Raw genomic sequence first — 57,671 nt, forward strand, 5'->3', positions numbered from 1 at the left:
GTGTTTTGAGGTTCAAAATCTTCATTGTCTTAATTCCATTAAGTAAAAAATCGTCGGTAGTGTAAATGAAGCGTAAGTGTCCCGCTTAGCATTTCTCGTTCTCTAAAAAACCTTAACCTGAAAAATCGAAGCGATCGCACAATTTATCTGCAAAATATGAAATAAAAATGACTAAAGAAACAACTTCCGGTCTGCAAGGCACGTCCTGCAAGGCTTTTCAGAGCATTCCGGACAACTGAGTCATTGAAATGACTTAAAAAACGGCAAAACCAGAGAGGAAATTTTTCTAATGCCAAACTACGCTTATAAATAGATGAAAGACTTAGCCTGAACAGTCGCCCGTCCCACCGATTTATGACAGTTTTCAAATCATCGCCACTGTCAGCGTCAAAGGGGTTCTGCAAGTTGGCATAAGGGTTGCTGTATTCAGGTGGGAGATCTTTCTTCCGGGGGCTTAGCTCTCATTAACCTGTGCTATACCCAAGTCTTTGAGGTTGCGCTAACGCTTCAAAACGAAAGGTAAAATAACGAAGGACGGGCATCGTATGAACATATTTGACCATTATCGCCAGCGCTATGAGGCTGCCAAGGACGAAGAGTTCACACTGCAGGAATTTCTTACCATTGCACGGCAAGATCGCAGTGCTTATGTCAATGCGGCGGAACGTCTGTTGATGGCAATCGGTGAACCAGTGATGGTAGATACCGCGCTTGAACCACGCCTGTCGCGTTTATTCTCGAACCGTGTTGTTGCACGCTACCCTGCATTTGAAGAATTTTACGGCATGGAAGAGGCCATCGAGCAGATCGTCTCCTATCTGAAACACGCCGCGCAAGGTCTGGAAGAAAAGAAACAAATCCTCTATTTACTGGGCCCGGTGGGTGGCGGTAAATCGTCACTGGCCGAACGGCTGAAATCCCTGATGCAACGTGTACCGATTTATGTGCTGAGCGCCAACGGCGAACGCAGCCCGGTAAACGATCATCCGCTGTGCCTGTTTAATCCGCAGGAAGATGCGCATATTCTCGAAAAAGAATACAACATTCCTCCGCGCTATCTGGGCACCATCATGTCGCCGTGGGCGGCAAAACGTCTGCACGAATTTGGCGGTGACATCACGAAATTCAGAGTCGTGAAAGTCTGGCCGTCGATTCTCGAACAAATTGCTATAGCCAAAACTGAGCCTGGCGATGAAAACAACCAAGACATCTCCGCGCTGGTCGGGAAAGTGGATATCCGTAAACTGGAGAACCACGCGCAGAACGATCCGGACGCTTACGGTTATTCCGGCGCACTTTGCCGTGCAAACCAGGGTGTGATGGAGTTCGTCGAGATGTTTAAGGCACCGATTAAAGTGCTGCACCCGCTGCTGACCGCCACACAGGAAGGTAACTATAACGGGACTGAGGGGATCTCTGCCCTGCCGTTCAACGGCATTATTCTGGCGCACTCCAACGAATCTGAGTGGGTGACGTTCCGCAACAACAAGAATAATGAAGCGTTCCTTGACCGTGTGTACATCGTCAAAGTGCCTTATTGCCTGCGCGTTTCCGAAGAGATGAAAATCTACGACAAACTGCTCAGCAACAGTGAACTGGCGCATGCTCCTTGCGCGCCGGGTACGTTAGAAACGCTGGCACGCTTCTCCATTCTTTCGCGTTTGAAAACGCCGGAGAACTCCAGCAGCTATTCCAAAATGCGCGTCTATGACGGCGAAAGCCTGAAAGACACCGACCCGAAAGCCAAGTCTTATCAGGAATACCGCGATTATGCGGGCGTAGACGAAGGGATGAACGGGCTGTCGACGCGTTTTGCGTTTAAAATTCTGTCCCGCGTATTCAACTTTGATCATGTGGAAGTCGCCGCTAACCCGGTCCATCTGTTCTATGTTCTGGAACAGCAAATCGAGCGCGAGCAATTCCCGCAGGACATCGCTGAAAAATATCTGGAACACCTGAAAGGCTATCTGATCCCGAAATATGCTGAATTCATCGGTAAAGAGATCCAGACCGCTTATCTGGAATCCTATTCAGAGTACGGACAAAACATTTTCGACCGTTATGTCACCTACGCTGACTTCTGGATCCAGGATCAGGAATACCGTGACCCGGATACCGGCCAGCTGTTTGACCGTGAATCCCTGAACGCAGAGCTGGAGAAAATTGAAAAACCAGCCGGGATCAGTAATCCAAAAGATTTCCGTAACGAAATTGTCAACTTCGTGCTGCGTGCCCGCGCCAATAACAGCGGCCGCAATCCAAACTGGACCAGTTACGAAAAACTGCGCACGGTGATTGAGAAAAAAATGTTCTCAAATACCGAGGAATTACTGCCAGTTATCTCGTTTAACGCCAAGACGTCGACCGATGAACAGAAGAAGCATGATGATTTTGTCGACAGAATGATGGAGAAAGGATATACACGCAAACAGGTTCGCCTGCTGTGTGAATGGTATCTGCGCGTAAGAAAATCCTCGTAACAGGGGATCGTTGGCAACGTCGTTTGGGGGAAATATGACGTATTTTATTGACCGCCGGCTGAATGGCAAAAACAAGAGTGCGGTGAACCGCCAGCGCTTCTTGCGTCGCTATAAGTCGCAAATCAAACAGTCGATTGCCGAGGCCATCAACAAGCGTTCGGTCACCGACGTGGACAGCGGGGAGTCGGTTTCGATCCCCAATGCAGATATCAACGAACCCATGTTCCATCAGGGCCGCGGTGGCTTACGCCACCGTGTTCACCCCGGCAATGACCACTTTGTGCAGAATGACCGTATCGAACGACCGCAAGGGGGCGGTGGCGGCGGCAGTGGTCAGGGCGAAGCCAGTCAGGACGGTGAAGGCGAAGACGAGTTTTCTTTCCAGATCTCCAAAGACGAATATCTCGATCTGCTGTTTGAAGATTTGGCGCTTCCTAACCTGAGAAAAAATCAGCATAAGCAGCTGACTGAATTCAAAACCCACCGCTCCGGTTATACGTCTAACGGTGTACCGGCGAATATCAGTGTGGTGCGCTCTTTGCAAAACTCCCTGGCTCGCCGCACGGCGATGACCGCGGGTAAAAAACGGGAGCTGCGTGAGCTGGAATCGACGCTGACCGAGGTCGAACACAGTGAACCGGCACAATTACTGGAAGAAGAACGGCTGCGTAAGGAAATCGCCGAGTTGCGGGCGAAAATCGCCAAAACGCCGTTCATCGACACCTTTGATTTACGTTATCGCAACTACGAGCGTCGCCCTGAGCCTTCCAGCCAGGCCGTGATGTTCTGTCTGATGGATGTCTCCGGTTCTATGGATCAGGCAACCAAAGACATGGCCAAACGTTTCTATATTCTGCTCTATCTGTTCCTGAGCCGGACGTATAAAAACGTCGACGTGGTCTATATCCGTCACCATACACAAGCCAAAGAAGTCGATGAACAGGAGTTCTTCTACTCGCAGGAAACCGGCGGGACCATCGTTTCAAGCGCACTGAAACTGATGGATGAAGTCATTCAGGAACGCTACGACCCAGCGCAGTGGAATATTTATGCCGCGCAGGCCTCTGATGGCGACAACTGGGCTGATGATTCCCCTCTGTGCCACCAGCTTCTGGCACAGAAGATCCTGCCGATGGTGCGCTATTACAGCTATATCGAAATCACCCGCCGTGCCCACCAGACGCTGTGGCGTGAATATGAAGTGCTGCAGGAGAGATTTGATAATTTCGCCATGCAGCATATCCGTGAACAGGAAGATATTTATCCGGTCTTCCGGGAACTCTTCCACAAACAAACTGAGAACAGTTGATGTTCGACGTTAATTAAAAAGCCGGCAAAATCCTCGCCGGCTTTTTTGTGGAATCATCCTCACAATAACCTGCTACGTATAAGGTTATTCGCCCACGATCACAGATTACGTTCCCGCCAGCCGTCACACTATCTTCCATAAATTTAAGACCCCAATCACCTGTGATGCTGACTTCTTTTACTTTTTTAACAAAGGGTTGAGGAATACATTATGGAAAAAATTCGTATTGAAGATGAACCTGTAGAGATCGGGTTTGAAGACGGGCTTTATGTTTCGTATTCAGAGGGTTATCACGAGGGAAAGATAGAGCATATCGACCGCGATGCGTTTATCGCTTTATTGGCAAAAGAATTTAAAACTACCGCAGCAAGGATTGAGACTCAGGTGAGTCATTATATTTAAGGTTAATTTGCAGATACAAAATAAGGCCCGGTCATTATTTTATGGATTGGGCCTGGTATATAAATTGCGTACATCCTTGTATCGCTGCATTTTTGAAACACATCCTGAAGCAACCCCTTCCGGCGCTTATCTCCGGCACTCACCCGAAAGCGGTGTTAGCTCTACGAGGGGCGATACAGAGACTACCAGCTAGGATTATTCCGATCAACAGTGATAATGGTTATCATTTGAGTTTTTTTTGCTTTCTGCTACTTTTTGTACTCACCGGCCGCCAATCGGGGCATAAAAAAAAGCCAGAGGATCTCTCCCCTGGCTTTTTCGACAATTTCGCGAATGAAATTACATGCCGTAAACCAGATTCACAGAAGTGACGGTGTCGGTTTTATCCGGCGCACTGGCTGGTGGTTTGGTGTTGTAAGTTACGTCATACGCAACTTTTAGCGAGAAGTGGCTATTGATAGCTACAGTCAGCGCAGTTTCTGAGTTCAGTGTGGTTTCATCGTTGGCTAATACGGAGAAGCCCTGCGTGAAACGTGCGGTATCGCTGATCTGATAACCGTAAGTCCCTGAACCGTATGCCAGAGCACGGGTCTGGTGGCCGCCCTGCTCGAATTCATCGTGACGAACACCAGGACCGGCTTCCAGATTCAGCGTATGAACCGGACCGCTCCAGATCTGACGACCGTAACCGATGGTTGCGACATCGCGCGCGCGATAGCCGTTATAACGGTCGCTCAGCCAGCTCGCCTGACCAAAGACGTAGTTCGCGTTATCCAGATTATAACGGGTACGACCGCCCGCCTGATACTTCTCGGATGAACGGACACCGGAAGAAGAGGTATTACGCGCAGAACCCCACAGGCTGTAAGCCGTGTTGGTATCAAACCAGGTCATGGTGGTATCAGCATTCAGCGTGGAGTTGCTGGTGTTACCGGTTTGTGCACTGTAACCCGCCTGCACATTGCCTACGAAGGGCTTCTTCGCCTGAGCAGGATCATCGAGCGCAGTGAAAATGGTAGTGTCTGCAAGGCTTGAAATACTGAACAGCGCTGCACCGCAAATTACGGCACAAGCTGGTAAACGACGTACAACCCGAAAAAACATTTTGTTTCCCCAATAAGACTTAAGGCAAATAACGAGAGTAGACCACACGATTTATGCCATTAATTAGGATCCGTTAATCAAGCCTGACAACTCCGTTTCGATGGCACATACATACAAATATTTTTACCGCAACAAATATAACGCACTCAGCACGGGATATCTTAATAAAGCGGCTTTTTTAGATAGTTCCGAATGACATATATTTCCGGCAATAGAAACATACAAAATCATTACGTTCTCTTTCATTGATTTTTATTTCAATGCAGTTCTGTAATCATTCCTGGTGCGCCAAACTGACTTCTTGCCCTGCCGCTCTCGTCAGAGAGCTTGCGAGCTGGCGACGTACAGATTTCCGCCGAACTCGTCGCTGAATCTTGTCCTTTTGAGCGATGCGGGGTAGTTTTATCCTGATAACATCTTATTTTTTGCCTCGGGTTCCTCGAAGGCAGCCTTCAGGAGGAGTGGTCATGGCTTTACAAAAAGAGATTATTCAGGCATTGCACGTTAAACCGCATATCGATGCCGCACAGGAAATCCGCGTCAGCGTCGATTTTCTCAAAAGTTATCTGCTGGCCCATCCGTTCATCAGGACACTGGTTCTGGGGATCAGCGGCGGGCAAGATTCTACTCTCACCGGCAAACTTTGCCAAACAGCAATTAGCGAATTACGCGCAGAAACGAAAGAAGATGATTACCAGTTCATCGCCGTGCGTTTGCCGTACGGCGTGCAGGCTGACGAGTCCGATTGTCAGGACGCCATCACTTTTATTCAGCCCGATCAGGTTCTGACTGTAAATATTAAAAATGCGGTGCTGGCAAGCGAAGCGACATTGCGTGAAATTGGCATTGAGCTGAGCGATTTTATTAAAGGTAATGAAAAAGCGCGTGAGCGAATGAAAGCCCAGTACAGCATTGCCGGAATGAAAAAAGGGGTTGTCGTCGGGACGGATCACGCAGCCGAAGCCGTTACCGGTTTCTTCACCAAATATGGCGACGGCGGCACGGATATCAACCCGATTTTCCGCCTGAACAAACGTCAGGGTAAAGCGCTGCTCAAAACGCTGGGCTGCCCGGAACATCTGTATACCAAAGCGCCGACGGCAGATTTGGAAGAAAACCGCCCTTCTCTGCCGGATGAAGTCGCGCTGGGCGTGACCTACGAGCTGATCGACGATTATCTTGAAGGCAAAAAAGTGGATGACAGCGTCGCGGCGATTATCGAAGGCTGGTACCTGCGCACCGAACATAAACGTCAGCCGCCGGTCACGGTGTTCGATGATTTCTGGAAGAAAAAATAATTTCTGACGGCAATCTCTGTAACGGGCACGTATTGCGTGTCCGTTTTTTCTACCGGCTTCTCCCTTTCGCCTTTGAAATCACAAGTTCCTTTCCATTCATTAACGAAATCATTACCCTTAGTCCCCTTCCGGACTGACTGACAGTGATGTTTCCAATGCAAAAATTCCTTTTTCTGCTGCTGAGCCTGGTGTTGCTCGGCCCTCTGGGTATCGATCTGTACCTGCCCGCCATCCCGGCGATTGCCCTTGGCTTGCAAAGCACCGAAGCGGTAATTCAGTCTTCGATTTCGCTATTCATTTTGGTGATGGGATTAGGGCAACTGGTCGCCGGTCCGCTGGTAGATAAATTTGGACGCCGCCCGATCGCGATTATCGGCATTGTCGTCTATCTGGCGGGCGCAATTATCGCGGCAATGTCGGTTGCGCCGTGGATGTTCCTGTTATCCCGTGTGGTTCAGGGGTTGGCCGTGTGCTGTACGTCGGTGGTGATTTTCAGCGGTGTGCGTGACCGCATGAGCGGCAACGACGCCGCCCGTGCCTACGGTTTCCTCAACGGGACGCTCAATATTATCCCTGCGCTTGCACCGCTCATTGGCGGCCTGATTGCGCAGTATTATGGCTGGCGGGCACCGTTTTGGGCGCTGGCGGGTTACACCGTGGCGGTCATGCTGCTGGTCATTTTCAAACTGCCGGAAACCCGCCCGGCGGACACCCAAACCAACTCCGGGCTGCCGTTTCGCCAGTACGCGCGGATTCTGTCGGATCCCCGTTTCGTCACTTTCGCCGCGGTTAACGCAGGGGCGATGGGCATGGCGCTGACCTATGTCTCGCTGGCGCCGACCGTGCTGATGAACGTGGCAGGCCTCACACCGTTAGAATTTTCCATTGTGTTCGGCGCAAACGGCTTCTGGATTATGGCGGTGAGCTTTATTGCCAACCGTATTATCCGCAAAGTGGGACGGCCGGTGTGCCTGAAAGCCGGCGGTATCCTGATGTTTGCTGGTTGTCTGGGGCTGATTGCCGGGATCACGCTGGTGCCACCGGCAGAACAAACCGCGACCTGGCTGTATATGCTGCCGGTTGCCAGCGCCTGCGCGGGTTTAGCGTTCCTGATGGGGCCCGCCACCAGCTATGCGCTGGAGCCGTTCTCAAGTGAAGCCGGTGTGGCGTCTGCGCTGGTCGGTTCGGTGCAGATGGCCGGTGGTGCGCTGCTGGGCTTTATTGCGATGGCGTTGCCGTTACAACCTAAGCTGAGCCTTGCGCTGGTGATGCTGGCGGGAGGATGTCTGGCGATGCTGGCGCGTCGTGCCAGTAAGAAATCGACGGGTCAGCTGACCCGTCTGGAAAGCTAAAAACCTTATCCGACGGTTATAACCGGTACGCGTGGCGCGAGCGCGCTCAGCAGTTCGTAGCCCAGCGTACCGGCAGCCGTCGCCACATCATCCACCGGCAGATTACTGCCCCACAGTTCAACCGGCGCACCGATTTGTGCCTGCGGACACGGCGTTAAATCCACCGCCAGCATATCCATCGAAACTGTTCCTACCGTTTTTGTTCTTACGCCATCCACCCAGACCGGTGTGCCGGAAGGCGCATGCCGCGGATAGCCATCAGCATAACCGCAGGCCACCACGCCCACACGCTGCGGTTGTCCGGCACGATAACGCCCGCCATACCCGACGCGGTCACCGGCATGAACTGCCTGCACGGCGATCAGTTCACTTTTCAGCGTCATCACCGGTTGCAGCCCGGTTTGGGCGATGTCCTGCCACTGCCCGCTCGGCGACGCGCCGTACAAAATAATCCCCGGACGGATCCAGTCATAATGCGTCGACGGATGCCAGAGCGTCGCCGCCGAATTGGCAAGACAACGCGGCCCGGAAATATTTTGCCCGGCCAGATTTACGGCCACCATCTGCGCACCCACGCCTTCGACGCTGTCCGCCGTGGCGAAGTGACTCATCAGCGTGATTTCCCCGACCTGCTTGAGTTCACGCAGCTGATGCCAGACATCGCTGACGCGCGCCGGTGCAAATCCCAGACGGTTCATACCGCTGTTCACTTTCAGATAAACCTTCACCGGCTGGCTGAGGTTTGACTGCGCCAATGCCTGAATTTGCCAGTCGCTGTGTACTGACGTCGTCAGGCGATAGTGATCTATCGTGATTAAATCCGCGGGAGAAAAGAAACCCTCCAGCAGCAGGATCGGCCCCTGCCAGCCAGATTCACGCAGTAATATCGCTTCGTTGAAATCGAGTAATGCGAAACCCTCCGTAGCTGACAGGCTTTTCCAGATACGGGAAATCCCGTGGCCGTATCCGTTGGCTTTCACCACCGACCAGACTTTGCTGTTAGGAGCAAAGCCGCGGATAACATTGAGATTTTGGGATAACGCAGACAGAGATAAAGTGGCTGAAATCGGGCGAGGCATACCAGCTCCGGCAAAGTGCAAAGTAACGCCCGCACGGCGTCAGTCACCGTGCGGGGGGAGAAAAACCGGTTTAAGACACCGGATGCATTTTATGCGGGCCAGCCGGACGGGCGATAAAACCAGGGCTGTAACGCTCAACCGATAAATCATCAGAAGGAATTGCCGGTGTCACGCCGGACATAAGGTCCGATAACAGCTGACCGGAACCGCAGGCCATTGTCCAGCCGAGCGTGCCGTGGCCGGTATTCAGATACAGATTTTTAATGCGCGTACGGCCCACAATCGGCGTGCCGTCAGGCGTCATCGGCCGCAAGCCTGTCCAGAAAGTCGCCGCCTCCACGTTGCCGCCGTTCGGATAGAGATCTTTAACCACCATTTCCAGCGTTTCGCGACGCGCCTGCGCCAGCTTCAGGTTAAAACCAACAATTTCCGCCATCCCGCCGACACGGATGCGATTATCAAAACGCGTAATCGCAATTTTATAAGTCTCATCCAGCACGGTAGAAACCGGTGCAGAGGACGGGTCAGTGATCGGAATTGTCAGTGAATAGCCTTTCAGCGGATACACCGGTATAGACACCAAATCCGCAAGCAGCGCGGTGGAATAAGAACCGAATGCCACCACATAAGCCTCCGCTTTCACCAGTTCGTCGCCACACTGCACACCGGTAATCTCGCCGTTTTCAACAAGCAGCTTATCGACCGTCCGGTTGAATTCGAATTTTACGCCGGCCTGGCGCGCCATATTTGCCAGCGTACGGGTGAACAGCTGACAGTCGCCGGTTTCATCATTAGGTAAACGCAGACCGCCGGTCAGCTTGTGCGCGACCTGCGCCAGAGCCGGTTCTGCCGTCGCCAGCTGGCTGGATTCCAGCAACTGATACGGAACACCAGCGTCTTCAAGCACTGCGATATCTTTCGCCGCGCTCTCAAACTGTTGCGCCGTACGGAACAGCTGCAACGTGCCGCCCTGACGGCCTTCGTACTGAATACCCGTTTCTTCGCGCAACGCCTTCATGCAATCGCGGCTGTATTCTGCCAGACGGACCATGCGGCTTTTGTTGGTCTGATAGTGGTTCATGTCGCAGTTACGCAGCATTTGCCACATCCATTTCAGCTGGAACGGGGTTCCGTCCAGACGAATTGCCAGCGGCGCATGCTTCTGGAACATCCATTTGATTGCTTTAACAGGAACCCCCGGAGCCGCCCACGGTGCAGCATAGCCCGGTGAGATCTGCCCCGCATTCCCCGCACTGGTTTCTTCCGCAGGCCCGGACTGACGATCGATAACCGTCACATCATGTCCCGCTTTAGCCAGATACCATGCACTGGCGACACCGACCACACCACTGCCTAAAATCACCACACGCATATCGACTCCACTCCACAACAAAACAAAGCATAATATTCTGATGACAGGAAATTAACCTGACTGCGAAAAATCGCCAACACAGGCGTTCATAACCGTGAGTTGTTTCACATTTATTTATCGTTCATGGCGGGATTTTTTTCAACAGCTGCAAATAAATAACGATATCTTGCAACATTCCGGCTTTGCAGAGAGAAAGTTATGGTTTTTTGATAGCAATGACTGCATTGATGTCATCAGCCGCCTCCACTTTCGCGCCGGGTTTGGCCGTGGTCTTTTATTCTTGTATACAAGCAATATTTCAGCACAATTCACTAATATAAAGGCGGTGTGTGACATTACCTGATATTCCGTACATGATACGGGCTTAATGCTTGCAGGGAGTTTATAAAGCGAGTTTTTCACGCACGGTCTGGGTGGGAGAATTTTTTCCCATCATCGGAAAACATGAAGGCCACTTTTAACAGTGGCCTTTGGCTGTGCAGGACAACATCAGGAGAGATATTTTCAGGCTGTTGTGGCTTCGAGTCTCATCAGTGAAACGGGTTTAAACAGGCCTTTTTGCCCTACCAGTTCCACACAATTTTCCCGGCGAAGTTCTTCCGGAGAACCGTTTTGCACACGAAACGCGGCAATTTTACCCGTTACGCCTGTTTCAGCATCCATGACGCGGGTGCCCTGGCCGATCCGGTTTCTATATCTGTCATAAGTAAACGTATTTACCATTTTTTGACCTCCTCAGCATCAGTAACAAACAATAGCGGATAAATGCTACCCCTCTGAAAACCGGGTTTCAATATCTTAACCCTGCTAAGTATCAGGTTTATTCTGGCAAAACTGTCCGCCTGCATTGCCAGCTCAAAATGTGAGCAATATCGCAATCGTTCAATTAGTGACCTACACTTCGAAAGTTTCATAAACTGTACCGTTCATTTCAGCGATAAGGAGTCACCAGTGAATAACTCAAATTTTCTGAAACTCAAAGATGGCACTCAACTCTTTTACAAAGACTGGGGTAGCGGCCAGCCAGTGGTTTTCAGCCATGGCTGGCCGTTGTCCGGCGATGCATTTGAAGATCAGATGCTGTTTCTGGCGGATAAAGGCTTCCGTGTGATTGCGCATGATCGCCGCGGACACGGGCGTTCCTCGCAACCGTGGGACGGGCACAATATGGATCAGTACGGCGATGACCTGGCCGAACTCACTGGCCATTTAGATTTGAAAGACGCTGTGCATATCGGGCATTCGACCGGCGGTGGCGAAGTAGCGCGTTATATTGGCCGTCACGGTACGGCGCGCGTTGCCAAAGCCGTGCTGATTGGTGCGGTGCCGCCGATTATGGTCAAAACGGATTTCAACCCGGCCGGTCTGCCGCTTTCTGTATTCGACGGGATCCGTGATGGTGTTCAAAAAGACCGTTCGCAGTTTTTCCTGGATTTGCCAGATGCCTTTTTCGGCTTTAACCGCGCAGGAACGAAAGTTTCAGAAGGTTTGCGTCAGAGTTTCTGGCGTCAGGGCATGCAGGCGTCAATCAAAGCACTTTATGATTGCGTGAAAGCTTTTTCTGAAACCGACCAGCGTGAAGACCTGAAAAAAATGACTATCCCGACGCTGGTCATCTACGGTGACGATGACCAGATTGTGCCCCCGGCCTCTTCCAGCGAAGCCGCGCTCAAGCTTCTTCCACACGGAAAAGGCAAAGTCTATCCGGGCGCATCCCACGGTTTATGCAGCACACATAAAGATCAGATTAATGAAGATTTATTAGAGTTTATCCGCAGTTAATAGCGGGTTTACCCCGTCCTCACCTGTCTGAAACTGACCCAAAGCCCGGTTCTTTGCGGCTTTGGGTCTCCATCGCGCACCGATTGACAGCCTCTTTCCATCAGGATATAGATTTGATGAGGAATGGATTCATGGTGTTTATCCTGCAGCACACTCAGATTGAGCTACGATTATCAAAGGACGTGCGAAGTCTTAAGAAAAGGTTGTGAATCAAACACTCTGTAGCGTCCATAACTGAATGAGGGTGCGGCTTATGACGACAGTGACCCAAAAGAAAAAAACTGAGGACAAACGTCTTAGCGATGGACCGGACTGGACGTTTGAGTTATTACAAACCTATCTCGAAGAAATTGACCGTGTCGCCAAGTCATACCGGCTGGAGACGTATCCACATCAAATCGAGATCATCACTTCTGAACAAATGATGGATGCTTATTCCAGCATCGGCATGCCTATCAATTACACACACTGGTCGTTCGGTAAGAAATTCATTGAAACCGAGCAACTGTATAAACACGGACAACAGGGGCTGGCGTACGAAATCGTCATCAACTCCAACCCGTGTATCGCCTATCTGATGGAAGAAAACACCATCACGATGCAGGCGCTGGTTATGGCGCACGCCTGTTACGGCCACAACTCTTTCTTCAAAAATAACTACCTGTTTAAAAGCTGGACCGACGCCAGTTCGATTGTCGATTACCTGCTGTTTGCCAAACGCTATATCAGCGAATGTGAAGAGCGCTACGGCGTCGATGAAGTCGAACGGTTGCTCGACTCCTGCCATGCGCTGATGAATTATGGCGTGGACCGCTATAAACGCCCGCAGAAGATTTCTTTGCAGGAAGAACTGGCGCGGCAGAAAAGTCGTGAAGAATATCTGCAAAGTCAGGTGAATTCGCTGTGGAAAACGCTGCCGCGCAAAGACAGCGTGGATGCCCCTGAACAGGCGCGCCGCTTCCCTTCTGAGCCACAGGAAAACCTGCTGTATTTCATGGAGAAAAACGCGCCACTGCTTGAATCCTGGCAACGGGAAATCTTGCGCATTGTGCGTAAAATCAGCCAGTATTTCTATCCGCAAAAACAGACTCAGGTGATGAACGAAGGCTGGGCGACGTTCTGGCACTACACCATTTTGAATCATCTGTATGACGAAGGAAAAGTCTCGGATCGTTTCATTCTGGAGTTCCTGCACAGCCACACCAATGTAGTGTATCAGCCGCCGTATAACAGCCCGTATTACAGCGGGATCAATCCGTATGCGCTCGGCTTCGCGATGTTCCAGGATATCAAACGTATCTGTCAGGAACCGACCGAAGAAGATCGTTACTGGTTCCCGGATATTGCCGGTTCAGACTGGCTGACGACGCTGCATTTCGCGATGCGGGACTTCAAAGATGAAAGCTTTATCAGCCAGTTTCTGTCGCCGAAAGTGATGCGTGATTTCCGGTTATTTACCGTGCTGGATGACGACCATAATAACTATCTGGAAATCGCAGCGATCCATAATGAGGAGGGTTATCGCGCCATCCGTCAGGAACTGTCGGCGCAGTACAACCTGAGTAACCACGAACCAAACATTCAGGTCTGGAATGTCGATCTGCGCGGTGACCGTTCGCTGACGCTGCGCTATATCCCGCAAGACCGCGCGCCGCTGGACAAGAGCCGTCGTGAAGTGATGAAACACGTTCACCGGCTGTGGGGCTTCGATGTGTTTATCGAGCAACTCAACGAAGACGGCAGCGTGGAACTGCTGGAACGTTGCCCGCCGCGGCCAACGCCGCTCTGACCGGCGTACCGTTCAGAGCAGGCAAGTTCAGGCATTAAAAAAGGGCGCTAAGCGCCCTTTCTCATTTCAGCAGAACCCGTAAAAATCAGCGTTTCTGTTCAGTCAGATCACCCGGCATTGTACCCTGCATGCTATGCCAGATCTCACCACTCTGACGGCCATAATTACGCACGCAATCCACAATCTGCTCGTAGCTTTTTTCGTGGCAGATGTCAGACAGCTTTTTATAGAAAGTGATCGCCAGTTTACGTGCTTCAGGATTGGAGAAGTAATAGCGTCCGACGCGGGTATACAATCCGCGTAACCCGTTAATGATCAGACCGTAAATCGGATTGCCGGACGCAAAGGCCAGACCGCGGAAAATACCGTAATCCAGCGCGGTAAAAGCTTCGGCCTGATCTTCCACTTCGGCCGCTTTCGCCAGCACCTGTTGTGTTTCTTCGGGATTCGTTCGCATCGCTTTGCGGATGAAAATGGTCGCGATATTGGTACGCACGGACAGAAGATTGTCGATGAGCTGCGGAACGCTGTCGTGATCAAGACGCGCCAGCGTTTCCAGAATATTCAGCCCCGAAGTTTCCCAGAAGTTGTTCACTTTCGTCGGTTTACCGTGCTGAATGGTCAGCCAACCATCACGGGCAAGACGTTGTAAAACCTCACGTAATGTGGTTCGGGTTACGCCAATGAGTTCTGAAAGTTCCCGCTCCGCAGGCAAGATTGAACCCGGCGGAAACCGGCTGTTCCAGATACTTTCGATGATGTACTCTTCGGCAAAACCGGCAGGACTTTGTGCCTTAATAACCATGTGTTTGTCGTTCCGTGTGAGGCATTTATCAGGGATATAGTTGAGCTCATCATACCAGATGAAAATCAGCGGTTATAGCGCCCGGACGGAACTAATGTTGAAACTGTGCAGGGGTTGGCAGAATTTCCCTTTTTTTAAGGACTTAATATTACCCCGCTGCAGGAGAAAATTTTTCACCGGAGTATTACACTGTTCTATCTTTCTGATACCGCAGCAAAATAACCCTAAAGGACCGCTGGGAATTATGGATACAACCTTCCGCCACGCATTTATTAAAAACTTTCTCGGGCAATCCCCTGGCTGGTACAAAATAGCCATTCTGGCCTTTCTGATTATTAACCCGCTGGTGTTCTTTCTCGTCAGTCCTTTCTTAGCGGGCTGGTTACTGATGATCGAATTCATCTTCACGCTCGGCATGGCGCTCAAATGCTATCCGCTGCAACCGGGCGGCTTGCTGGCCATTGAAGCCGTGATGATAGGTATGACAAGTGCTGAAAGAGTTCGCGAAGAAGTGGCGGGCAATCTGGAAGTGATTTTGCTGCTGATTTTCATGGTCGCCGGTATCTACTTTATGAAGCAGCTGCTTCTGACAGTTTTCACCAAACTCCTGCTGAATCTGCGCAATAAAATCGCCCTCTCGCTTGCGTTTTGTTTCGCCGCCGCTTTCCTTTCTGCCTTCCTGGATGCGCTGACAGTCATTGCCGTGGTCATCAGCGTTTCCGTAGGTTTCTATTCGATTTATCACAACGTCGCGTCCGCTCAGGGCGGAAATGCCGAAACCAGCGGCGTTCTGGAACAGTTCCGCGCCTTTTTACGCAGCCTGATGATGCATGCCGGCGTCGGCACCGCGCTGGGCGGCGTCATGACGATGGTCGGCGAGCCACAGAACCTGATCATCGCGAAAGCCGCCGGATGGCAGTTCACTGATTTTCTGATCCGCATGTCACCGGTCAGCGTGCCGGTGTTCATTTGCGGTTTTATCGTCTGCGCGCTGGTCGAACGTTTCCGCCTGTTTGGTTATGGCGCACGGTTGCCACAACCGGTCTTCGAGGTTCTCAAAAAGTACGATCAGAAAAACACCGAAAACAGCACACGTCAGGAACGTATCAAACTGGCCGTGCAGGCGCTGATTGGCGTCTGGCTGATTATCGCGCTCGCCTTTCATCTGGCCGAAGTCGGGCTGATCGGGCTGTCCGTAATTATCTTCGCAACGGCATTTTGCGGCGTGACGGACGAACATGCGATCGGCAAAGCATTTCAGGATTCCCTGCCGTTTACCGCGCTACTGGTGGTATTTTTTGCGGTTGTCGCAGTGATTGTCGATCAGCACTTATTCAGCCCGATTGTGAATTTCGTTCTGCAATCTGCGCCAGCCAATCAGCTTTCGCTGTTCTATCTGTTCAACGGGTTGCTTTCTTCTGTTTCCGATAATGTCTTTGTCGGCACGGTCTATATCAATGAAGCGAAATCCGCGCTGGAAAACGGTGCCATTAATCTGCAACAGTTTGAGATGCTGGCGGTCGCCATTAATACCGGTACAAACCTGCCTTCCGTCGCGACACCAAATGGTCAGGCGGCATTTCTGTTCCTGCTGACGTCCGCCCTTGCGCCGCTGATCCGCCTTTCGTATGGCCGGATGGTATGGATGGCACTGCCTTACACAATAGTGATGACGCTCGCAGGTCTGCTTTGTGTGCAATTCCTTCTGCCGGAAATGACGCAGTGGTACACCGACATGGGATGGCTGACATTTTCCCCATTACATTGATCAGCACGAGGATCACGTCGGTAATTCTGTGACTAAGCTCTGACTCAGAAAATAGCCGAATTTAAAGTCGAATTGTCCGATTTATATTAATTATTTATCGAATATTGATGGAGACAGGCTGGCAGCGGGGTCCAATTGGTTTACACTGCGTGTCAGTAGCTAACTGCAGGGAAAAAATTTCTATGTTGCAATATCTTAACCGTTGCTCGCAAGGCCGCGGTGCATGGCTTCTGATGGCTCTGACCGCTCTGGCGCTTGAGCTGGTTGCGTTGTATTTCCAACACGTGATGTTACTTAAACCGTGCGTCATGTGTATCTACGAACGTTGTGCGCTGATGGGCATACTGGCTGCGGGTCTGGTGGGCGCAATAGCCCCGGCGACCTGGTTGCGTTACGCCGGTATCCTTATCTGGCTTTACAGCGCGTATGAAGGGGTCCGCCTGTCATGGGAACATACCATGATTCAGTTGCACCCATCTCCGTTCGCCACCTGCGATTTCGCAGCCCGCTTCCCGACCTGGTTGCCACTGGACAAATGGTTCCCTTGGATGTTCATAGCCAGCGGTGATTGTGCTGAAAAACAGTGGGAATTTCTGTCTCTGGGTATGCCTCAGTGGCTGGTTGTTATCTTCAGCGTCTTTATGATCATCGGGATCCTGGTGTTACTGGCCCAGTTCGTAAAACCAAAACGTCGTGATTTGTTCGGTCGTTAATTCCAGACATGTCGACGATAAAAGCGCCTCAGGGCGCTTTTTTTTATGGCGTTTTTCAGCGGAAATTAAAACCACTGCCGCACGAAAAAAGAGCGATAGTTGTAAAAACGTCAATGAGTTCTATGCTACGAGAGCTTATGCGCTCAACAGAGGAAGAGATATGGTGGTTAAAGGGTTTTCAAAGGGTTTCTTCATTATGATCCTTTTTATTGTGACATTGGCCTTCCTGGATGTATTAAGGCCTTATTATTCTTCCGTTCTATGGGCGATCATTCTGGCGGTAATTTTTAATCCGATGAAAAACCGGCTGAAGCAATTTATCGGTGACCGCAACGGCCTGATCTCACTGCTGACCGTGCTGATTATTTGTCTGATTGTTTTCACACCGCTGGCGATTATTACTTCTTCACTGGCCATAGAATTCAATACGGTTTACACCAAACTTCAGGGTAATGAATCGCAGCTGCCTACGCTGGTGTCTGACACCATTCACCATTTACCAAGATGGGCGCGCCATTTCCTTGCCGATCACAATTTAGACAGCACGGCTGAGATTCAGAAAAAACTTTCAGACGTCGCATTACAGGGAAGTCAGTATCTGGCAGGCAGCGTTTTCGTGATTGGTAAGAGCACGTTCGGCTTTGTTGTCGGTTTTGGCATCATGCTGTATATCCTGTTTTTCCTGATTAAAGACGGCGCGTATCTGGTTAATCTGACGCTGGAAGCCCTGCCGCTTTCCCGCCATGTGAAACATCATCTGTTCATGAAGTTTGCCGCCGTTTCACGCGCAACGGTGAAAGGCACGGTGGTAGTTGCGATCGTTCAGGGTGCGCTCGGCGGGCTGGCATTCTACATTGCAGGTATCGATGGCAGCCTGCTGTGGGGCGCGCTGATGGCGTTTCTGTCGATTATTCCTGCTGTCGGTTCAGCGATTATTTGGGTACCGGCGACGATCTACTTCTTCGCCTCCGGAATGTTGTGGCAGGCGATTTTCCTCATCGTCTTCTTCGTGGTGGTTATCGGCCTGGTCGATAATATTCTGCGTCCGCTGCTGGTCGGCAAAGACACCAAAATGCCGGATTATCTCATTCTGATCACCACGCTGGGCGGGATGGAAGTTTATGGTATCAACGGCTTTGTTATCGGTCCGCTGATTGCTGCCCTGTTCATCGCCTGCTGGAATATTCTTTCCGGGCGTGAGCATCAGAATAATACCGATATGATTGACGAAGACTTTATAGAAGAAGGGAAAAACCATCCGGACGCGGATAAAACCGCATCGTAAACGACTACCGGTTTACCCCTATCAGTGAGCGGCCTGTGTGGTCGCTCATTTTTTTCAAATTTCATTATGAAGATTTTCGAACCTGGCGTAGAAATGTGGAGGCGATTCAACATTTGTCTCTGAAGGGGTAGCAATGAAAAATATTATCTTAAGCATGGTCGCAAAGATTTCCCGGATGGAGGTAGATGCAAAGCAGCTGACCGCACAGGTTGAGGCTCAGTCGCTTTTGCTGAGTGCTGTTTTCCTTACCGTGGGCAAAAATGGCGGTCCGCAGGAAGCCATCGAAAGCGTGAACAAAGCGATCAATTCCGTGCTGGATTCCGCAGATGATGTGCTTAAATCGGATGCCACACTTTTGTTTGAACAATTCCAGGCGCTGATTGAAATTACGCGACTGATCGATAAAGCCGATCCGGAACTGGATGCGGAAGCGCTGAATGCATTAAATGGCGTCAGACCCGATTCAGAAATATAAAAATGAATGTATGATAGGAATTACGCCCTGGCGGTCGCCGGGGCTTTTTTATGTCTAAAATCAGAGGTGATAGCAAATATGGGGTTAGAACGTTTAAACAAACTCCCCGTTTGGGCCATTTGGGTAATCTGCGTGACAGCCTGTGTCGCATTCTGGGTTATTGCAGGAATGGTAGTCTACGGAATTTTCAAGTAAATCATTGCATCCCGGTTACGCGGGAGAGGCAGGGAATCAGAAGGATTTTGAACTCCACGTAGCGGGCCATACCCCGTCTCTGCCCCACACTCTCATGCCTGAAATCCTTTCTTATTTCCTATCAGCGGGTTATCTCGCCCAGCTTGGCTTATTCATAATGTGATCCTGCCAGTCTTCCACATCGTCTTCGCGAACCGCGATATAACGAACGGAGATTTGTGCGGTGTGCATCGCTGATTTAGAGGCTTTATTCAGCAGCGGATGCCACGGCAGCAGCGGGCGCCCTTCGCCAATCAGACGATAAGCACACGTCGGCGGCAGCCAGTCAAAGGTGGTCAGATTTTCGCGGGTCAGCTTGATGCAGTCTTCTTCAAGCGTAAAACGACGCTCGTAGTTACGGCACTGACAGGATTTGATATTGAGCTGGTTACAGGCAACGTTGGTGAAGTAAATTTCTTCGGTATCTTCATCAATCAGCTTATGTAAGCAGCATTGTCCGCAGCCGTCGCACAATGCTTCCCATTCTTCGTCAGTCATTTCAGACAGCGTTTTTTGCTGCCAAAAAGCGGGTTCAGTCATAATGTGCATCCGGTATAAATAAAATGAGGGTGCTTATATAGACGCTTTAGCCTGCAGATGCAAGTAAAGCCGCCGGAAAGCTGCTCCGGCGGAGAGAGGGTTTGTTTCAGATCATGCGGGTTGAAACAGACTTACCATTAAGTGTAGCTACAATTTCGTCACCCGCTTTCAGCGGCCCGACGCCTTGCGGCGTGCCGGTCAGAATGATATCGCCCGCGCGCAGCGTGAAATAACGGCTCATGTAAGCAATCAGCGGCAACAGCGGCGTCAGCATGTTACGGGTATTGCCTTCCTGCCGTGTTTCACCGTTAACGAACAGCTGCAAATCAGCCTGCTGCGCATCACCAAATTCACTCACCGGAATAAATCCGCTGATAGGGCAGGAACCGTCGAAGCCTTTGGCTTTTTCCCACGGCTGCCCCGCCGCTTTGAATTTCGTCTGCAAATCACGCAGCGTTAAATCCAGCGCCAGCGCATAACCGGCGATAGCATTGGCAACGCGATCTTCCGTGGCTTGTTTGAGCGGCGTGCCGATTAGCACGGCCAGCTCAACTTCGTGATGTACCGCACCCAGATCTTTCGGAATCGCGAGCGGCTGACGGATATCACACAGCGCCGTTTCCGGTTTGATAAACACCACCGGTTCGGCGGAAATCTGACTGCCCATTTCTTTGATGTGATCGGCATAGTTATTGCCCACACACACGACTTTGTTCACCGGGAAATCCAGTAACGCGCCATGCCAGTCTCTGTGTTGATACATACAGCCACTCCTTTTGGAAAAATCAGCCGCTGAACGGATTACGCGGGGCTGGCGCTAACGGTACGGAAGGCGCAGAGGTGGCCGCCGGTGCGGTTTCACCTGAAATAACCGGCGCCTGCGAACCCATAATGCCATCCGCCATCATTCCGATACTCAGTGCGAAATAGGTTGAACGGTTCCAGTGCATAATCGTACGGAAGTTATCGTAAACCAGGAATGCGCGCCCTTGCGTATCGTCTGGTGTGATAATCCATGCGCGGGTTGCCGCAGATGCCAGCGGGCTACCGTCTACCTGCGTGATGCCCATTTGCTGCCAATAGGTAGCCGGATGCATCTGGTTGTTTTTCAGGCCCGCCAGACTGCCGTCAAAGCCTGCTGGCAATTTCACTTCCTGCCCCCAGCCCTGATCGCGTTTCCAGCCTTCTTTCGACAGATAATTCGCGGTAGATGCAAAGACATCATCGGTATTTTTCCAGATGTCGATTTTGCCGTCGCCATTGCCATCCGCACCGTAATTCAGATAGGACGTCGGCATAAACTGCGACTGCCCCATTGCGCCAGCCCAGGATCCTTTCATCATATCGCTGGTGGCATGACCGGAATCGACAATTTTCAACGCAGCCATGAATTCTTTGGTGAAGAACGCTTCACGGCGGCCCTCGAAGGCCAGCGTTGCCAGCGCGGAGAAAACATCTTCCTTGCCCTGGATTTTGCCGAAGCTACTTTCCATCGCCCACAGCGCCACGATGTATTGCGGCTGAACGCCGTAACGGTCGCTGGCCTGCTGGAGCGCGGGCAAATTATTCTGATATTGGGTCTGGCCCTGTTTGATTTTCCACTCTGGCAAGACACGGGTCAGATAATCATCAAGCGTGATTTTCTTTTCCAGCTGGTTGCGATCGGAGTTAATCACGCGGTCAACAAAATGGATGTTCACGAAAGTGGCGTCGATTGTTTGCTGGCTGATGCCCTGCGCCAGAGCCTGCGCTTTCAGTTTTTCAACATAAGCGGGAAACTCTGCGGGGTCTCTTCCCTGTTCGGCCAGCGATGTTTTACCGGGCGTCGCAGCCGGCGCGGCGGCTGAAGGTTGTGTCGTTGCCGCAGTCTGCGGCGTGGTTTGTCCTGAGGTTGCCTTCTGCGCTGCACAACCGCTGAGGATAATCAGCGGTGTTAACACGGCCAGTGCCGACAATTTCATCAAATTCTTCCTTATCACATCTGCAATTGAATCATCGCTGTAAGCTTTGAGTACTCCAGCGATGATTGCAAGTCATGACGTCCGAAAGTGCGTGAAATGCCGAAACAAACGTCAGGAATACGTTATTTACTGGCGTCAGTCAGATGAATATTCAATAAACTTTCGACCGGCGGTGGAACCTGCAGATAATAACCCTGCTCTTCGAGAGCCTGACGCACTTTTGAAATATCCGCAGACGCTAATTTTTCACGTCCGGTCAGATTGAGCATCATTGAGAACTGCGGCACGCCAAAACCTTTGAGTAATTCTTCAGGTACACGAGAGAAATCGTCTTTTTTTTCGACATACAGATAAGTCTGGTCGCGTTTAGTACTTCTATAGATCACACAAAGCATTTTTTTAACTCTATTTTATTGAAACGGTGGCTTGCCTAGATATAACTGTAACTATAACATGCTTAACGTACATCGGAATATCGCCCCCCGAGTGGTATTCCGGGGATTTAGAGTTGCTGAGACTGAGTCAGGATAGATGTCACAATCGCCAATAGAACTAAAAGGCAGCAGTTTTACCTTATCGGTTGTTCATTTACATAGTTCACAACCGGAGGTTATTTATCAGGCATTACAGGAAAAAGTGGAGCAAGCTCCGGCCTTTTTAAAAAATGCCCCTGTTGTTATCAACGTTGCCTCGCTGAGCGGCGAAGCAAACTGGAAAGACATTCAACAGGCTGTCGCTTCTGCAGGTTTTCGCGTTGTGGGCATCAGTGGTTGTAAAGACGAAGGGCAGAAACGCGCACTTTCCCGCACCGGTTTGCCGTTGCTGAGTGAAGGCCGTGCACAGCGCATCGCCGCAGAACCACCGGTTCCTGTCGTGCCCGACAATGCTCCGGCGAAAACCCGCATTGTCAGTTCTCCGGTCAGATCCGGCCAACAAATTTACGCCCGTAACAGCGACCTCATCGTGACCAGTAGTGTCAGCGCAGGTGCGGAACTGATTGCCGATGGCAATATCCACATCTACGGTATGATGCGAGGAAGAGCGCTGGCTGGTGCAGCAGGTGATGCAAATTGTCAGATTTTTTGCACCCATTTAGGCGCTGAACTAGTCTCTATCGCAGGGCAATACTGGCTGAGTGATCAAATCCCGACCGATTATCTCGGTCAGGCCGCGCGCCTCAGCCTGATAAATAATGTGTTAACCATACAACCTTTAAACTAAGCCCTTTCGACAAGGAATCCATTCATGGCACGCATCATAGTTGTTACATCGGGTAAAGGGGGCGTTGGCAAGACCACTTCAAGCGCGGCCATTGCTACCGGTTTAGCTCAAAAAGGTAAAAAGACCGTTGTTATCGATTTCGATATCGGTCTGCGTAATCTCGATCTGATTATGGGCTGTGAGCGCCGCGTGGTTTATGATTTCGTCAACGTGATCCAGGGTGATGCCACGCTGAATCAGGCGCTTATCAAAGATAAACGCACTGAAAACCTGTTCATTCTTCCGGCTTCGCAAACCCGTGATAAAGATGCACTGACCCGCGAAGGCGTAGAAAAGATCCTTAACGATCTTGCCGAAATGGAATTTGACTTCGTGGTTTGCGATTCCCCTGCGGGTATTGAAACCGGCGCATTAATGGCGTTGTATTTCGCCGACGAAGCGGTCATTACGACCAACCCGGAAGTCTCTTCCGTGCGTGACTCCGACCGCATTTTGGGCATTTTGTCCTCAAAATCCCGTCGTGCGGAACAAGGCTTAGAGCCTATTAAAGAACACCTGCTTCTCACCCGTTACAACCCGGGCCGTGTCAGCCGTGGCGACATGCTGAGCATGGAAGATGTGCTGGAAATCCTGCGTATTCCTCTGATCGGCGTAATTCCTGAAGATCAGTCCGTACTGCGTGCGTCCAACCAGGGCGAACCGGTCATTCTGGATCAGGAATCTGATGCAGGGAAAGCGTACGACGATACCGTTAGCCGTCTGCTTGGTGAAGAACGTGCGTTCCGTTTTATTGAGGAAGAGAAGAAGAGTTTCCTGAAACGCCTTTTTGGGGGATAAACCATGGCATTGTTAGATTTCTTTCTGTCCCGCAAAAAATCGACAGCCAATATAGCCAAGGAACGGCTACAGATCATCGTAGCCGAACGGCGTCGAGGGGATAGTGAACCGTCGTATTTACCTGAATTAAAACGTGATATTTTGGCGGTCATCTGTAAGTACATTAAGATTGACCCCGAAATGTTGCAGGTTCAGTTCGAGCAAAAAGGTGACGATATTTCCGTACTGGAACTCAACGTCACCTTGCCAGAGTCAGAATCGGAAGACGCGCCTAAATGACAGCAGTCTGCCTGCAGGTGTTTCTTTCAGCATAGCGCCCCCTGTTTACTCAGGGGGCTACTCAATTTTTTTCCCTGATTTCCGCCCACCTGCTTATTTCCCCTGGCAACACCACTGTATGTATCCCCACTAAAGAGATTGTTCCGCGCTCTGCTCTATTTATTATCTGAAATTATGATTAAGACTCATCCCATTTAGCCTGGCGGTTAATATCCTTAATGTGATTTCATCCGCGAACATTTCCCGGGCGCTATTATTTAAATATGCGGTTAACCAAAAACAAAAAGGCGGAGAAAATCTCCGCCTTTTAATTTAAGTTTTCGTATTCAGTTATTTTGAACGCGGTAAGCTCATCAATATTGACTGAGAATTTCGTTCAGCCTTTCAGCAAGAAGTTTTCCTCTCCAGCCGCTGATTAATTCCGGCTGTGATTCCTTCTCTTTTAACTTCCAGTGACGACTTAATAACTGATTGATCTGGCGACGTGAGGCCAGTAACTCGACGCTTAACCCGCTTTCTTCACTCACGGTCTGGATCAGCGCTTTGATGTCTTTGAAGACTTTGCGATAACCCGGCTGATCAATCAGATTCGAAATGGGAGCCGGTAAATCGTCTTCCGGCAATGCCTCAGACTCTTCCACCAGCGCCAGCAACGTGCGGCCATGGTAACGGATTTCCGGGCCGCTCAGGCCAAGCGCTTCAAGCTCACCCAGCGATTTAGGCTGATAACGGGCTACCTGCCAGAGGTTTTCTTCACGCACCACAAAGTTGACGGCCAGGTCACGCTGACGTGCCTGAGTGAGCCGCCAGGCGGCCAGCAACTTCAGGCAACCCAGTTGACGCGGACGCAGCTGGAACGCATTGCCGATTTCCAGATAAGCCAGTTCAGGTTGAAGAACCTCTTTACGACGGCGGCACAACGCCAGACATTCATCCTGCGCGGCATCCATCCAGCCAGCTTCTTCAGTTTCACGCATCAGCTTGTCGGCCAGCGGCAGAAGATACCAGACATCGGCAGCAGCGTAGACACACTGTTTTTCGCTCAGAGGCCGGGCAATCCAGTCGGTGCGCGATTCGCTTTTATCCAGCTCCACGCCGGTCGTTTCTGCCACCAGACGGGCAAACCCGCAAGACAGCGGACGTCCGCTGAAGGCGGCAAGAATTTGCGTATCAATTAGCGGAGAAGGCATCACGCCAAAAGCGTTCAGGAAAACTTCCAGGTCTTCGCTGCCGGCATGGAGAAATTTCACGACATCAGGATTGACCAGCAAATCGATAAAAGGCTGCCAGGCGGTAATCGGCAACGGGTCAATCAGCGTCAGCCGTTCACCGTCGAACAGCTGGATGAGCCCGAGTTGCGGGTAATAAGTGCGGGTACGGACGAATTCGGTATCCAGCGCAATTTTGCTGTGCGCTTTGGCCTGAAGACAAACCTGCTCCAGCGCGTCATTGGTCGTGATCAACTGATAATTCAAATCTTAATTCTCTTAATATTAATGCGTTATAACGTGACAACGCCGGACAAATCCGGCGTTGAGAGTGACCATCACAGCGCAGCGGGCAAACGTTACGCCGCATCCTGCTTAGGATCGTCCTTCGGTTTTGCCTGCTCATCGCGAAGTTCGCGTCTGAGGATCTTACCGACATTTGACTTCGGTAACTCATCGCGAAATTCAACAATCTTCGGTACTTTGTAACCGGTTAATAACCGGCGGCAATGTGCCAGAAGTTCTTCGCTGGTCAGTGACGGGTCTTTCTTCACCACGCAAATTTTGACGATTTCACCTGACGACTCGTTTGGCACACCAATGGCGGCAACTTCGAGCACCTTGTCATGTTGTGAAACCACCTCTTCAATTTCGTTAGGGTAAACGTTGAAACCGGAAACCAGAATCATGTCTTTTTTGCGATCCACAATCCGCAAAAAGCCCTGCTCGTCCACTGTAACGATATCGCCCGTCGATAACCAGCCATCTTTTAGCACCTCATCGGTCGCTGAAGGCCGTTGCCAGTAACCCAGCATCACCTGCGGCCCGCGTACCCACAGCTCTCCGGGGTTACCCGGCGCAACATCCTGGCCGTTATCATCCACCAGACGCACTTCCGTAGAAGGCACCGGTAAACCGATGCTACCGCTGTAATGTTTCAGGTCGTACGGGTTACCCGCGACCAGCGGCGAACACTCCGTCAGGCCATAACCTTCCAGCAAATGCTTGCCGGTCAGTTTTTCCCATTTATCGGCAACCGATTTTTGAACTGACATTCCGCCACCAACCGATAGGCGCAGCGTCGAGAAGTCCAGCTCACGGAAATCTTCGTTATTGAGTAACGCGTTGAACAACGTATTCACCCCGCTGATAGCGGTGAACGGATATTTCGACAGCTCTTTCACCATGCCCGGCACGTCGCGCGGGTTGGTGATCAGCAGGCTTTTTCCCCCGAGATCGAGGAACAGCAGACAGTTCACTGTCAGCGCAAAGATGTGATACAGCGGCAGCGCCGTTACCACCAGTTCATGGCCAGGTTGCAGCAACGGTGCGTACGCTGCTTTTGCCTGTTCCAGATTGGCCTGCATGTTCCGGTGTGTCAGCATCGCGCCTTTCGCAACGCCGGTAGTTCCGCCGGTGTATTGCAAAAACGCCAGATCGTCATTGATGATATCGGGTTTGATATATTGCAAACGGCGCCCGTATTGCAGGGCACTGCGGAAGGAAATAGCATTCGGCAGGTGATATTTAGGCACCAGCCTTTTGACATATTTGACGACAAAATTAACCAGCGTGCCTTTTGCTGCAGAAAGCTGATCGCCCATACGGGTCAGGATCACATGCTTAACCTGTGTTTTGTAGACCACTTTTTCCAGCGTGTGGGCAAAGTTGGACACAATCACAATAGCGCTGGCACCGCTGTCATTGAGCTGATGTTCCAGCTCGCGCGGCGTATACAGTGGATTGACGTTCACCACCACCATGCCCGCACGCAATACGCCAAACAGCGCAATCGGATATTGCAGCAGATTAGGCATCATCAGGGCCACGCGGTCGCCTTTTTTTAGCCCTAACTGGTTTTGCAGATAGGCCGCAAAAGCACGACTACGTTCCTCAAGTTTACGGAACGTCATGACCTCACCCATGTTGATAAACGCCGGACTGTCTGCATAACGCAGCGTGGCATTTTCAAACATCTCGACCAGCGAGCTGTAGCGGTCAGGATCGATGTTCTCGGGAACATCTGCCGGATAACGTTTTAGCCAAACCTTTTCCAAGGTATCACTCCTGAAATCATGTACTGTTGCCATCTCAATTCGACGAGTTTTATCACGTCTTTAACAATATTTTAACTCAGCTTACCAGTTGTGTTTCAAACAATGTCGAGGTTGAGAGGCGGGTCACTTTTTCTGCGCCCTTCGTTAGCCAAACCGTCCGTGGCTTAAAAAGAAAAAGGCGGCAATTAAGCCGCCTTAACAACGATCTTGTCTGTCTTTACTTTTTCGGCGGCGGCGGTGGCACCGGATGTCCCGGTGCCGGCCTCATCGCAGCCGGAGGTGGAGCCCGGTGCGGAGGCGGCGCGCCGTGATTGTGCCGGTTATTCGGTGACGACACTCTGGACCCGTGCGGGCCCCATGTCATACCAGCCGGGCCCCCAACCGGGCCCAAACCCTCGCCCCCAACTGTCGTACGGTCCCCCGTAACCCCAGCCCCACGGCCCCATCGGCTGAGGCGGCATCACCACCTGTTGTTCGATACGCCAGCGTTTATAACTGTTTACGCTGATAGTCACGAAATCATAGGACGACTGCCCTACTGTGCCTTTTTCAACGCCGGTAATCGGACCAACCACGGTCACGAGCTGATTGCGGTAATCCACCGGATCGACGAAACCGTTGATGTAAGCCATGATGCGGCCACGCGACGCCGCGCCCAGAATAGGTCGTGCCCCGTCATCAAGCGGCATTGTAGCGATTTCGAGTCGCGTTTTATTTTGCAAATTGGTGACTGCCACTACCTTGCCACCAAAACGTGATTCCTGACCGACATACAGACTCGGCGCGCCCTGCACCGCCTGTAAATTCATTTGCGGCGTTGCCGTGGTCCCGCGGATTTCATCCGGAACGGTGACACATCCTGACAACACCAGAACGCTTAGCGCAACAGCGCTCAACGCCCATTTTTTACCTGTCTGAACCGAAAACTGCTGGACTGCTGACCACTTACGCATTGCGATGACTCCTGTGCATACTCTTTTTTTTGACCACTTTTAAGTACACAAGTTGCGGTAACTTACCGGCCCGGCAGCTTTTTCCACGTAACTTCGTTGCGCAGATAAGTGGGTTCAGCATCTTCAGGATTTACGCGAACGCCGTTTTCCCAGAGCTGGAGCGCCAGCGGCAGCATATCTTCCGCGTGCGGTAGTAACATTTTGCCATCAAATAATTCTGCAACCGGAGATTCACCCAGCAAATGTGGATAAGCTTCCCAGCCGGTGCCGACGGTCGCAAAACGGCCGGTCAGTGAGCCGGCCTGTTCGATGAGTTGTTCAGGTTTGATCACTTTCTCGGTGTTTTCACCACTCCAGTCACCCTGAGCGTTCCGGGAGAATTCGCCCCAGTACACTTCGCCCATGCGCGCATCGATGGCGGCCAGCACGTTTTCAGCGCCAGTCTGGCGGTAAGCGCCCTGCGCCATGGTCTGTAAAGTGGAAACCGGCAGCAAAGGCAATTCAGCGCCCAGCGACAATCCCTGCGCCATGCCGATACCGATACGTACGCCGGTAAAACTGCCCGGCCCGCGGCCAAAGGCCAGAGCATCGAGCTGATTCAGCGTCAGGCCCGCTTCGGCGAGGATCTGCTGCACCAGCGGCAAAATACGCTGCGTATGTTCGCGGGCGCAGAGTTCAAAATGAGCGAGCGTCTCGCCCTCATTGTATAGCGCAACCGAACAGGCTTCTGTCGCCGTATCAATTGCTAAAATTCGCGTGGACATGCCAAACCTCAGGCGGGGAAATGAATAAGTTAGGGCCTTTTTTCGGGGCGCTATCCTAACATAACGTGAAGGCTATTTCTGCTCTTCCACGTTCTGTAAAAAGCGTATCGCTTGTGTAAGATCACGTGTGCGCGGCGTCGGCGGCAAACTGTTGAGGAAAACTTCACCATACGGGCGCATTACCAGCCGGTTGTCGCAAATCACCATCACACCCCGGTCAGAAGTATCACGAATTAAACGTCCGACCCCCTGTTTCAGCGTGATGACCGCATCCGGTAATTGTACGTCATTGAACGGATCGCCGCCGCGCAGGCGACAGTCTTCAATACGGGCTTTGAGCAGCGGATCGTCGGGCGAGGTGAACGGCAGTTTATCGATGATGACGCAGGACAGCGCATCGCCGCGCACATCCACCCCTTCCCAGAAACTGCTGGTCGCGACCAGTAAGGCGTTACCGGCTTCGACAAATTGCGCTAATAGCTGGCCTTTACTGGTTTCGCCCTGCAATAAAACGGGCAGCGTCAGGCTGGCCCTGAATTCCTCGGCCAGTTCACGCATCATTTTGTGTGACGTACACAGGAAGAAACAGCGGCCTTTATTGGCTTCGATCAGCGGACGCAGCATACGCGCCAGCTGTTTCGAACTGCCGTTCACGTTCGATTCAGGCAGAAAACGGGGTACACACAATAATGCCTGTTTGGCGTAATCAAACGGGCTGGGCAGCAGCAACGTTTCGGCTTCGTCCAGTCCGAGACGTTCGGTAAAATGGTGGAGCTGATCGTTCACCGAAAGCGTTGCGGACGTAAAAATCCACGCACCCGGCTTTTCTTTCATCATTTCGCTGAATTTATCGGTGACCGACAGCGGCGTCAGTGCCAGAACAAAATGACGGGAATTACATTCGTACCAGTAGCTGTAGCCGGGAATCGAAACATCTTTCAGGCGCTTGAGACGGTTGCGGTACAGCGTGGCGCGCTCAAAGGCGGCGTCCAGCAAGGCCGAGCGTCCGAGAGACAGTTTGACCACGTCGTAGCAAAGCTCCAGCGCGTCATCGAGCAACAGCAGAGCGCGCTGGATAGCGGGCTGATTGAGCACGTCGCGCAGATTACCGCGAAAACCCGGCTCACCGAGTGCCAGACGAAAATCCATTGTGCTCTGGCTCAGGCGGTCAGCGCTTTTCTGCAATTGCACCGAATCACGCACTTCCGTGCGGTAAGCGATGGTGATGTCTTTCGCCATATCCAGCAACTGACGGCTGGTTACCTGCTGGCCAAAATACTGGCTGGCGATATCGGGGATCTGATGAGCTTCGTCGAAAATCATCACGTCGGCCTGCGGGATAAGCTCACCGAAGCCGCTCTCTTTGACCACCATATCAGCCATAAAAAGGTGATGGTTAACAACGACGACGTCCGCGTCCATCGCCTTACGGCGGGCTTTGACGACGAAACATTCTTTGTACAGCGGGCAGTCGCTGCCCAGGCAGTTATCGTTGGTGCTGGTTACCAGCGGCCAGACAAAGCTATCTTCCGGCACTACGGTACAGGTGCTGATATCGCCCTCTTCCGTGCTGCTCGACCAGTGACGCAGATGCGCAAGTTCGCTGAGTGCCTGACTGGCGAGATCGCCGCCGGAAAGTGACTGCTGCTCCAGGCGTTCCAGACACAGATAGTTAGAACGCCCTTTGAGCAACGCCAGACGGCCTTTGAAATTCAGCGCACTGGCCACTTTGGGCAAATCGCGGGAATACAGCTGATCCTGTAAGTTTTTCGAACCGGTTGAGATAATGACTTTTTTGCCGGAACGCAGTGCCGGAGCCAGATACGCATACGTTTTACCGGTACCAGTACCAGCTTCCACCACCAGGCCTTGCTTACCGCTGATGGCTTTGCTGACGGCCTGCGCCATCAGACGCTGAGGTTCACGGGGTTTAAAACTTTCAATTTTCTGCGCCAGTGCGCCGTCTGTTGCGAAATCGTCTGTCACTCTGTCTCTCTACCTGTACGGATCAGCAGTGATTATGCCAACCGAACGCCCTCACCGCCACCGCCATCTGCCAATCCAACGCAGCAAACCTTTGTGTTACCCTTACCACCATCAATAAAAAGTGACTAACAGGAGCACAAAAGTATGACTATCGAACGGATCCGACCTGAGCCGCGCATGTCTGATGTGGTCATCCACAACGACACCATTTATTACACTGCAGTGCCGGAAAATCTGGATGCCAATGCAAAAGATCAGACCGCTGAAACGCTGGCCATCATTGATGCCGTACTGACAGAAGCCGGTTCAGACAAGAGCAAAATTCTCGATGCCACGCTGTTTCTGGTTCACAAGGAAGATTTCCCGGCAATGAACGAAGCCTGGGATGCGTGGGTGTCTCCGGGTAACGCGCCGGTTCGCTGCACCGTGCAGGCAAACCTGATGAACCCGAAATACAAAATTGAGATCAAGATTATCGCTGCACGTTAATCGCTGAATTTCAGACATAAAAAAACCTCCCGCGGGAGGTTTTTGGGTTATAAGGGGAACGCTTTATCAGGCTTTTGCGCCCGCAACGGCTTCTTTTGCCAGCTCAGTGATACGCGCGTAGTCACCGCTTTCCAGCGCATCGGCTGGCACCAGCCAGGATCCACCGATACATAGCACGCTTTTCAGCGCGAGATAATCCCGGTAGTTCGCCGGTGAAATCCCACCGGTCGGGCAGAAACGCACTTGCGGGAACGGACCGGCAATCGCCTGTAACGCTTTCACGCCGCCGTTGGCTTCCGCCGGGAAGAATTTGAATTCACGCAGACCGGCATCCAGACCCATCATCAGTTCCGATACGGTGCAAATGCCCGGAATCAGCGGGATAGAACCGGCGTTGGCTGCTTTCAGCAAAGCGTCTGTCAGGCCTGGGCTAATCGCAAACTGTGCACCCGCTTCGGTGACTTCGGCCAGTTGTTCAGGATTGAGAACGGTACCCGCACCAATAATGGCGTCCGGCACTTCTTTGGCAATCGCACGGATTGCGTCCATCGCACAGGCAGTACGCAGCGTCACTTCCAGCACTCGCACACCACCGGCAACCAGCGCTTTCGCCAACGGAACGGCGTGTTCCAGTTTGTTGATAACAATCACAGGAACAACCGGCCCTGAGGTCAGAATTTGTTCCGCGCTTGTTTTCCAGTTTTTCATCTTGTTCTCCGTTCATGCCCGCAGGCATCGTTGTGATTGATGGCGCGCCCCTGCCACAGGGTCTGGCAACTTTTCAGAAAGAAAAAACGTTGCCAGAAACCGACCACACCCGATTGGACGAGATACTACTATTCCTAACTGCTAAAAGAATTGATGTGACATAAAAAAACGCTGCACAGGCAGCGTTTTTAAAGGATGACCGGTTACTCGAACTCGTTCCAGGAACGGCCGTCACGGGTAATCATGGCCACAGAAGCCACCGGTCCCCATGTACCGGACTGATACGGTTTTGGTGCTTCACTTTCCGCTGCCCACGCATTCATGATGGAGTCGACCCATTTCCAGGCTTCTTCCACTTCGTCACGACGCACGAACAGCGCCTGGATCCCACGCATAGTTTCCAGCAGCAGACGCTCGTAAGCATCAGCGATGTGTTGCTCGTTGAAGGTTTCGGTGAAGCTCAGGTCCAGTTTGGTTGTCTGCAAACGATGTTTGTGTTCCAGACCCGGAACCTTGTTCAGCACTTCGATTTCAATACCCTCGTCCGGTTGCAGACGGATGGTCAGTTTGTTCTGCGGCAACTGCTGGTAAGAATCACGGAACAGGTTCAGCGCCGGGCTCTTGAAGTACACCACAACTTCTGAACATTTGGTCGGCAGACGCTTACCGGTACGCAGGTAGAACGGCACGCCAGCCCACTGCCAGTTGTCGATATCCACACGGATAGACACAAAGGTTTCGGTGCTGCTGGTTTTTTTCGCGCCTTCTTCTTCCAGATAGCCCGGCACTTTTTTGCCTTGTACAAAACCGGCTGTGTACTGGCCACGCACTGTATTTTCGCGCACGTTTGACTGGTCGATGCGGCGCAGGGAACGCAGCACTTTGACTTTTTCATCACGAATACGGTCGGTGCTCAGATCCGCCGGTGGCGACATGGCAATCATGGTCAGAATTTGCAGCAAGTGGTTCTGGATCATGTCGCGCATCTGACCCGCGTCATCGAAATAACCCCAGCGGCCTTCGATACCCACTTCTTCCGCAACGGTGATCTGCACATGATCGATAGTGCGGTTATCCCAGTTGCTGGCGAACAGGTTATTGGCAAAACGCAGCGCCAGCAGGTTCAGTACCGTTTCTTTACCCAGGTAATGGTCGATACGGTAAACCTGAGATTCGGCGAAGTATTCCGCAACCTGATCATTGATGACCTGAGAAGACTCCAGAGAGTGACCCAGTGGTTTTTCCATCACAACGCGCGCAGGTTCTTTGTTCAGCCCGGCTTCACCCAGACCACGGCAAATCGCACCGAAGTGGCTTGGCGCAATCGCAAAGTAGTTGATGGTGGCGCGGTTTTGCTGGTCAAGCATTTTGCCCAGCACTTTGAAATGCTTCAGATCATTGACATCAAGGTTACAGAAATCAAGACGGGCACTGAGTTTATCCCACAGTTCCGGATCAATTTTTTCTTTCATGAAGGTGGTCAGTGCTTCTTTAACCACTTCGGTATAGGCCGCTTTGTCCCATTCCGCACGACCAACACCGATGATGCGGGTGTCAGGGTGAATGTGACCTGCTTTCTCTAACTGATACAGGGAAGGCAACAGCTTACGACGCGCAAGATCGCCTTTTGCACCGAAAATTACCAGATCACAAGCCTGGGCTGTCTGAGTTACCGCCATGTTCTTCTCCTCAATGCAGGAATACCTAATCTATTTCTGGTTGCCTTTGCGTGAGCTGCAACTCGAATTATCTCGGGTACATATTGTAATTTTATTTCAGCAACAATGTACTCTGATTGCCCGTAAGCCGTAAACCTTGATCTGACAGCGTGATAACTTGCTGATAAAACCCTGTTTTTATCATACGAATTCCAGACCTGCTTAAAACCGACCACATTCTGTAATTTTATGACAAAACTGAACAGAATTTACCATACTGAAAGTTAGATCTCGGTCAAACTCTGACAAAAAAAGCCGTAAATTCGCCTGACTGACGCTGCCAACGGCCTGAAGCGCGTAGTATATTTTCATCAAATCAGAACGATTTCCTCTTTTCAAAGAAATCGTTGAAACCTATGAGTGGCATGCTTATGAATACATTGGAAAAAATCCAGACCAGCCTTGACATTCTGAGCAAGTCAGAACGCAAAGTTGCAGAAGTTATCCTCGCATCGCCGCACATTGCTATTCATTCAAGTATTGCCACTCTCGCCCGTATGGCCGACGTCAGTGAACCTACTGTAAACCGTTTTTGCCGTCGTCTCGACACAAAAGGGTTTCCAGATTTTAAACTGCATCTGGCACAAAGTCTGGCAAACGGTACACCTTATGTGAACCGTAACGTGGATGAAAGCGACAGCGTCAGCGCTTACACCAGCAAAATCTTTGAATCTGCTATGGCAAGCCTCGATCAGGTGAAAAACACCCTGGACATCGCCGCCATCAACCGCGCCGTCGATTTACTCACACAGGCGAAGAAGATTTCCTTCTTTGGGCTTGGAGCTTCCGCCGCCGTCGCGCATGATGCCATGAACAAATTTTTCCGCTTCAACATTCCCGTGGTCTATTTCGACGACATCGTTATGCAACGCATGAGTTGCATGAATTCCAGCGAAGGCGACGTCGTTGTGCTGATTTCTCACACCGGGCGTACCAAAAATCTGGTGGAACTCGCGCACCTTGCCCGCGAAAACGATGCCACGGTCATTGCTATCACCTCTTTTAATACGCCGCTGGCGCACGAAGCCACGCTCGCCCTGCTGCTCGATGTGCCCGAAGACACCGACGTTTATATGCCGATGGTCTCGCGGATTGCACAACTGACGCTGATCGACGTGCTCGCCACCGGTTTTACCTTGCGCCGTGGCGCAAAATTCAGAGATAACCTGAAGCGGGTCAAAGAAGCGTTGAAAGAATCGCGCTTTGATAAGGGGATTGTCGTCCCTAACCTGTCTGAATGACATCACCCTGTGCGGCAGGCAGCAAATCATTCATTAAACATATTAATTGAGCACCAACGATTTAATAGGGAGTCTGGCGGAAAATCTACGCGCAAAGTGCGCAGGACAAATGTCAGACATGAGGTCAGCGGGTCACACAGGTGAAACCCTTTTGTATTACAATTACACCTCGACCCAATGTGGACCCGCTGTTTTTTGCACAATAATTGCTTCACCAGTTAACGGAGTAAGGCATGTCCAGAAGGCTCAGAAGAACCAAGATTGTTACCACCCTCGGTCCTGCAACTGACCGCGACAATAACCTCGAAAAAATTATTGCCGCCGGTGCAAACGTTGTACGTATGAATTTCTCCCACGGCACCCCTGAAGACCACATTCTGCGCGCCAACAAAGTGCGTGAAATCGCCGCCCGTCTTGGTCGCCATGTGGCTATTCTTGGCGATCTGCAAGGGCCAAAAATCCGCGTATCGACCTTTAAAGAAGGCAAAGTGTTCCTGAATGTCGGCGACAAATTCCTGCTCGACGCCAACATGAGCAAGGGTGAAGGCGATAAAGAGAAAGTGGGTATCGACTACAAAGGTCTGCCTGCCGACGTGGTGCCGGGCGACATTCTGCTGCTTGATGATGGCCGCGTGCAGCTGAAAGTGCTCGAAGTCCAAGGCATGAAAGTGTTCACCGAAGTTACCGTTGGCGGCCCGCTGTCCAACAACAAAGGCATCAACAAGCTGGGCGGCGGTCTTTCCGCTGAAGCCCTGACTGAAAAAGATAAAGCAGACATTATTACTGCGGCCAAAATGGACGTAGATTATCTGGCAGTTTCATTCCCACGCACGGGCGAAGATCTTAACTACGCACGCCGTCTGGCACGCGATGCCGGCTGTAATGCGCAAATCGTTTCTAAAGTTGAACGTGCTGAAGCCGTCGCGTCCGACGCGGCGATGGATGACATTATTCTCGCTTCCGATGTTGTGATGGTGGCCCGTGGCGACCTGGGCGTTGAAATCGGTGACCCGGAACTGGTGGGTATTCAGAAAAAACTGATCCGCCGTGCCCGTCAGCTTAACCGCGCTGTTATTACCGCGACGCAGATGATGGAATCGATGATCACCAATCCGATGCCAACCCGTGCGGAAGTCATGGACGTCGCGAACGCCGTGCTCGACGGAACCGACGCCGTGATGCTTTCTGCTGAAACGGCTGCCGGACAGTATCCGTCAGAAACCGTGGCTGCGATGGCGCGTGTTTGTCTCGGTGCGGAAAAAATCCCAAGCATCAACGTTTCCAAACACCGTCTGGACGTGGAATTCGATAACATCGAAGAAGCCATTGCCATGTCTGCAATGTACGCCGCCAACCACCTGAAAGGCGTCTCGGCGATTATCTCCATGACTGAATCTGGCCGCACCGCGCTGATGTTGTCACGTATCAGCTCCGGCCTGCCGATTTTTGCCATGTCCCGCCATGAGCACACGCTTAACCTGACCGCCATTTATCGTGGCGTCACGCCGGTCTTCTTCGACAGCGTTAACGACGGCGTCGCAGCCGCTCAGGACGCGGTGAATTTGCTGCGTGATAAAGGTTATCTGCTTTCAGGCGACCTGGTGATTATCACTCAGGGCGACGTCATGAGCACCATCGGCACCACCAATACCAGCCGCCTGTTGCGTGTTGATTAATCTCTAAATGTAATAAAATATAACGTAATGGCCGATTGTTATGATCGGCCTTTTTATTTCCCTGCATTGACTCCTTTTATTCCCCTGCCGTACGAAGGCATTTAACGTTCTTAATTTGATCATTATTTTGCCATCTGGTGGAAATACTCCCCTGCATCTCAACAATACCTTCGTGATAAAAACAAATTACACCTGCACTTATTATGGCTAAATATAACTTTTTGTATCCTAAATGCCACAGGTGAGAGTACGGAATTGAATAACAAATACAGACTTCTCTCATAGGATTAAGAGTATCCAAAGCCAAATTTACTTTTTTATGTGACAGGGATCACATAAAAACATCAAAAACACAGGTATTTGCTAAATGTTCAATGTCGTTATTGAATGATAATGATTTGCATTTATAATGATTCTCAATCGTTAAAACCTTGTATAAATCCGCACAAAGGAAATCAGACAAGACAAATAACCCTCAATTTCTGATAAAGAAAAATAATTAACCATACACTTAACAGGCGTGGGCATAAACCCTGCCTGCTAACGCTTACGTTCACTGAAATTTCCTTAATACATTCGGGAGGCCGCCCCGCGCCTGCTTCCGATGAAAAGGTCAGATTAAAAGGATCCAGAATGAGCCAGATAAATAATTGGGAATTAATGCAGGACAGCGCGAATAACCTTACACCTGCTCAGGAAAAATTAAGCAAAAATCAGGGTTATATCTTTAATCAAAATAGCACCCCGGACTGGCAGGCACAGATTGAGCAAGGTATTGAATTAATTAAGTCACATATTAATCACACCGAAAAGCCTTTTTCGGGTGTCTCCCCTGCCGAATTAGCCGAACAGTTCCGCCATATTGATTTAACCAAACCATTAGACGGAACGCGGCTGGCGCTGGAAGAACTGGATGATTTATATCTTCAGCACGCTGTTTATTTCCATCACCCGAAATACCTCGCACATCTCAACTGCCCGACCGTCGTTCCGTCGCAACTGGCCGAACTTTTTATCAGCGCGATCAACTCTTCTGTGGATACCTGGGATCAGAGCGCAGGTGGCACCCTTATTGAGCAAAAGGTCATCGACTGGACGCTGGCACGCATTGGCTTTGGCGCGCAGTCGGACGGTATTTTTACCAGCGGCGGCACGCAATCAAACCTGATGGCAATGTTGCTGGCGCGCGACAGCCACTGCAAACGCACGCGTCCTCAGCACAGCATCAAATATCAGGGTTTGCCGCCGGAAGCTAACCGCTGGCGCATCTTCAGTTCACAGGTCAGCCATTTCAGCATTCAGAAATCCGCCGCCCTGCTCGGCCTCGGCTATGACGCCGTGGTGCCGGTCGCCTGTGACGACAAATTCCGTATGGATATCAGCGCGCTGAAACAGGAAATCGAACGCTGTCACGCAGAAGGTTTGATCCCGATTGCCATAGTGGCCACGGCGGGCACCACCGATTTCGGCAGTATCGATCCGCTCAATGAAATCGCGGAAATCTGCCGCAAAGAGAAAATCTGGATGCACGCCGACGCCGCTTACGGCTGTGGTTTACTGGTTTCCCCGCAGCATCGCCAGCGTATCGAAGGTATTCATCTGGCCGATTCCGTGACCGTTGATTATCACAAATCCTTCTTCCAGCCAGTGAGTTGCAGTGCGTTTCTGGTCAACGACCACCGCCATCTGGAACACGTCACTCATCACGCGGAATACCTGAATCCGCTGAGTGCAAAACTGGAGGGCACGCCGAATCTGGTCAACAAAAGCATCCAGACCACCAAACGTTTCGACGCCCTGAAAATGTGGCTGACGCTGCGCATCATGGGGCAGCAGGCGCTGGGTGAATCCTTCGATGTGCTGCTGGAACGCGCCACCGAGACCCATCAGCTGATGGAACAAAACCCGAACATTGAAGTGTTGCACAAACCCGAACTGAGCACGCTGGTGTTCCGCTTTGTCCCGCGCATGTCGATGAGTCAGGAGCAAATTGACGCCATCAACGCCGACATCCGCAAAGCCATTTTCCGCGACGGCAGCGCAGTGATTGCCGGAACCAAAGTACATCAGCGCCAGTACCTGAAATTCACCCTGCTCAACCCGACCACCACCACGGAAGATGTCGCCGATGTGATCAGCCTTATCACGCATTACGGTAAAGAACTGACCGCCGCCGCGCTGAGCGCCGCGAAGAACCGCTAACAGGAGTTGCACCATGAGCCTTAATTCCCCTGAACTGAATGCAGATAAACAGACCTACGATTTTATTGCGATTGGCATCGGCCCGTTCAACCTCGGTCTGGCCTGTCTGACGGAGCCAGTAAAAGCGCTGAACGGACTGTTTTTAGATCAAAATGACGGCTTTGACTGGCATACCGGCATGATGCTGGAAAGCGCCCATTTGCAGACGCCGTTTATGGCCGACCTGGTGACGCTGGCCGATCCGACCAGCCCTTATAGTTTCCTCAACTACCTGAAGCAGCAGGGAAAACTGTACTCTTTTTACATCCGTGAAAATTTCTTCATGATGCGCAAAGAGTTCAACCAGTATTGCCAGTGGGCGTGCGAACAGCTGACCAGCCTGCAATTTTCCACGCGCGTGGAGCTGGTGACGTGGGACGCGCCAACGCAATGTTACCTGGTGCAGGCGCGTTCGACCCAAGGCGGCGATAAACAGATTTACCGCGCCAAACGTCTGGTGCTGGGCACCGGTCCGTCGCCGTGGATGCCGGCGTGTGCCCGGGAAGCGGGCAGCAACGTTCATCATTCCAGCGCCTACCTGCCGAACAAAGAGCGGATGCAGCGCTCGAAATCCATCACCGTGGTCGGCAGCGGCCAGAGTGCGGCGGAAATTTATTACGACCTGCTTTCAGAAATCGACAAGTACGATTATCACCTGACCTGGGTGACCCGCGCGCCGCGTTTCTATCCGCTGGAGTACAGCAAACTGACGCTGGAAATGACCTCGCCGGAGTACATCGATTACTTCCATGCCCTGCCGATGAGCAAGCGCGACCAGCTGAACCGCGAGCAAAAAGGCTTGTACAAAGGCATCAACATCAGCCTGATCAATGACATCTACGATCTGATGTACACCAAACGCCTCGACGGCCCGCTGAATGTCGATCTCTACACGCACTCAGAGCTGACCGCGCTGACGGGTAACCGCAAAGGCGAGCTGGAGATGACGCTGCTTCACCACGAACAGCAGCAGGAATATCGTCACCAGACGGAATCCGTGGTGCTCGCCACCGGTTACGGTTATCAGCCGCCGCAGTTTATCGAAGGTATTTACAACCGCATTCAGTGGGATGACGCCGGCCGTTACGCCGTCAACCGCAATTACAGCATCGACGCGAACAATCAGATTTTTGTCCAGAACGCCGAACTGCATACCCACGGTTTCGTCACGCCGGATCTGGGCATGGCGTGTTACCGCAACAGTTCCATTATTCGCGAAATGCTCGGTGAGGAAGTCTATCCGGTGGAAAAATCCATCGCCTTCCAGACTTTCTGCGCCCGCAGCCTTGCAGACAAATAACGGAGAAATAACCCATGTCTGAACTTATACCCGCCCCACTGTTCACCTGCCATCGCGACGCCGGGCAGCTGACATTACGCCCGCTGCATCTGGCAAATGACGCCGCCATCCTGCATGCGTGGATGACGCAGCCTTACGCGCATTTCTGGGGAATGCAGAATAGCAGCGTGGCCGACGTTGATGTTTTCTACCGCGACCTGACTGCCGGAAAACCGCTGGCCGCGCTGATGGGCGAAATCGACGGGCAGCCGCGTTTTCTGATCGAATGCTATCCGGTGCAGGATGATCCATTACGCGATCACTACGACGTTCAGCCCGGCGATATGGGCATGCACATTTTGCTGTCTCCGGCGGATAAACCCGTTTCCGGTTTCAGCTGGCAGGTCTTTTCAGCCGTGATGGAATATCTGTTCAGCCAGCCTGACGTGACGCGCGTGGTGGTTGAGCCGGACGTGCGTAACGAAAAGATCCACAAACTGAATAAGCGCGCAGGTTTCCGCTATCAGAAACAAATTCAACTGACTCATAAAACCGCGTGGCTGGCTTTCTGCCAGCGCGAAGATTTTTTGCAGGCCCGCCAGAAGGAAAAAAAAACCATGACTTCATCTCAGCTGCAATCCGGCCAGCATCTGCAACCGGAAATCTGGGCGAAAGCTAATGCCCTGCTGTTGCGCAAATGCCTGTCTGAGCTGACGCACGAACGCCTGCTCGCGCCGGTCGCGCTGCAAAACAGCGGCACCTGGACCGATTATCAGCTGGCCGTTCCGGCTTCTGAAATTGAATACCGCTTCCGTGCACGCCAGTTACCGCTGAACGACTGGATGATTGATCTCGACAGCATTCAGCGTCTGGATAACTTCACGCCGCAACCGCTGGATGCGCTGAAATTCATCATTGAATTTGCCGGTCAGATTGGTATTTCACAGGCGATGTTGCCGACCTACATGGAAGAAATCAGCAGCACGCTTTACAGCAGCGCGTACAAACTGGCGAACAATCACACGACCGCAAAACAACTTTCTGAAGCTGATTTCCAGACGGTGGAAACCAGCATGACCGAAGGCCATCCGAGTTTTATCGCCAACAATGGCCGTATCGGTTTTGATGCCGGTGACTACGTGCGTTATGCCCCGGAAGCGGCAAATCCGCTGCAACTGGTCTGGGTCGCGGTGCATCACGACAAAGCTCATTTCGCCAGCGTGGAAGGTTTGCCTTACGAAAAACTGATCGCCGAAGAACTGGGCGATGCGCAGATTTGCGCGTTCACACAGCATCTGGTCGATAAAGGTGTGGATCCGAAAAACTACTACTTCATGCCGGTGCATCCGTGGCAATGGCAGAATAAATTACTGACGGTATTTGCGCCGGACATCGCCCGCCAGTTCCTGATTTACCTCGGTGAAGGCGAAGATAATTATCTCGCGCAGCAATCAATCCGCACCTTCTATAACGCCAGCCGCCCGAAAGCCCGCTATGTGAAAACCGCGCTGTCGATTCTGAATATGGGCTTCATGCGCGGCCTTTCGCCGTATTACATGGCGACCACGCCGGGCATCAACGAATGGCTGGCGGAGCTGGTCGAAAACGATTCCTACCTGCAATCCACCGGCTTCAGCATTCTTCAGGAAGTGGCTTCACTGGGTTATCACAACCACTATTTCGAAGAAGCGATTAAGGGCGACAGCGCGTATAAAAAAATGTTTGCCGCGCTGTGGCGTCAGAACCCGGTGGCTCAGTTGCAACCGAACCAGCGTCTGATGACCATGGCCGCGCTTTTACATACCGACAAACACGGCGACGCCCTGATTGTTGAGATGATCAAATCCTCAGGTCTGGCGACCGGCGACTGGCTAAAGCGTTACATGCACGCTTACCTCAGCCCGCTGTTGCACTGTTTTTATCAGTACGATCTGGTCTTTATGCCGCACGGCGAAAACCTGATCCTGCGTTTCGAAAACAACATTCCGGTTAACGCTTTTATGAAAGATATCGCGGAAGAAATTGCCGTGATGAACCCGGATGCGCATCTGCCGGAAAAAGCCAAACGACTGGCCGTTGACGTGCCGGAAGAGCTGAAAATCCTGTCGATCTTCACCGACGTGTTTGCGGGTGTGTTCCGTTTTATCGCCCGTATCCTGGAAGAAAACGGCAATTATCCGGCCGGTCAGTTCTGGCAGGTGGTGGCGGAAGTCGTCCGCGATTACCAGATTCAGTATCCGGAGCTGGCAGAGAAATTTGCCCGTTACGACATGTTTGGCGCCGAGTTCACGCATTCCTGCCTGAACCGTCTGCAACTGGCGAATAACCAGCAGATGATCAACCTGTCGGATCCGGCGCAAAACCTCAAGTTTGCCGGGACGCTGGAAAACCCGATTGCGGCCTATGCGAATAAATACTGAGTCCCGCACGTAAGCACGTTTTTTAGCGCGGCCTGAGAGGGTCGCGCTTTTCTGATTTTTGAGCAATGGAGAAGTCTTGCTATGTCGTCCGTTTCTGAACCCGCCTCTCAGCTGAGCTGGCGTCAGTGGCTGTTTCCGCTGTCGCTGGTGATGTTCGAATTCGCCACCTATATTGCCCACGATATGATTCAGCCGGGTATGCTGCAGGTGATCAGCGACTTCAGCGCCAGCGCCGACTGGGTTTCCACCTCGCTAACCGCCTATTTGTGTGGCGGAATTCTTCTGCAATGGCTGCTCGGGCCGCTCTCTGACCGGCTGGGGCGCCGGCCGGTTTTGCTGACGGGCGTGGCCTTTTTCACCGTCACCTGCTTTCTCACGGTATTCACGCAAAGCATCGAACAATTTATTCTGATGCGTTTTTTACAGGGCATGAGTCTGTGCTTTATCGGCGCGGTAGGTTACGCCGCCATTCAGGAAGCGTTCAGCGAAGCCCTGAGCGTAAAGCTGATGGCGCTGATGGCCAATATCACGCTGATCGCGCCCCTGCTCGGGCCGCTGGCGGGTGCGGCGTTCATTCACTACGCGCCGTGGAAAGCGATGTTTGCGCTTTTTGCGCTGATCTCCGCACTGTCATTCTGGGGCCTGTGGCGCAGCATGCCGGAAACGGCGTCAGGTCGTGACGGGCGTTTCTCGATGCGCCGCTTACTGGCGGATTACCGCGAAGTGTTCACCAATACTGGCGTGGTCACCGGCTCGTTATCGATCGGGTTGATCACGTTGCCGCTGCTGGCCTGGGTGGCGCAGTCGCCGGTGTTGCTTATTCAGGACGCGGGTATGACGCCGTTACAATACGGCTGGCTTCAGGTTCCGGTATTCACAGGGCTTATCACCGGCAACGTTGCGCTGAGTAAACTCAGTGGCAAAGTGCATATCCGCACGCCGGTCTGGCTGGGAATTTTGCCGATTGTGCTCGGGCTTTGCATCAGCGCTTATGCGGCGCTGTTTATGGTGCATGCCTGGTATTGGATAACGGCGGGGCTGAGCCTGTATGCGCTGGGCTCGGGGCTGGTCAATGCCGGGCTTTACCGGCTGACGCTGTTCTCCAGCCCGACGGGCAAAGGCACGGTAGCGGCGGCCCTCGGGCTGATCACCATTGTGGTTTTTGCGACAGGGATTGAACTGGCGAAACAACTTTATTTCGCACAGGGCTACGGCATTTTCATGCTGGCTGGTTTGCTGTCCGGTACAGCGGGAACACTGCTGATTGCGCTGTTTCTGAAACGCGCGGTAAAAGCAGGATAACAAATACAAAAGAGGCTGAGTATTTGCTCAGCCTCTTTCATCTGTCCGATATTTGACGCTTACTTTTTCGGGAAAAGCTCTTTGCGGGAATACGGCTCCGGTTCACCCGGTTTGCGCGTTTTCAGCAATTTCAGGATCCAGGTGTATTGCTCAGGGTTAGGCCCGACCAGCAATTCCACCTCTTCATTCATACGTCGTGCAATCTGGATATCGTCAGCCGTCGCCAGGTCATCCATCGGTGGCCGCACAAAAATGTCCAGACGTTGCTCTTTGCCGTTATACACCGGGAAAAGCGGAACAATCTGCGCGCGGCAGACTTTCATCAGACGCCCTACCGCAGGCAAAGTCGCCTTGTAGGTTCCAAAGAAATCAACGAATTCGCTATGTTCCGCGCCGTGATCCTGATCCGGCAGATAATATCCCCAGTAACCCTGACGCACGGAGCTGATGAACGGTTTGATCCCGTCATTTCGGGCATGCAAACGCCCGCCATAGCGGCGACGCACGCTGTTCCACAGATAATCCGTCAGCGGATTTTTCTGGTTATGGAACATGGCGGCCATAGGCTGACCACTGGCCGCCATCAGCATCGCCGGGATATCCACAGCCCAGCCGTGTGGCACCAAAAAAATCACATTTTTGCCTTCGCGCTGCATCTGGTCGACAATTTCTTTGCCGTGCCAGTGGATACGCTGGGTGATTTTTTTGGGGTCACGGAGTGCCAGCTCCGCCATCATCACCATTGACTGCGGCGCGGTAGCAAACATTTCGTCAATGATATGTTCGCGCTCCGCTTCCGGCGTTTCAGGGAGGCAATACAGCAGGTTGATTTGCGCGCGACGACGTGCGCCTTTGGCAAACTTTCCGGCCAGACGGCCCAGACTGCCTAAAATCGGATCGCGGACTTTCGCGGGCAGATAAGCCATACCGGCCATCGCTCCGACGCCCAGCCAGACGCCCCAGTAGCGCGGATGGTAAAAGGCTTTCTGAAATTGCGGAATAAATTCTACGGATGATCGTTTTTCTTTTTCTGGCTGCATGCTCAGGCTCTTATGACAAATTCTGGTTCAATGATAAGTGCCGTGAGTTATTTTGCAATAAATCACGGCAGCGAATCAGTAAAACCTGAGGTTCAGTCCAGCTTCAGCTGAGGGACGACTTCGCGGACGGTTGCCAGGTAAGTACTGCGATCTTTACCTGTCAGCCCTTCTGTACGAGGCAATTTGGCAGTCAGAGGATTGACGGCCAGCTGGTTAATCCACATTTCGAAATGCAGATGCGGGCCGGTTGAACGGCCGGTATTACCGGAAAGCGCAATGCGGTCGCCACGTTTCACTTTCTGGCCCGGTTTCACCAGCAGTTTGCGCAGGTGCATATAACGGGTCATGTACTGGCGACCATGACGGATAGCGACATAGTTACCGGCCGCACCCCCGTTTTTCGCGACCACCACTTCGCCGTCGCCCACCGCAAGCACCGGCGTGCCGACAGGCACCGCAAAATCGACACCACGGTGTGGCGCCACGCGGCCCGTGACCGGATTCAGACGACGCGGGTTAAAGTTAGAGGAAACACGATACTGTTTACCGGTCGGGAAACGCAGGAAACCTTTCGCCAGCCCGCTGCCGGTGCGGTCGTAGAATTTACCGTCTTCGGCACGCACGGCGTAATAATCTTTGCCGCCGGAGCGCATATGCACAGCCTGCAATTCGCTCTGCTCGTTTTTCCCTTCCAGCACTTCATGGGACATCAGTACCGCGAAATCATCGCCTTTCTGCAATTTACGGAAATCGAGCTGCCACTGGAGCGCTTTGATAACCGCGCTGACTTCACCGCTGGTGAGCCCGGCCGCTTTGGCGCTGGTCACGAAACTGCCGTTCAGCGTGCCTTTAATGACCGAGTCTTTCCACTCGCCTTTCAGGGTTTCCAGTGAAGATTTGAAGGTATTGCCGGAGCGGTCAAATGTGTACGTTTCGCGGCGGGATTTCTCCCACGTCAGGCGCTGTAAATCGCCCGCATCGTTTAACGTCCATGACAATTGCTGGCCGATTTTCAGGTTACGCAAATCACGGTTAGCGTCCGAAAGCGCAGCAATTTCAGACATATCAATACCGTACTGATTCAGAATGCTGCTGAGGGTATCGCCGGTAGAAACCACGTATTCATGAACGCCCGCTTCGTTCGCGGTTTTATCGTCCAGATCGTCCTGAGGAATATCATCGTCAGCCGGAGGCGACTGATCGATAGGTTCACTGGCTTCGGGAAGCAGCGAACGCAATTGCTGGTTATCTAACGTGATGTTTTTAACCAGCGGTTTGGTGTCGGAAAGGTCATTGTCCGGGTGATAGGCTAACGGTTTCCAGACGGCGACGGCCAGTGTGACGACGGTCAGCGACCCCAGCATAATGCGGTGGGGCCGTGGAAGGTTGCTATACGCCAGAGCGATAGATCGGGCTATCAGCTGCACTTAAATTCTGTCCTTTTAGCTTACTTCAGGCAGCTCAAATACTGGTTCGTCAGCTGTGACAGGAAGTTCACGTAGCTGTCCGCGCCCAGTACAATGCCGCTCCCCAGCGGATCCAATGTGCCCATACGCACTTTTGTTCCCTGGGCAACAGCCGTTATGACGGCCGGCCTGAATTGTGGCTCAGCAAAAACGCAGGTCGCTTTTTGCTCAACCAACTGTGTTCGAATGAGATGTAAACGCTGTGCGCCAGGTTGTATTTCGGGATTGATCGTGAAGTGACCAAGTGGCGAAAGGCCGAAGTGTTTTTCAAAGTAGCCATAGGCATCGTGAAAAACAAAATATCCCTTACCCTGAACAGGTTGCAGAATACTACCAAGGTTTTTGTCAGCTTTTGTCAAGCCCTCTTCAAAATGCGACAAATTTGCATCTAATTGTTGCTTTTTCTGCGGCACGAGCTGCACGAGTTTGTTATGGATGACAATGGCGGTCTCACGGGCGATTTCCGGCGACAGCCAGACGTGCATATTGTATTCGCCGTGATGATGGTCCCCGTCGTCATGATCGTGGTCATGTTCATCATCATCGCTGCCTTTGATCAGCATCGGTTTCACCGCCGGAAGCGCGGCGATTTCCACCTGACGGTTCGGCGGCAACTGCGCGACCGATTTGGTCATAAACGCTTCCATTTCCGGCCCCACCCACACCACCAGATCCGCGGTCCGCATACGCTGAATATCCGAAGGTCGCAGCGCAAAATCATGCGGCGACGCGCCATCCGGCAATAATACATCGGTCGGCATTACGCCGTCGGCAATGGCGGCGGCAATAAATCCCAGCGGACGAACGGAGGCCAGAACGGCGGCCTGAGCGCTGTAAACCGCACCGGAACTGAGGATTGCGGCTGCCAGTAACATCCGTTTAACGCTTTTTTTCTGTATCATGCGGGGTGAACTCATCTTCGTGTTGGGGGAAAACTGGTTATTTTTCGCGAAACGCAATATTATAACATCCGATTTGTTCTGCAAGACCCTATGACATGCCCACATTAGCTACGCTTCAAAATATCTCGGTAACTTTCGGTTCTCGCCGCGTGCTGTCCAACATATCGCTGAGCCTGCAACCCGGAAAAATACTGACCCTGCTTGGCCCGAATGGCGCAGGGAAATCAACGTTAGTGCGCGTTGTGCTTGGCCTGATTGCGCCAACAGAAGGCACGATGACCTGCGAGCCGGGTTTACGGATCGGCTACGTTCCGCAAAAAATTCATCTTGATCCGACGATGCCGCTGACCGTCAGTCGGTTTATGCGCCTGAAACCGGGCGTGAAGAAAAGCGACATTTTGCCTGCGCTGAAGCGCGTTCAGGCGGCGCACCTTCTCGATCAGCCGATGCAAAAACTGTCCGGCGGTGAAAACCAGCGCGTTTTACTGGCGCGTGCGCTTCTGAACAGCCCGCAGCTTCTGGTGCTAGATGAACCGACGCAAGGTGTGGACGTCAACGGCCAGGTTGCGCTGTACAACCTTATCGACAACCTGCGCTGTGAGCTTGGCTGCGCCGTCCTGATGGTGTCGCACGACCTGCATCTGGTGATGGCGAAAACCGACGAGGTTTTGTGCCTGAATCAGCATATTTGCTGTTCCGGCTCGCCGGAAGTGGTGTCCACGCATCCTGAATTTATTGCCATGTTCGGCAACCGGGGCGCGGAGCAACTGGCGATTTACCGCCACAACCATAATCATCGCCACGACTTAAAAGGGAAGATTATTTTGCGCAACACCGGAGGTCGTGACGCATGATCGCGCTGTTATTACCCGGCTGGATCGCCGGTGTTTTGCTGGCGATTGCCGCCGGTCCGCTGGGCTCTTTCGTCGTCTGGCGCCGTATGTCCTATTTCGGCGATACGCTGGCTCACGCATCCCTGCTCGGCGTCGCATTTGGGCTGCTGCTCAACGTTAATCCATTTTACACCGTCATTGCTGTGACTTTACTGCTGGCAGTTTTACTCGTGGCGCTGGAACGCAAACCGCATCTGGCCGTCGATACCCTGCTGGGGATTATGGCGCACAGCGCATTATCACTCGGTCTGGTGGTGGTCAGCCTGATGTCCGGCGTTCGCGTCGATCTGATGGCGTATCTGTTCGGTGATTTGCTCTCGGTAACGTACAGCGATATCTGGATGATTGCCGCCGGCGTTACCATCGTGATTGCGGTACTTTGCTGGCAATGGCGGGCGTTACTGTCCATGACCATCAGCCCGGAACTGGCGCATGTCGATGGCGTAAACCTGCAACGTTCGCGGATTATTCTGATGCTGGTCACAGCGCTGACAATTGGTCTGGCGATGAAGTTTGTCGGTGCGCTGATCATCACGTCGCTGCTGATTATTCCTGCCGCCACGGCGCGCCGCTTTGCGAAAACGCCGGAACAGATGGCGTCAGTCGCCATTGTGATTGGCATTGTTGCCGTCACCGCGGGGCTTACGTTTTCGGCTTTCTACGACACACCGGCGGGCCCGTCCGTGGTGCTTTCCGCCGCCGTGCTGTTTATGCTCAGCCTCGGCAAAAAGCAGATTGCCTGACGGTAACATCATTGCAGAAACGCCTGTAAAAACGGACGCCCTGAGCGTCCGTTTTCATTTGTATCTTCTTTATTATTCTTTTTGCGCCCTCGCCGCCTGCCTCGCCTGACGCCAGTGCAGCACCGGCGACACCGTCAGTCCGTGGATCACCACGCTGGCAACAATCACCGTAAAGGCAATGTTGGTCATGTAATTGGCTTCTGCGCCGTGCAGTCCGTGCGTCCAGGCGTAAGCGATGTAATTCATACTGCCGATCCCACGGATACCAAACCAGCCAATCATCAGCCGCCGTCCGTGCGGCACACGGATGCCAAGCGTCGTGAGATAAACGGCCAGCGGACGGACAACGATAAACAAAATCGCGGCGATCAGCAGGCCCATTGGTTCCCAGTGTTCCGCCAGCGTAATCCCCAGCACCATCACAATCCCGGCGGCAAACAGCCGTTCGATGGTATCGCCGAATGAGAGTGCATCGCCAACCATCAGCCCGATAGAATTTTGCGGCATTTCCGCCTGCATATTGTGGCGCTGATGCGGATTCACCATCCCTTCCGCTGGCGGTGGACGCCGCCCTTCTTCCAGATCTTCCGGCGGATGCAGCGACACCACGCGCACCTCGGCGCTGCGCAAACCGACACCCGCTGCAAAAGCCGCCAGAAATCCGGACGCATCAAGGCTTTGCGCGGCGGCATAACTCAGCGCAATCAGCGCCAGCGCAAGAAAATCACTCGGCGCAACCGTGCGCTGTCTGCTGTGAAAACGTGTGGCGCTCAGCCCGACCAGTTTCCCCATCGCAAAACCAATCCCCAGCCCGCCGAGCAGTGCCCAGACAACATCGCGCCACGCCCAGTGCCAGATGGCTTCTGATGACAACCCTTCGTGCGCGGTAAACAGCATTAACGCCAGCATCAGAACCGGCAACGCCGAGCCGTCATTCATTCCTGCTTCGCTCGACAATGCAACCCGCAGGCCGTCATCATCATTCGCATCGTTGACCGCAATCATGCTCGCCAGAACCGGATCCGTCGGCGCGATAATCGCCCCCAACGCCAGCGCCAGTGGCCAGGAAATTCCGGTGATATAATGCGTAATCACGGTCACGCATAACACCGTCAGCAGCATCGCCGGGAACGCCAGCACCGCGCCGACGCGCCAGCTTTGCGAACGGAAAGGCAACCGGAGCTTGAGGCCGGTAATAAAGAGCGAAGCCGCCATCGCGATTTCAGTAAAGCGCGCGGTGAGCGTTGAATACGCTACCAGATCGACATGAAGTAAATCTAAAACCCAGGGGCCGCAGACAATCCCCGCCGCCAGATACAATCCAAAAGTCGTCACCGGTCCGCGGGAAATCCATCCCGACGCCAGTGACATAATCAAGAGCAATCCTCCGACTGCCGCTGTCCAACCTAAAAATCCCATGCGTAACCCATAATAAGTATTAATCTCTTAAGCTTAGTACATGTCATCAACTGGGTGATTTTTCAGATAAAGTGCATCGGGCACAAATCGCGCGGCGCGTCTGTTACCTGTACGCTAAAATGAATTTTTATCCTGAATTAAGGTTGCACTGAAATTGATTAAATACAGCGTGTTATACCCAAACATTGAAAACGGCTACTTTGATCACGATTACTATCGCGACGTGCATCTGCCGCTGATCAAAAGCCGTATGGGTGAATATTGTCATTCTTACTCTATCGATAAAATCCAGGCGGGCGCACCTGCTGATACCCCGTTCATCGCTGCCTGCCATATTTACTGCCATTCGATGGAAGATTTCGCTAAAGGCATGGAGGGAAATGTGGAGGATTTCGTGGCAGACGTGGCGAACTTTACCAATATCGAAGCGGTGAAGATGATTTTTGACGTGGTTGTCTGACCGGCATTTTTTCATCACATAAAACGCTTCGCGCCGTCAACTTTATCGATAAAACAATAAGTCAGAATAGAGGTTACACCTTGTAAAACTTTATTCTGCTTATTAAGGTTTTTTTGCGGGCTGCGCGCTATTTTATCCGGTGTTATTGACTACGATTAAATAACCTAATCACCGTATGAAAGCACCATCATGGATACAAAATCGCGGCGTCAGCTCACTGTATTAAGAAAACAAAGTAAGAAGGAACACGAAGAACTGCTGGCAGACCCCGCTGACTGCGAGCAGGAGAAGACTTTCGGTCAGCGCATGGCCGATGCAATTACCGGCGGTATCGCTACCTGGACTTTCATACTCATCCAGACTGCTATTATCATCGGCTGGACGACTTATAATATTGCGATTAAAAAAACTGGATTCGATCCCTACCCGTTCGTTTTATTAAACCTGTTCCTGTCATTCCAGGCGGCATATACGGCTCCGGCAATTATGATGAGCCAGAAACGCCAGAATATTAACGACAGTCGCCGCGCCGAAATGGAATCCAACGTCAACGTTAAAACTGACCTTGAACTCTATGCGCTGCATGAAAAAATAGATGCAATGAAAGATATTGAAATCGCCGAATTAAAGAACAGTATCCGCGAATTAATGGAAGAGTTACGCAAAATGCCTTCCACAGTCCCTAAAAGTGCCTGACCCTTTTTACTGATAAAGACGGTCAGAGTGGCCGTCTTTATGATCGTTTTAACGCACTTTTCTTCAGCAGAAATTACTTCGTCAGCAACCGTTTGATAGGAGCACTCGGTTCGCGCCTGATGGTATGTAAAAATACCTGCGCCTTGTCGTTGACTGCATACTCCGCCGTCACACCAAAATCCTGCACCATGGCCCACTTTTCAAACATCTCAGGGTCACTTTCACGCATAAACCATAGCATTCTGATTGCCGTTACGGCCACCTGAGGAATTTGTGTCACTGTGCCGTTTATCCACTTGTTTAAAGTGCTGCGTGGCAACCCCAGCAGAATACACAACGCGGGTTGTTCGATTCCCAGCCGCTGAACATAGTCCAGGAAGTCATTTGCGTTATCTGCCATCCACTTATCTCCCGTTTTATAAACCCCGAACATTGTACAAGAATCCCGTAGATATTTCATCCCGTCGCTATTCGCTACGAAAATTCCTATTTTTTTACATTTCAGATACGCCGATTTGTGTCCACTAGCTACAAATAAGCGCGCTAAGTGAAACATCTTCATGTAGCGCTATAACTTTACGTTTCTTGACATAAGTCAAATGACCGGTGAATGCGTGAAGCAAGTCACATTCACGGCATGTATGATTTTCGAAAAGAGACAAAAACAGCGTTCTGATAACGCTTCTTATTTGTCGCTAACAGATACTTATTTCAATGTCGGAAAAAACTCATGAACGCTCAGGTAACAGAACGCAACGCACAAATCATTGCTGCTTACACAGCAGGGAACATTAATAAAACGGAATTGGCGCGATACTTTGGTGTGTCCGCTTCTACAGTACGGAGAGTTCTGGCGGGAATTGTGATGGGAATGACTGCAGCCTCAGCTGCACATGCTGATGCAACACAAGACTTCCAACAATTAATTTCAAGTAAAGGCGTGAATTCCCCTCAGGTAATAGAGTACTGGGGCACGCTTGACCGGACTGCGCAGGAAAATATTATCGCCAAATTTCCTTGGTTAAAAACTGATGCGTTATATCAGGTCAATCAAACACCCGTTCTGACACCACAGGCCATACAGCAAATTGCGCCGCCAAAAAACCCGGCGGTTCCGGCGCAGATCCCACAACTGATACCGCAGGCCACTCCGCAACTCACCCCGACAAAAATCCCGGCGGTTCCGGCGCAGATTGTGCAACTGACACCGCAGGCCACACCGCAATTCACCCCGACAAAAAACCCGGCGGTTCCGGCGCAGATCGTGCAACTGACACCACAGGCCACACCGCTACTCGCACCGACAAAAATCCCGGTGGTTCCGGCGCAGATCGTGCAACTGATACCACAGGCCACACCGCTACTCGCACCGACAAAAATCCCGACGGTTCCGGCGCAGATCGTGCAACTGACACCGCAGGCCACACCGCTACTCGCACCAACAAAAATCCCGGCGGTTCCGGCGCAGATCGTGCAACTGACACCACAGGCTGCCCCGAACGCTGCCAACTATGATGTTCACCAGCAGGATGACCTGAGAATTAAATTTGCCCAGGCAAGAGAATTCCAGGCTCACGCTGCCCGGTACAATGTTGTTATCCCGGAAACCTTTGAAGGTCGCGCCAATGCCGCGCATGAGCGTGTTCTGACCCGCTTAAAATATAACGCCGTAACTCAGGGACAAGCCGAACAGGCTCAGGCTGCCCTGACGGCTGACAAATACGACGTTAAGCAGCGCCAGCAGGATGACCTGAGAATTAAATTTGCCCAGGCCAGAGAATTCAAGGTTCACGCTGACCGGTACAACAGTGTCCCGGATACTCAGACTGACGAAGCACAAGCAAGACAGCGGCTGTTAACTGATAACAAATATGCAGGCGCTTTAGAGAAACAAGGTCAGTACGCCCATGATGCCAAGCAAGATAATTCCATCGAGGCGAATACTCTTGGTTTGCAACATGACCAAAAGCTGAATCAAGAAAATGCTGATGAAATTCATGGGCAAGAATTAGCTCAGGCAAATCGTGAGCGTACAGCACAACAGCACGTCGCTTTGCTATCTGCGGTGACTGATGATGCCGCGCAAACCGACAAAAATGTTCTAAAGGTTGCTGAAGGAACGGCGAAGGTTCTGGACCAGCAAACTAATGAACATGCTCAACGTATGTTGTCAGCCCGCAATGAAGCTATCGAGCAGAATGCATCCGACAAAGATACTGTACAGCAAGTCACTTCAACACCTGCTCAACAACCGGTGGTCAAACAAGAAGTTCGCTCAACGTATTACGACAAGGAGATCACCGCGCTTAATGATGAAGCCGGGCAGGCTCACGCGGAAGTACTAGCCGAATCACACAGTCGCGCGGTAGGTGACGCTAATACGCTGGATCAGGCGAACGACTACACCAATAAGAAATTCTCTGACCTGAAATCTCAGGTTGATGACAACAAAAAAGATGCCGCAGCAGGATCTGCCTCTGCACTGGCCGCTACCGGTATCCCACAAGTCACGGATTCACAGCATTTCGCCCTAGGTGCTGGCGCGGGTTCTTATAACGGCGAAAGCTCAGTTGCAGTTGGATTCTCCGCCCGTGTGAATGATCACGTCGTTACCAAGACAGCGGTAACAGGTGATACACAGCAGAACTTTGGTGTTTCTGCCGGTGTTTCTTACGGTTGGTAAAAGAGTGATTCTGGCAGTCTGCGGGCTGCCTTTTCTGAAATCACTGACAATAAGAAGTACTCACACGGTCAGGTTTATTACGGGGGATAATATGATAATTGAAATTGAAAACTGCAGCTGGTTTGAACATGCAGAATTCTTATACGCGGGTAAAACTCCACTAAGTCACGGGAGCGATCTTTGATGAAAACATTACTTATCACTTTGACTCTGTTACTCGCCGGCTGCACCACCCAGGCATCCAGAATGGCGGACTGTCAGTCGCAAGGCATATCTAAAGACACCTGTTATATGGCGGAACAGAACCGTCAGACCGCAAATCAGAGTGCAGCGCTGAAGCAGGCGATGGAAAACTCGGCGAAGCAATATGCTCAGGCCACTAAGAAAATTGTGCATGCCCGCATTAAGGGGATAGATGTCAAAATCTTTCCCGCAGATAAACAAGGGTACATCGAAGGGACTGCCGCATACCTTGATGAAGATAATGCGGATGCTCAGGTTTATCGCAAAGGTATTTTCACAGCGATTTATTACAAGCGTACCCATAAGCTGGTTTTAATGCGTAACGGACAGATTTACGGAAGGACGCCGATATGAAAAAACACCACACCGACCAGTTCAAACATCTTGCGCCCGAGCAGCAGTTTACTTGCCTGAAAATGTTGCAACGTGTTGAAGAAACACCCTTGTCTCACGGTGTCACTGGCGTTGCGGTGTCGGTGATAATGAAAGATGGTCATACCGCCACACTCAGTAAATTCATCGCTCAACCGGATGAAGTCTCAGTACTGGTCAGCTGGGAAAAAGAAAGAGAATAATGCACTCTGACTACCTTTTATATGCCCCCCTCCGCCTGCCAAAACCGCACTTCTATCCTAGTATGTAGACGTGCGAAATACGCCTTGCCTGCATCATTGCCCTAATTAATTGACGAGCCTGTTCAAAAATTTGCGTTTGTAACTCATGCGTTTTGGGCGGACGATGAACTCTCTTACTCATGACAGGCGCAGGAGTAAAAGTGGGATTTTTAAGTGAATTTTTCGCCCGTATCACCGGCGCTAAAACCAGTCCGGCTACGGTAAAAACATCACCTCAACAGGAGTTTAAAATGGCAAAAGTACTGGTTCTTTATCATTCTATGTACGGTCATATTGAAACAATGGCGCAGAGTGTTGCTGAAGGCGCACGCAGCGTTCCAGGTGTTGAAGTCACGATAAAACGCGTTCCTGAAACGATGCCGGAAGAAGCCTTTAAGGCTGCCGGTGGCAAAACCGGTCAGACCGCGGAAGTCGCCTCCCCCGCAGAACTTGGCGATTACGATGCCATCATTTTCGGCACACCAACCCGCTTTGGCAACATGACCGGCCAGATGCGCACTTTCCTCGATCAAACGGGCGGCCTGTGGGCCAAAGGCGCACTGGCAGGCAAAGTCGCCAGCGTATTCAGTTCCACCGGCACCGGCGGCGGCCAGGAAATGACCATCACCTCCACCTGGACCACACTTGCTCATCACGGCATGATCATCGTGCCAATCGGCTACACCACCCCTGAATTGTTCGATATTTCACAGGTCCGCGGCGGGACGCCTTATGGCGCGACCACTATCGCCGGTGGCGACGGTTCACGTCAGCCAAGTGCAGAAGAGCTGCGGATTTCCGTGCATCAGGGTAAACACGTGGCGACCATTGTCAGTAAACTGGTCAGTTAAATAAACGCATAAGATAAGGCGCAGAAGTGTGCGCCTTTCATTCCTTTTCGTAAGCACCTCATCACAAGCTCCTCATCACAAGTTCCTTTAGTAGGTTCAGCACTCTTTCCACGACTAAAAAAAACGGCCCTTGCGGACCGTTTTGTCTTGAGCGGAGATTACGCCGGTTTTACTTATTTACCACGCGATGCAATGATGTTTTCTGCAACATTGCGCGGTGCTTCGGCATAGTGATTGAACTCCATGCTGTAGGTTGCACGACCTTGCGACATCGACCGCAAAACGGTGGAATAACCGAACATTTCCGACAGAGGAACTTCGGCTTTGATAATTTTCCCACCACCGCCCGCAATCTCCTCCATGCCCTGCACCGTACCGCGACGCGACGACAAATCGCCCATCACGCCACCGGCGTACTCTTCCGGGGTTTCCACTTCGACTTTCATCATCGGCTCGAGGATAACCGGATCTGCCCGTTTAGCTGCTTCTTTGAAACCAAAGATGGCCGCCATTTTGAACGCCATTTCCGAAGAATCGACCTCGTGGTATGAACCGAACGTCAGCGTCACTTTGACATCGACCACCGGATAACCGGCCAGAATGCCGTTGTTCAGCGCTTCCGTGACCCCTTTTTCTACAGCGGGGATATAGTCGCGCGGCACCACGCCACCTTTAGTCGCATCGACAAACTCAAACCCCGTGCCTGCCGGCAACGGTTCGAGCGTGAAGACCACATGACCGTACTGACCTTTACCGCCAGACTGACGCACAAATTTCCCTTCCACATCTTTCACCGTTTTGCGCACCGTCTCGCGGTACGTGACCTGCGGTTTACCGATGTTGGCTTCCACGCCGAACTCACGTTTCATGCGGTCAACGATAATCTCAAGATGCAGTTCGCCCATTCCGGAAATGATCGTCTGGCCGGATTCCTCATCAGTCCGGATGCGGAACGACGGGTCTTCTGATGCCAGTCGTGACAGCGCGATGCCCATTTTTTCCTGGTCAGCCTTAGTCTTCGGCTCGATGGCTTGCGAAATCACCGGATCCGGGAATTCCATACGCACCAGCGTAATAATGTCACTCGGGTCGCACAGCGTTTCACCGGTGGTGACATCTTTCAGGCCCACACAGGCCGCGATATCACCGGCACGGATTTCATCTATCTCGATGCGGTCGTTGGCATGCATCTGCACGATACGCCCGATGCGTTCTTTCTTGCCGCGCACCGGGTTGTAGACGCTGTCGCCTTTTTTCAGCACGCCGGAATAAACACGGACAAACGTCAGCTGGCCGACATAGGGGTCAGTCATCAGTTTGAACGCCAGCGCCGAGAACTTCTCGTTATCGTCGGAATGACGGAACACTTCGTTGCCATCCTCGTCCGTACCGGCAACCGGCGGAATATCCAGCGGAGACGGCATCAGTTCAATCACAGCATCAAGCATGCGCTGCACGCCTTTATTCTTGAACGCGCTGCCACACAGCATCGGCTGGATTTCCCCGGCGATGGTGCGCAGACGCAGACCTTGGG

At 51.9% G+C, this 57,671-nt stretch carries 51 protein-coding genes (1 of these 51 running past the window's edge); 29 read left to right on the forward strand and 22 right to left on the reverse strand.

Features of this window, described 5'->3' with window-relative positions; all coding sequences use genetic code 11:
* The first annotated feature begins 545 nt into the window (after positions 1–545).
* The 3 genes from yeaG (at position 546) to J1782_RS11385 (ending at position 4,191) form a co-directional block, all read left to right on the forward strand.
* Positions 546–2,480, forward strand: coding sequence for a protein kinase YeaG (gene yeaG, locus J1782_RS11375; RefSeq protein WP_152327088.1), 1,935 nt, complete (start codon positions 546–548; stop codon positions 2,478–2,480).
* Between the two features lie 34 nt (positions 2,481–2,514).
* Positions 2,515–3,789: a YeaH/YhbH family protein gene (locus J1782_RS11380; protein ID WP_152327087.1), complete on the forward strand. Its 1,275-nt coding sequence runs from the start codon at positions 2,515–2,517 to the stop codon at positions 3,787–3,789.
* Positions 3,790–3,999: 210 nt separating this feature from the next.
* On the forward strand, positions 4,000–4,191 hold the full coding sequence (locus J1782_RS11385) for a hypothetical protein (protein WP_217153175.1): 192 nt from the start codon (positions 4,000–4,002) through the stop codon (positions 4,189–4,191).
* A gap of 339 nt (positions 4,192–4,530) precedes the next feature.
* Here J1782_RS11385 and J1782_RS11390 read toward each other — a convergent pair whose 3' ends face one another.
* Positions 4,531–5,295, reverse strand: a complete 765-nt coding sequence (locus J1782_RS11390; protein ID WP_152327085.1) for a YdiY family protein — start codon at positions 5,293–5,295, stop codon at positions 4,531–4,533.
* Between the two features lie 467 nt (positions 5,296–5,762).
* Here J1782_RS11390 and nadE point away from each other — a divergent pair, with 467 nt between their 5' ends.
* Both nadE and J1782_RS11400 read left to right on the forward strand, forming a co-directional pair.
* On the forward strand, positions 5,763–6,593 hold the full coding sequence (gene nadE, locus J1782_RS11395; protein ID WP_208952139.1) for an ammonia-dependent NAD(+) synthetase: 831 nt from the start codon (positions 5,763–5,765) through the stop codon (positions 6,591–6,593).
* A 155-nt stretch (positions 6,594–6,748) separates the two neighbouring features.
* Positions 6,749–7,945, forward strand: a complete 1,197-nt coding sequence (locus J1782_RS11400; RefSeq protein ID WP_152327083.1) for a multidrug effflux MFS transporter — start codon at positions 6,749–6,751, stop codon at positions 7,943–7,945.
* Between the two features lie 5 nt (positions 7,946–7,950).
* Here the strand turns inward: J1782_RS11400 and dadX are convergent, their stop codons facing one another.
* From dadX to ydfZ, 3 genes are all read right to left on the reverse strand, one after another.
* A complete protein-coding gene (gene dadX, locus J1782_RS11405) occupies positions 7,951–9,024 on the reverse strand; it encodes a catabolic alanine racemase DadX (RefSeq protein WP_217153176.1) in 1,074 nt (357 codons plus the stop codon).
* Between the two features lie 70 nt (positions 9,025–9,094).
* Entirely contained in the window at positions 9,095–10,396 is a 1,302-nt protein-coding gene (locus J1782_RS11410; protein ID WP_217153177.1) for a D-amino acid dehydrogenase, read from the reverse strand.
* A 504-nt stretch (positions 10,397–10,900) separates the two neighbouring features.
* Positions 10,901–11,119 (reverse strand): putative selenium delivery protein YdfZ, encoded by a 219-nt coding sequence (gene ydfZ / locus J1782_RS11415; RefSeq protein ID WP_152327080.1) that lies wholly within the window; start codon positions 11,117–11,119, stop codon positions 10,901–10,903.
* 228 nt (positions 11,120–11,347) lie between these two features.
* Between ydfZ and J1782_RS11420 the strand changes: the two genes are divergently transcribed.
* Both J1782_RS11420 and J1782_RS11425 read left to right on the forward strand, forming a co-directional pair.
* The gene (locus tag J1782_RS11420) at positions 11,348–12,178 is read left to right on the forward strand and encodes an alpha/beta fold hydrolase (RefSeq protein WP_152327079.1); all 831 of its coding nucleotides are present in this window, start codon (positions 11,348–11,350) and stop codon (positions 12,176–12,178) included.
* 253 nt (positions 12,179–12,431) lie between these two features.
* Positions 12,432–13,967 carry a SpoVR family protein gene (locus J1782_RS11425; RefSeq protein WP_152327078.1) on the forward strand — a complete coding sequence of 512 codons (1,536 nt, stop codon included), beginning with the start codon at positions 12,432–12,434 and terminating at the stop codon, positions 13,965–13,967.
* 85 nt (positions 13,968–14,052) lie between these two features.
* On the opposite strand, the gene fadR is transcribed toward J1782_RS11425, so the two are convergent.
* Positions 14,053–14,772, reverse strand: a complete 720-nt coding sequence (fadR, locus tag J1782_RS11430) for a fatty acid metabolism transcriptional regulator FadR (protein ID WP_217153178.1) — start codon at positions 14,770–14,772, stop codon at positions 14,053–14,055.
* A 244-nt stretch (positions 14,773–15,016) separates the two neighbouring features.
* Here fadR and nhaB point away from each other — a divergent pair, with 244 nt between their 5' ends.
* The 4 genes from nhaB to iraP all read left to right on the forward strand — a co-directional run bounded on the left by nhaB (position 15,017) and on the right by iraP (position 19,013).
* Positions 15,017–16,540 (forward strand): sodium/proton antiporter NhaB, encoded by a 1,524-nt coding sequence (gene nhaB / locus J1782_RS11435; RefSeq protein WP_152327076.1) that lies wholly within the window; start codon positions 15,017–15,019, stop codon positions 16,538–16,540.
* Between the two features lie 182 nt (positions 16,541–16,722).
* Positions 16,723–17,253 (forward strand): disulfide bond formation protein DsbB, encoded by a 531-nt coding sequence (gene dsbB, locus J1782_RS11440; RefSeq protein WP_217153179.1) that lies wholly within the window; start codon positions 16,723–16,725, stop codon positions 17,251–17,253.
* 160 nt (positions 17,254–17,413) lie between these two features.
* Positions 17,414–18,538, forward strand: a complete 1,125-nt coding sequence (locus J1782_RS11445) for an AI-2E family transporter (protein WP_152327074.1) — start codon at positions 17,414–17,416, stop codon at positions 18,536–18,538.
* 133 nt (positions 18,539–18,671) lie between these two features.
* The gene (gene iraP / locus J1782_RS11450; RefSeq protein WP_152327073.1) at positions 18,672–19,013 is read left to right on the forward strand and encodes an anti-adapter protein IraP; all 342 of its coding nucleotides are present in this window, start codon (positions 18,672–18,674) and stop codon (positions 19,011–19,013) included.
* 324 nt (positions 19,014–19,337) lie between these two features.
* Here the strand turns inward: iraP and J1782_RS11455 are convergent, their stop codons facing one another.
* The 4 genes from J1782_RS11455 to J1782_RS11470 all read right to left on the reverse strand — a co-directional run bounded on the left by J1782_RS11455 (position 19,338) and on the right by J1782_RS11470 (position 22,143).
* On the reverse strand, positions 19,338–19,787 hold the full coding sequence (locus J1782_RS11455; RefSeq protein ID WP_101080018.1) for a YcgN family cysteine cluster protein: 450 nt from the start codon (positions 19,785–19,787) through the stop codon (positions 19,338–19,340).
* A gap of 106 nt (positions 19,788–19,893) precedes the next feature.
* Positions 19,894–20,550, reverse strand: a complete 657-nt coding sequence (locus J1782_RS11460; protein ID WP_217153180.1) for a fumarylacetoacetate hydrolase family protein — start codon at positions 20,548–20,550, stop codon at positions 19,894–19,896.
* Between the two features lie 22 nt (positions 20,551–20,572).
* The gene (locus J1782_RS11465; protein WP_217153181.1) at positions 20,573–21,748 is read right to left on the reverse strand and encodes a lytic transglycosylase domain-containing protein; all 1,176 of its coding nucleotides are present in this window, start codon (positions 21,746–21,748) and stop codon (positions 20,573–20,575) included.
* A gap of 122 nt (positions 21,749–21,870) precedes the next feature.
* Positions 21,871–22,143 (reverse strand): YcgL domain-containing protein, encoded by a 273-nt coding sequence (locus J1782_RS11470; protein WP_152327069.1) that lies wholly within the window; start codon positions 22,141–22,143, stop codon positions 21,871–21,873.
* A 136-nt stretch (positions 22,144–22,279) separates the two neighbouring features.
* On the opposite strand from J1782_RS11470, the gene minC reads away from it, so the two are divergent.
* Genes minC through minE form a run of 3 tightly spaced genes read left to right on the forward strand, consistent with a single transcriptional unit; the run spans position 22,280 to position 24,085 of the window.
* Positions 22,280–22,969, forward strand: coding sequence for a septum site-determining protein MinC (gene minC / locus J1782_RS11475; protein WP_152327068.1), 690 nt, complete (start codon positions 22,280–22,282; stop codon positions 22,967–22,969).
* 24 nt (positions 22,970–22,993) lie between these two features.
* A complete protein-coding gene (gene minD / locus J1782_RS11480; RefSeq protein ID WP_013575324.1) occupies positions 22,994–23,806 on the forward strand; it encodes a septum site-determining protein MinD in 813 nt (270 codons plus the stop codon).
* Between the two features lie 3 nt (positions 23,807–23,809).
* Entirely contained in the window at positions 23,810–24,085 is a 276-nt protein-coding gene (minE, locus tag J1782_RS11485) for a cell division topological specificity factor MinE (protein ID WP_152327067.1), read from the forward strand.
* A gap of 353 nt (positions 24,086–24,438) precedes the next feature.
* Here minE and rnd read toward each other — a convergent pair whose 3' ends face one another.
* The 5 genes from rnd to J1782_RS11510 all read right to left on the reverse strand — a co-directional run bounded on the left by rnd (position 24,439) and on the right by J1782_RS11510 (position 31,053).
* A complete protein-coding gene (gene rnd, locus J1782_RS11490; RefSeq protein WP_217153182.1) occupies positions 24,439–25,560 on the reverse strand; it encodes a ribonuclease D in 1,122 nt (373 codons plus the stop codon).
* Between the two features lie 92 nt (positions 25,561–25,652).
* Positions 25,653–27,350 (reverse strand): long-chain-fatty-acid--CoA ligase FadD, encoded by a 1,698-nt coding sequence (gene fadD, locus J1782_RS11495; protein ID WP_217153183.1) that lies wholly within the window; start codon positions 27,348–27,350, stop codon positions 25,653–25,655.
* 320 nt (positions 27,351–27,670) lie between these two features.
* Positions 27,671–28,303 (reverse strand): Slp family lipoprotein, encoded by a 633-nt coding sequence (locus J1782_RS11500; protein ID WP_152327064.1) that lies wholly within the window; start codon positions 28,301–28,303, stop codon positions 27,671–27,673.
* A gap of 62 nt (positions 28,304–28,365) precedes the next feature.
* Entirely contained in the window at positions 28,366–29,067 is a 702-nt protein-coding gene (gene tsaB / locus J1782_RS11505; protein ID WP_152327063.1) for a tRNA (adenosine(37)-N6)-threonylcarbamoyltransferase complex dimerization subunit type 1 TsaB, read from the reverse strand.
* A 72-nt stretch (positions 29,068–29,139) separates the two neighbouring features.
* Positions 29,140–31,053, reverse strand: coding sequence for an ATP-dependent DNA helicase (locus tag J1782_RS11510; RefSeq protein ID WP_217153184.1), 1,914 nt, complete (start codon positions 31,051–31,053; stop codon positions 29,140–29,142).
* 144 nt (positions 31,054–31,197) lie between these two features.
* On the opposite strand from J1782_RS11510, the gene J1782_RS11515 reads away from it, so the two are divergent.
* A complete protein-coding gene (locus tag J1782_RS11515) occupies positions 31,198–31,542 on the forward strand; it encodes a RidA family protein (RefSeq protein ID WP_101080008.1) in 345 nt (114 codons plus the stop codon).
* 66 nt (positions 31,543–31,608) lie between these two features.
* On the opposite strand, the gene J1782_RS11520 is transcribed toward J1782_RS11515, so the two are convergent.
* Together J1782_RS11520 and zwf are read right to left on the reverse strand one after the other, a co-directional pair.
* Entirely contained in the window at positions 31,609–32,250 is a 642-nt protein-coding gene (locus J1782_RS11520; protein WP_217153185.1) for a bifunctional 4-hydroxy-2-oxoglutarate aldolase/2-dehydro-3-deoxy-phosphogluconate aldolase, read from the reverse strand.
* A gap of 203 nt (positions 32,251–32,453) precedes the next feature.
* Positions 32,454–33,929: a glucose-6-phosphate dehydrogenase gene (gene zwf, locus J1782_RS11525; protein ID WP_152327060.1), complete on the reverse strand. Its 1,476-nt coding sequence runs from the start codon at positions 33,927–33,929 to the stop codon at positions 32,454–32,456.
* Positions 33,930–34,339: 410 nt separating this feature from the next.
* On the opposite strand from zwf, the gene J1782_RS11530 reads away from it, so the two are divergent.
* The 6 genes from J1782_RS11530 to J1782_RS11555 all read left to right on the forward strand — a co-directional run bounded on the left by J1782_RS11530 (position 34,340) and on the right by J1782_RS11555 (position 44,127).
* Complete coding sequence (locus J1782_RS11530) at positions 34,340–35,209, forward strand: MurR/RpiR family transcriptional regulator (RefSeq protein WP_152327059.1); 870 nt, start codon at positions 34,340–34,342, stop codon at positions 35,207–35,209.
* Between the two features lie 233 nt (positions 35,210–35,442).
* Positions 35,443–36,885 carry a pyruvate kinase gene (pyk, locus tag J1782_RS11535; RefSeq protein ID WP_152327058.1) on the forward strand — a complete coding sequence of 481 codons (1,443 nt, stop codon included), beginning with the start codon at positions 35,443–35,445 and terminating at the stop codon, positions 36,883–36,885.
* A gap of 633 nt (positions 36,886–37,518) precedes the next feature.
* Positions 37,519–39,087, forward strand: coding sequence for an aspartate aminotransferase family protein (locus J1782_RS11540; RefSeq protein ID WP_254303057.1), 1,569 nt, complete (start codon positions 37,519–37,521; stop codon positions 39,085–39,087).
* Between the two features lie 13 nt (positions 39,088–39,100).
* Positions 39,101–40,426, forward strand: a complete 1,326-nt coding sequence (locus J1782_RS11545) for a lysine N(6)-hydroxylase/L-ornithine N(5)-oxygenase family protein (RefSeq protein WP_217153186.1) — start codon at positions 39,101–39,103, stop codon at positions 40,424–40,426.
* Between the two features lie 14 nt (positions 40,427–40,440).
* A complete protein-coding gene (locus J1782_RS11550) occupies positions 40,441–42,825 on the forward strand; it encodes a GNAT family N-acetyltransferase (protein ID WP_217153187.1) in 2,385 nt (794 codons plus the stop codon).
* 81 nt (positions 42,826–42,906) lie between these two features.
* Complete coding sequence (locus tag J1782_RS11555) at positions 42,907–44,127, forward strand: MFS transporter (protein ID WP_152327054.1); 1,221 nt, start codon at positions 42,907–42,909, stop codon at positions 44,125–44,127.
* A gap of 59 nt (positions 44,128–44,186) precedes the next feature.
* Here the strand turns inward: J1782_RS11555 and lpxM are convergent, their stop codons facing one another.
* The 3 genes from lpxM to znuA form a co-directional block, all read right to left on the reverse strand.
* Positions 44,187–45,167: a lauroyl-Kdo(2)-lipid IV(A) myristoyltransferase gene (gene lpxM, locus J1782_RS11560; protein ID WP_217153188.1), complete on the reverse strand. Its 981-nt coding sequence runs from the start codon at positions 45,165–45,167 to the stop codon at positions 44,187–44,189.
* A 92-nt stretch (positions 45,168–45,259) separates the two neighbouring features.
* Positions 45,260–46,594, reverse strand: coding sequence for a murein DD-endopeptidase MepM (gene mepM, locus J1782_RS11565; RefSeq protein WP_165057806.1), 1,335 nt, complete (start codon positions 46,592–46,594; stop codon positions 45,260–45,262).
* 20 nt (positions 46,595–46,614) lie between these two features.
* Positions 46,615–47,535 carry a zinc ABC transporter substrate-binding protein ZnuA gene (znuA, locus tag J1782_RS11570; RefSeq protein ID WP_165057807.1) on the reverse strand — a complete coding sequence of 307 codons (921 nt, stop codon included), beginning with the start codon at positions 47,533–47,535 and terminating at the stop codon, positions 46,615–46,617.
* Positions 47,536–47,630: 95 nt separating this feature from the next.
* Between znuA and znuC the strand changes: the two genes are divergently transcribed.
* Together znuC and znuB are read left to right on the forward strand one after the other, a co-directional pair.
* Positions 47,631–48,389, forward strand: coding sequence for a zinc ABC transporter ATP-binding protein ZnuC (gene znuC / locus J1782_RS11575; RefSeq protein WP_104921747.1), 759 nt, complete (start codon positions 47,631–47,633; stop codon positions 48,387–48,389).
* Positions 48,386–49,171 (forward strand): zinc ABC transporter permease subunit ZnuB, encoded by a 786-nt coding sequence (gene znuB / locus J1782_RS11580; RefSeq protein WP_152327050.1) that lies wholly within the window; start codon positions 48,386–48,388, stop codon positions 49,169–49,171. The genes znuC and znuB overlap by 4 nt, the downstream gene beginning before the upstream one ends.
* Before the next feature lie 72 nt (positions 49,172–49,243).
* Here the strand turns inward: znuB and J1782_RS11585 are convergent, their stop codons facing one another.
* The gene (locus J1782_RS11585; protein WP_217153189.1) at positions 49,244–50,590 is read right to left on the reverse strand and encodes a sodium:proton antiporter; all 1,347 of its coding nucleotides are present in this window, start codon (positions 50,588–50,590) and stop codon (positions 49,244–49,246) included.
* A 154-nt stretch (positions 50,591–50,744) separates the two neighbouring features.
* Here J1782_RS11585 and J1782_RS11590 point away from each other — a divergent pair, with 154 nt between their 5' ends.
* Complete coding sequence (locus J1782_RS11590) at positions 50,745–51,050, forward strand: EthD family reductase (protein WP_152327048.1); 306 nt, start codon at positions 50,745–50,747, stop codon at positions 51,048–51,050.
* A 189-nt stretch (positions 51,051–51,239) separates the two neighbouring features.
* Complete coding sequence (locus tag J1782_RS11595) at positions 51,240–51,746, forward strand: DUF1003 domain-containing protein (RefSeq protein WP_152327047.1); 507 nt, start codon at positions 51,240–51,242, stop codon at positions 51,744–51,746.
* Between the two features lie 73 nt (positions 51,747–51,819).
* Here the strand turns inward: J1782_RS11595 and J1782_RS11600 are convergent, their stop codons facing one another.
* Positions 51,820–52,146 carry a hypothetical protein gene (locus J1782_RS11600; RefSeq protein ID WP_152327046.1) on the reverse strand — a complete coding sequence of 109 codons (327 nt, stop codon included), beginning with the start codon at positions 52,144–52,146 and terminating at the stop codon, positions 51,820–51,822.
* A 330-nt stretch (positions 52,147–52,476) separates the two neighbouring features.
* On the opposite strand from J1782_RS11600, the gene J1782_RS11605 reads away from it, so the two are divergent.
* The 4 genes from J1782_RS11605 (at position 52,477) to wrbA (ending at position 56,137) form a co-directional block, all read left to right on the forward strand.
* Positions 52,477–54,429 (forward strand): YadA C-terminal domain-containing protein, encoded by a 1,953-nt coding sequence (locus tag J1782_RS11605; RefSeq protein WP_217153190.1) that lies wholly within the window; start codon positions 52,477–52,479, stop codon positions 54,427–54,429.
* Between the two features lie 183 nt (positions 54,430–54,612).
* Positions 54,613–55,026, forward strand: coding sequence for a hypothetical protein (locus tag J1782_RS11610; protein WP_217153191.1), 414 nt, complete (start codon positions 54,613–54,615; stop codon positions 55,024–55,026).
* Complete coding sequence (locus tag J1782_RS11615; protein WP_152327044.1) at positions 55,023–55,247, forward strand: hypothetical protein; 225 nt, start codon at positions 55,023–55,025, stop codon at positions 55,245–55,247. Before J1782_RS11610 ends, J1782_RS11615 begins: the two co-directional genes overlap by 4 nt.
* A 290-nt stretch (positions 55,248–55,537) precedes the next feature.
* On the forward strand, positions 55,538–56,137 hold the full coding sequence (wrbA, locus tag J1782_RS11620; protein ID WP_217153192.1) for an NAD(P)H:quinone oxidoreductase: 600 nt from the start codon (positions 55,538–55,540) through the stop codon (positions 56,135–56,137).
* 173 nt (positions 56,138–56,310) lie between these two features.
* Here wrbA and fusA read toward each other — a convergent pair whose 3' ends face one another.
* Positions 56,311–57,671 carry the 3' portion of an elongation factor G gene (gene fusA / locus J1782_RS11625; protein ID WP_208952007.1) on the reverse strand. 745 nt of this gene lie beyond the right edge of the window, so only the last 1,361 of its 2,106 coding nucleotides appear in the window; its start codon lies beyond the right edge, outside the window; its stop codon occupies positions 56,311–56,313.

The organism is Rahnella sp. BCC 1045 (assembly GCF_019049615.1).
In the GTDB taxonomy this organism is placed as follows: domain Bacteria; phylum Pseudomonadota; class Gammaproteobacteria; order Enterobacterales; family Enterobacteriaceae; genus Rahnella; species Rahnella contaminans.

Excerpts from the sequence above, each read along its gene's own strand:
- yeaG (WP_152327088.1), top strand. The coding sequence starts at position 546 with ATGAACATATTTGACCATTATCGCCAGCGCTATGAGGCTGCCAAGGAC.
- J1782_RS11380 (WP_152327087.1), top strand. The coding sequence starts at position 2,515 with ATGACGTATTTTATTGACCGCCGGCTGAATGGCAAAAACAAGAGTGCG.
- J1782_RS11385 (WP_217153175.1), top strand. The coding sequence starts at position 4,000 with ATGGAAAAAATTCGTATTGAAGATGAACCTGTAGAGATCGGGTTTGAA.
- J1782_RS11390 (WP_152327085.1), bottom strand. The coding sequence starts at position 5,295 with ATGTTTTTTCGGGTTGTACGTCGTTTACCAGCTTGTGCCGTAATTTGC.
- nadE (WP_208952139.1), top strand. The coding sequence starts at position 5,763 with ATGGCTTTACAAAAAGAGATTATTCAGGCATTGCACGTTAAACCGCAT.
- J1782_RS11400 (WP_152327083.1), top strand. The coding sequence starts at position 6,749 with ATGCAAAAATTCCTTTTTCTGCTGCTGAGCCTGGTGTTGCTCGGCCCT.
- dadX (WP_217153176.1), bottom strand. The coding sequence starts at position 9,024 with ATGCCTCGCCCGATTTCAGCCACTTTATCTCTGTCTGCGTTATCCCAA.
- J1782_RS11410 (WP_217153177.1), bottom strand. The coding sequence starts at position 10,396 with ATGCGTGTGGTGATTTTAGGCAGTGGTGTGGTCGGTGTCGCCAGTGCA.
- ydfZ (WP_152327080.1), bottom strand. The coding sequence starts at position 11,119 with ATGGTAAATACGTTTACTTATGACAGATATAGAAACCGGATCGGCCAG.
- J1782_RS11425 (WP_152327078.1), top strand. The coding sequence starts at position 12,432 with ATGACGACAGTGACCCAAAAGAAAAAAACTGAGGACAAACGTCTTAGC.
- fadR (WP_217153178.1), bottom strand. The coding sequence starts at position 14,772 with ATGGTTATTAAGGCACAAAGTCCTGCCGGTTTTGCCGAAGAGTACATC.
- nhaB (WP_152327076.1), top strand. The coding sequence starts at position 15,017 with ATGGATACAACCTTCCGCCACGCATTTATTAAAAACTTTCTCGGGCAA.
- dsbB (WP_217153179.1), top strand. The coding sequence starts at position 16,723 with ATGTTGCAATATCTTAACCGTTGCTCGCAAGGCCGCGGTGCATGGCTT.
- J1782_RS11445 (WP_152327074.1), top strand. The coding sequence starts at position 17,414 with ATGGTGGTTAAAGGGTTTTCAAAGGGTTTCTTCATTATGATCCTTTTT.
- iraP (WP_152327073.1), top strand. The coding sequence starts at position 18,672 with ATGAAAAATATTATCTTAAGCATGGTCGCAAAGATTTCCCGGATGGAG.
- J1782_RS11455 (WP_101080018.1), bottom strand. The coding sequence starts at position 19,787 with ATGACTGAACCCGCTTTTTGGCAGCAAAAAACGCTGTCTGAAATGACT.
- J1782_RS11460 (WP_217153180.1), bottom strand. The coding sequence starts at position 20,550 with ATGTATCAACACAGAGACTGGCATGGCGCGTTACTGGATTTCCCGGTG.
- J1782_RS11465 (WP_217153181.1), bottom strand. The coding sequence starts at position 21,748 with ATGAAATTGTCGGCACTGGCCGTGTTAACACCGCTGATTATCCTCAGC.
- J1782_RS11470 (WP_152327069.1), bottom strand. The coding sequence starts at position 22,143 with ATGCTTTGTGTGATCTATAGAAGTACTAAACGCGACCAGACTTATCTG.
- minC (WP_152327068.1), top strand. The coding sequence starts at position 22,280 with ATGTCACAATCGCCAATAGAACTAAAAGGCAGCAGTTTTACCTTATCG.
- minD (WP_013575324.1), top strand. The coding sequence starts at position 22,994 with ATGGCACGCATCATAGTTGTTACATCGGGTAAAGGGGGCGTTGGCAAG.
- minE (WP_152327067.1), top strand. The coding sequence starts at position 23,810 with ATGGCATTGTTAGATTTCTTTCTGTCCCGCAAAAAATCGACAGCCAAT.
- J1782_RS11500 (WP_152327064.1), bottom strand. The coding sequence starts at position 28,303 with ATGCGTAAGTGGTCAGCAGTCCAGCAGTTTTCGGTTCAGACAGGTAAA.
- tsaB (WP_152327063.1), bottom strand. The coding sequence starts at position 29,067 with ATGTCCACGCGAATTTTAGCAATTGATACGGCGACAGAAGCCTGTTCG.
- J1782_RS11515 (WP_101080008.1), top strand. The coding sequence starts at position 31,198 with ATGACTATCGAACGGATCCGACCTGAGCCGCGCATGTCTGATGTGGTC.
- J1782_RS11520 (WP_217153185.1), bottom strand. The coding sequence starts at position 32,250 with ATGAAAAACTGGAAAACAAGCGCGGAACAAATTCTGACCTCAGGGCCG.
- zwf (WP_152327060.1), bottom strand. The coding sequence starts at position 33,929 with ATGGCGGTAACTCAGACAGCCCAGGCTTGTGATCTGGTAATTTTCGGT.
- J1782_RS11530 (WP_152327059.1), top strand. The coding sequence starts at position 34,340 with ATGAATACATTGGAAAAAATCCAGACCAGCCTTGACATTCTGAGCAAG.
- pyk (WP_152327058.1), top strand. The coding sequence starts at position 35,443 with ATGTCCAGAAGGCTCAGAAGAACCAAGATTGTTACCACCCTCGGTCCT.
- J1782_RS11540 (WP_254303057.1), top strand. The coding sequence starts at position 37,519 with ATGAGCCAGATAAATAATTGGGAATTAATGCAGGACAGCGCGAATAAC.
- J1782_RS11545 (WP_217153186.1), top strand. The coding sequence starts at position 39,101 with ATGAGCCTTAATTCCCCTGAACTGAATGCAGATAAACAGACCTACGAT.
- J1782_RS11550 (WP_217153187.1), top strand. The coding sequence starts at position 40,441 with ATGTCTGAACTTATACCCGCCCCACTGTTCACCTGCCATCGCGACGCC.
- J1782_RS11555 (WP_152327054.1), top strand. The coding sequence starts at position 42,907 with ATGTCGTCCGTTTCTGAACCCGCCTCTCAGCTGAGCTGGCGTCAGTGG.
- lpxM (WP_217153188.1), bottom strand. The coding sequence starts at position 45,167 with ATGCAGCCAGAAAAAGAAAAACGATCATCCGTAGAATTTATTCCGCAA.
- znuA (WP_165057807.1), bottom strand. The coding sequence starts at position 47,535 with ATGATACAGAAAAAAAGCGTTAAACGGATGTTACTGGCAGCCGCAATC.
- znuC (WP_104921747.1), top strand. The coding sequence starts at position 47,631 with ATGCCCACATTAGCTACGCTTCAAAATATCTCGGTAACTTTCGGTTCT.
- znuB (WP_152327050.1), top strand. The coding sequence starts at position 48,386 with ATGATCGCGCTGTTATTACCCGGCTGGATCGCCGGTGTTTTGCTGGCG.
- J1782_RS11585 (WP_217153189.1), bottom strand. The coding sequence starts at position 50,590 with ATGGGATTTTTAGGTTGGACAGCGGCAGTCGGAGGATTGCTCTTGATT.
- J1782_RS11595 (WP_152327047.1), top strand. The coding sequence starts at position 51,240 with ATGGATACAAAATCGCGGCGTCAGCTCACTGTATTAAGAAAACAAAGT.
- J1782_RS11600 (WP_152327046.1), bottom strand. The coding sequence starts at position 52,146 with ATGGCAGATAACGCAAATGACTTCCTGGACTATGTTCAGCGGCTGGGA.
- J1782_RS11605 (WP_217153190.1), top strand. The coding sequence starts at position 52,477 with ATGAACGCTCAGGTAACAGAACGCAACGCACAAATCATTGCTGCTTAC.
- J1782_RS11610 (WP_217153191.1), top strand. The coding sequence starts at position 54,613 with ATGAAAACATTACTTATCACTTTGACTCTGTTACTCGCCGGCTGCACC.
- J1782_RS11615 (WP_152327044.1), top strand. The coding sequence starts at position 55,023 with ATGAAAAAACACCACACCGACCAGTTCAAACATCTTGCGCCCGAGCAG.
- wrbA (WP_217153192.1), top strand. The coding sequence starts at position 55,538 with ATGGCAAAAGTACTGGTTCTTTATCATTCTATGTACGGTCATATTGAA.